At 65.3% G+C, this 55,780-nt stretch carries 58 protein-coding genes (1 of these 58 cut by a window edge); 41 read left to right on the top strand and 17 right to left on the bottom strand.

The genetic code is table 11. The features are described 5' to 3' along the window. Positions 1–546: the 5' portion of a LysR family transcriptional regulator gene (locus RUR49_RS02950; protein ID WP_409144794.1), read on the bottom strand. Its footprint begins 366 nt before the window's first position; only the first 546 of its 912 coding nucleotides appear in the window; the start codon lies at positions 544–546; its stop codon lies beyond the left edge, outside the window. A gap of 102 nt (positions 547–648) precedes the next feature. Between RUR49_RS02950 and RUR49_RS02945 the strand changes: the two genes are divergently transcribed. From RUR49_RS02945 to RUR49_RS02935, 3 genes are read left to right on the top strand one after another with little or no spacing between them, the layout of a single operon-like run. Continuing rightward, the gene (locus RUR49_RS02945; protein ID WP_409144793.1) at positions 649–1,365 is read left to right on the top strand and encodes an SDR family oxidoreductase; all 717 of its coding nucleotides are present in this window, start codon (positions 649–651) and stop codon (positions 1,363–1,365) included. An 11-nt stretch (positions 1,366–1,376) separates the two neighbouring features. Continuing rightward, entirely contained in the window at positions 1,377–1,865 is a 489-nt protein-coding gene (locus tag RUR49_RS02940) for a carboxymuconolactone decarboxylase family protein (protein WP_409144792.1), read from the top strand. Beyond that, positions 1,862–2,239: an Atu4866 domain-containing protein gene (locus RUR49_RS02935; protein WP_409144791.1), complete on the top strand. Its 378-nt coding sequence runs from the start codon at positions 1,862–1,864 to the stop codon at positions 2,237–2,239. The genes RUR49_RS02940 and RUR49_RS02935 overlap by 4 nt, the downstream gene beginning before the upstream one ends. Before the next feature lie 117 nt (positions 2,240–2,356). On the opposite strand, the gene RUR49_RS02930 is transcribed toward RUR49_RS02935, so the two are convergent. Beyond that, on the bottom strand, positions 2,357–3,115 hold the full coding sequence (locus RUR49_RS02930; protein WP_409144790.1) for a DedA family protein: 759 nt from the start codon (positions 3,113–3,115) through the stop codon (positions 2,357–2,359). A 797-nt stretch (positions 3,116–3,912) separates the two neighbouring features. Between RUR49_RS02930 and RUR49_RS02925 the strand changes: the two genes are divergently transcribed. Together RUR49_RS02925 and RUR49_RS02920 are read left to right on the top strand one after the other, a co-directional pair. Then, a complete protein-coding gene (locus RUR49_RS02925) occupies positions 3,913–4,422 on the top strand; it encodes a hypothetical protein (RefSeq protein WP_193364978.1) in 510 nt (169 codons plus the stop codon). Positions 4,423–4,459: 37 nt separating this feature from the next. After that, the gene (locus RUR49_RS02920) at positions 4,460–5,233 is read left to right on the top strand and encodes a hypothetical protein (RefSeq protein ID WP_024924737.1); all 774 of its coding nucleotides are present in this window, start codon (positions 4,460–4,462) and stop codon (positions 5,231–5,233) included. Between the two features lie 16 nt (positions 5,234–5,249). Here RUR49_RS02920 and RUR49_RS02915 read toward each other — a convergent pair whose 3' ends face one another. The 8 genes from RUR49_RS02915 to RUR49_RS02880 all read right to left on the bottom strand — a co-directional run bounded on the left by RUR49_RS02915 (position 5,250) and on the right by RUR49_RS02880 (position 15,275). After that, positions 5,250–5,690: a DUF6527 family protein gene (locus RUR49_RS02915; protein WP_024924736.1), complete on the bottom strand. Its 441-nt coding sequence runs from the start codon at positions 5,688–5,690 to the stop codon at positions 5,250–5,252. Next, the gene (locus tag RUR49_RS02910; RefSeq protein WP_024924735.1) at positions 5,687–6,859 is read right to left on the bottom strand and encodes a ThiF family adenylyltransferase; all 1,173 of its coding nucleotides are present in this window, start codon (positions 6,857–6,859) and stop codon (positions 5,687–5,689) included. Before RUR49_RS02910 ends, RUR49_RS02915 begins: the two co-directional genes overlap by 4 nt. Then, positions 6,834–7,580, bottom strand: a complete 747-nt coding sequence (locus tag RUR49_RS02905; protein WP_024924734.1) for a multiubiquitin domain-containing protein — start codon at positions 7,578–7,580, stop codon at positions 6,834–6,836. The genes RUR49_RS02910 and RUR49_RS02905 overlap by 26 nt, the downstream gene beginning before the upstream one ends. 81 nt (positions 7,581–7,661) lie before the next feature. Then, a complete protein-coding gene (locus RUR49_RS02900; protein ID WP_024924733.1) occupies positions 7,662–11,063 on the bottom strand; it encodes a UvrD-helicase domain-containing protein in 3,402 nt (1,133 codons plus the stop codon). A 1-nt stretch (position 11,064) separates the two neighbouring features. Beyond that, complete coding sequence (locus tag RUR49_RS02895; protein WP_024924732.1) at positions 11,065–11,643, bottom strand: hypothetical protein; 579 nt, start codon at positions 11,641–11,643, stop codon at positions 11,065–11,067. Further along, on the bottom strand, positions 11,640–12,470 hold the full coding sequence (locus RUR49_RS02890) for a response regulator transcription factor (protein ID WP_024924731.1): 831 nt from the start codon (positions 12,468–12,470) through the stop codon (positions 11,640–11,642). Before RUR49_RS02890 ends, RUR49_RS02895 begins: the two co-directional genes overlap by 4 nt. Before the next feature lie 244 nt (positions 12,471–12,714). After that, complete coding sequence (locus RUR49_RS02885) at positions 12,715–13,662, bottom strand: ParB N-terminal domain-containing protein (protein WP_024924730.1); 948 nt, start codon at positions 13,660–13,662, stop codon at positions 12,715–12,717. After that, positions 13,659–15,275, bottom strand: a complete 1,617-nt coding sequence (locus RUR49_RS02880; protein WP_152545617.1) for a DUF2130 domain-containing protein — start codon at positions 15,273–15,275, stop codon at positions 13,659–13,661. Before RUR49_RS02880 ends, RUR49_RS02885 begins: the two co-directional genes overlap by 4 nt. A 294-nt stretch (positions 15,276–15,569) precedes the next feature. Here RUR49_RS02880 and RUR49_RS02875 point away from each other — a divergent pair, with 294 nt between their 5' ends. From RUR49_RS02875 to RUR49_RS02850, 6 genes are all read left to right on the top strand, one after another. After that, positions 15,570–16,124, top strand: coding sequence for a hypothetical protein (locus RUR49_RS02875; RefSeq protein WP_024924728.1), 555 nt, complete (start codon positions 15,570–15,572; stop codon positions 16,122–16,124). Between the two features lie 13 nt (positions 16,125–16,137). Then, positions 16,138–17,064, top strand: coding sequence for a hypothetical protein (locus RUR49_RS02870; RefSeq protein ID WP_024924727.1), 927 nt, complete (start codon positions 16,138–16,140; stop codon positions 17,062–17,064). Positions 17,065–17,133: 69 nt separating this feature from the next. Beyond that, a complete protein-coding gene (locus RUR49_RS02865) occupies positions 17,134–18,534 on the top strand; it encodes a hypothetical protein (RefSeq protein WP_024924726.1) in 1,401 nt (466 codons plus the stop codon). Then, entirely contained in the window at positions 18,531–19,454 is a 924-nt protein-coding gene (locus RUR49_RS02860; RefSeq protein ID WP_024924725.1) for a phage exclusion protein Lit family protein, read from the top strand. The genes RUR49_RS02865 and RUR49_RS02860 overlap by 4 nt, the downstream gene beginning before the upstream one ends. 18 nt (positions 19,455–19,472) lie before the next feature. After that, a complete protein-coding gene (locus tag RUR49_RS02855) occupies positions 19,473–20,018 on the top strand; it encodes a GIY-YIG nuclease family protein (RefSeq protein WP_024924724.1) in 546 nt (181 codons plus the stop codon). Beyond that, positions 20,015–20,620: a hypothetical protein gene (locus tag RUR49_RS02850; RefSeq protein WP_204367414.1), complete on the top strand. Its 606-nt coding sequence runs from the start codon at positions 20,015–20,017 to the stop codon at positions 20,618–20,620. Before RUR49_RS02855 ends, RUR49_RS02850 begins: the two co-directional genes overlap by 4 nt. On the opposite strand, the gene RUR49_RS02845 is transcribed toward RUR49_RS02850, so the two are convergent. The 5 genes from RUR49_RS02845 to RUR49_RS02825 are packed head-to-tail and all read right to left on the bottom strand — an operon-like array spanning position 20,581 to position 27,506. Continuing rightward, a complete protein-coding gene (locus RUR49_RS02845; protein WP_024924722.1) occupies positions 20,581–21,723 on the bottom strand; it encodes a restriction endonuclease subunit S in 1,143 nt (380 codons plus the stop codon). The two genes, RUR49_RS02850 and RUR49_RS02845, sit on opposite strands and share 40 nt — an antisense overlap. A 3-nt stretch (positions 21,724–21,726) precedes the next feature. Continuing rightward, the gene (locus RUR49_RS02840; protein ID WP_024924721.1) at positions 21,727–23,283 is read right to left on the bottom strand and encodes a class I SAM-dependent DNA methyltransferase; all 1,557 of its coding nucleotides are present in this window, start codon (positions 23,281–23,283) and stop codon (positions 21,727–21,729) included. A 13-nt stretch (positions 23,284–23,296) separates the two neighbouring features. Next, complete coding sequence (gene hsdR / locus RUR49_RS02835) at positions 23,297–25,669, bottom strand: EcoAI/FtnUII family type I restriction enzme subunit R (RefSeq protein WP_024924720.1); 2,373 nt, start codon at positions 25,667–25,669, stop codon at positions 23,297–23,299. Further along, entirely contained in the window at positions 25,666–26,694 is a 1,029-nt protein-coding gene (locus RUR49_RS02830; RefSeq protein WP_024924719.1) for a nucleotidyl transferase AbiEii/AbiGii toxin family protein, read from the bottom strand. The genes hsdR and RUR49_RS02830 overlap by 4 nt, the downstream gene beginning before the upstream one ends. After that, positions 26,694–27,506, bottom strand: a complete 813-nt coding sequence (locus RUR49_RS02825) for a type IV toxin-antitoxin system AbiEi family antitoxin (protein ID WP_024924718.1) — start codon at positions 27,504–27,506, stop codon at positions 26,694–26,696. Before RUR49_RS02825 ends, RUR49_RS02830 begins: the two co-directional genes overlap by 1 nt. A 389-nt stretch (positions 27,507–27,895) precedes the next feature. Between RUR49_RS02825 and RUR49_RS02820 the strand changes: the two genes are divergently transcribed. From RUR49_RS02820 to RUR49_RS02795, 6 genes are all read left to right on the top strand, one after another. Further along, a complete protein-coding gene (locus RUR49_RS02820; RefSeq protein WP_024924717.1) occupies positions 27,896–29,107 on the top strand; it encodes a hypothetical protein in 1,212 nt (403 codons plus the stop codon). A 147-nt stretch (positions 29,108–29,254) separates the two neighbouring features. After that, the gene (locus tag RUR49_RS02815; RefSeq protein WP_024924716.1) at positions 29,255–31,384 is read left to right on the top strand and encodes a ParB/RepB/Spo0J family partition protein; all 2,130 of its coding nucleotides are present in this window, start codon (positions 29,255–29,257) and stop codon (positions 31,382–31,384) included. 69 nt (positions 31,385–31,453) lie between these two features. Beyond that, positions 31,454–32,497 carry a toprim domain-containing protein gene (locus RUR49_RS02810; RefSeq protein WP_024924715.1) on the top strand — a complete coding sequence of 348 codons (1,044 nt, stop codon included), beginning with the start codon at positions 31,454–31,456 and terminating at the stop codon, positions 32,495–32,497. Between the two features lie 319 nt (positions 32,498–32,816). Continuing rightward, the gene (locus tag RUR49_RS02805) at positions 32,817–33,743 is read left to right on the top strand and encodes a DUF2493 domain-containing protein (protein ID WP_024924714.1); all 927 of its coding nucleotides are present in this window, start codon (positions 32,817–32,819) and stop codon (positions 33,741–33,743) included. 147 nt (positions 33,744–33,890) lie between these two features. Beyond that, positions 33,891–34,331, top strand: a complete 441-nt coding sequence (locus tag RUR49_RS02800) for a hypothetical protein (RefSeq protein WP_024924713.1) — start codon at positions 33,891–33,893, stop codon at positions 34,329–34,331. A gap of 588 nt (positions 34,332–34,919) precedes the next feature. Further along, positions 34,920–35,246, top strand: coding sequence for a DUF736 domain-containing protein (locus RUR49_RS02795; RefSeq protein ID WP_024924712.1), 327 nt, complete (start codon positions 34,920–34,922; stop codon positions 35,244–35,246). A 172-nt stretch (positions 35,247–35,418) separates the two neighbouring features. Here the strand turns inward: RUR49_RS02795 and RUR49_RS02790 are convergent, their stop codons facing one another. Then, a complete protein-coding gene (locus tag RUR49_RS02790) occupies positions 35,419–35,646 on the bottom strand; it encodes a helix-turn-helix domain-containing protein (RefSeq protein ID WP_024924711.1) in 228 nt (75 codons plus the stop codon). A gap of 174 nt (positions 35,647–35,820) precedes the next feature. Between RUR49_RS02790 and RUR49_RS02785 the strand changes: the two genes are divergently transcribed. The 24 genes from RUR49_RS02785 to RUR49_RS02670 all read left to right on the top strand — a co-directional run bounded on the left by RUR49_RS02785 (position 35,821) and on the right by RUR49_RS02670 (position 54,751). Continuing rightward, positions 35,821–36,096 carry a DNA -binding domain-containing protein gene (locus RUR49_RS02785; protein WP_152545615.1) on the top strand — a complete coding sequence of 92 codons (276 nt, stop codon included), beginning with the start codon at positions 35,821–35,823 and terminating at the stop codon, positions 36,094–36,096. 125 nt (positions 36,097–36,221) lie between these two features. After that, complete coding sequence (locus RUR49_RS02780; protein ID WP_081766901.1) at positions 36,222–36,446, top strand: transcriptional regulator domain-containing protein; 225 nt, start codon at positions 36,222–36,224, stop codon at positions 36,444–36,446. 37 nt (positions 36,447–36,483) lie between these two features. Continuing rightward, positions 36,484–36,996 carry a DUF2285 domain-containing protein gene (locus tag RUR49_RS02775; protein ID WP_024924709.1) on the top strand — a complete coding sequence of 171 codons (513 nt, stop codon included), beginning with the start codon at positions 36,484–36,486 and terminating at the stop codon, positions 36,994–36,996. 130 nt (positions 36,997–37,126) lie between these two features. Next, entirely contained in the window at positions 37,127–37,420 is a 294-nt protein-coding gene (locus RUR49_RS02770; RefSeq protein ID WP_024924708.1) for an AlpA family transcriptional regulator, read from the top strand. Continuing rightward, positions 37,417–38,055 carry a ParA family partition ATPase gene (parA, locus tag RUR49_RS02765; protein WP_024924707.1) on the top strand — a complete coding sequence of 213 codons (639 nt, stop codon included), beginning with the start codon at positions 37,417–37,419 and terminating at the stop codon, positions 38,053–38,055. The genes RUR49_RS02770 and parA overlap by 4 nt, the downstream gene beginning before the upstream one ends. Then, positions 38,052–38,306: a hypothetical protein gene (locus tag RUR49_RS02760; RefSeq protein WP_024924706.1), complete on the top strand. Its 255-nt coding sequence runs from the start codon at positions 38,052–38,054 to the stop codon at positions 38,304–38,306. Before parA ends, RUR49_RS02760 begins: the two co-directional genes overlap by 4 nt. Then, positions 38,303–38,809 (top strand): DUF2840 domain-containing protein, encoded by a 507-nt coding sequence (locus tag RUR49_RS02755; RefSeq protein ID WP_024924705.1) that lies wholly within the window; start codon positions 38,303–38,305, stop codon positions 38,807–38,809. The genes RUR49_RS02760 and RUR49_RS02755 overlap by 4 nt, the downstream gene beginning before the upstream one ends. Further along, complete coding sequence (locus tag RUR49_RS02750; RefSeq protein ID WP_024924704.1) at positions 38,806–39,351, top strand: S26 family signal peptidase; 546 nt, start codon at positions 38,806–38,808, stop codon at positions 39,349–39,351. Before RUR49_RS02755 ends, RUR49_RS02750 begins: the two co-directional genes overlap by 4 nt. Positions 39,352–39,396: 45 nt before the next feature. Then, on the top strand, positions 39,397–39,732 hold the full coding sequence (locus tag RUR49_RS02745; RefSeq protein ID WP_024924703.1) for a DUF736 domain-containing protein: 336 nt from the start codon (positions 39,397–39,399) through the stop codon (positions 39,730–39,732). A gap of 3 nt (positions 39,733–39,735) precedes the next feature. Then, the gene (locus RUR49_RS02740; RefSeq protein WP_024924702.1) at positions 39,736–40,497 is read left to right on the top strand and encodes a lytic transglycosylase domain-containing protein; all 762 of its coding nucleotides are present in this window, start codon (positions 39,736–39,738) and stop codon (positions 40,495–40,497) included. Positions 40,498–40,741: 244 nt separating this feature from the next. Further along, positions 40,742–42,481 (top strand): VirD2 family relaxase/mobilization nuclease, encoded by a 1,740-nt coding sequence (locus RUR49_RS02735; protein ID WP_024924701.1) that lies wholly within the window; start codon positions 40,742–40,744, stop codon positions 42,479–42,481. Between the two features lie 31 nt (positions 42,482–42,512). After that, positions 42,513–44,498, top strand: a complete 1,986-nt coding sequence (locus tag RUR49_RS02730; protein ID WP_024924700.1) for a conjugal transfer protein TraG — start codon at positions 42,513–42,515, stop codon at positions 44,496–44,498. 8 nt (positions 44,499–44,506) lie between these two features. Then, positions 44,507–44,941, top strand: a complete 435-nt coding sequence (locus RUR49_RS02725) for a CopG family ribbon-helix-helix protein (protein WP_024924699.1) — start codon at positions 44,507–44,509, stop codon at positions 44,939–44,941. Between the two features lie 217 nt (positions 44,942–45,158). After that, positions 45,159–46,094: a P-type conjugative transfer ATPase TrbB gene (trbB, locus tag RUR49_RS02720; protein ID WP_024924698.1), complete on the top strand. Its 936-nt coding sequence runs from the start codon at positions 45,159–45,161 to the stop codon at positions 46,092–46,094. Beyond that, entirely contained in the window at positions 46,091–46,423 is a 333-nt protein-coding gene (locus tag RUR49_RS02715; RefSeq protein WP_024924697.1) for a TrbC/VirB2 family protein, read from the top strand. Before trbB ends, RUR49_RS02715 begins: the two co-directional genes overlap by 4 nt. Further along, positions 46,423–46,704, top strand: coding sequence for a VirB3 family type IV secretion system protein (locus RUR49_RS02710; protein ID WP_024924696.1), 282 nt, complete (start codon positions 46,423–46,425; stop codon positions 46,702–46,704). The genes RUR49_RS02715 and RUR49_RS02710 overlap by 1 nt, the downstream gene beginning before the upstream one ends. A gap of 7 nt (positions 46,705–46,711) precedes the next feature. Further along, positions 46,712–49,150 (top strand): conjugal transfer protein TrbE, encoded by a 2,439-nt coding sequence (gene trbE / locus RUR49_RS02705; RefSeq protein ID WP_024924695.1) that lies wholly within the window; start codon positions 46,712–46,714, stop codon positions 49,148–49,150. Further along, positions 49,147–49,908, top strand: a complete 762-nt coding sequence (trbJ, locus tag RUR49_RS02700; protein WP_024924694.1) for a P-type conjugative transfer protein TrbJ — start codon at positions 49,147–49,149, stop codon at positions 49,906–49,908. The genes trbE and trbJ overlap by 4 nt, the downstream gene beginning before the upstream one ends. A 22-nt stretch (positions 49,909–49,930) precedes the next feature. After that, entirely contained in the window at positions 49,931–50,227 is a 297-nt protein-coding gene (gene trbK-alt, locus RUR49_RS02695) for a putative entry exclusion protein TrbK-alt (protein ID WP_024924693.1), read from the top strand. Positions 50,228–50,230: 3 nt separating this feature from the next. Then, positions 50,231–51,583, top strand: a complete 1,353-nt coding sequence (gene trbL / locus RUR49_RS02690) for a P-type conjugative transfer protein TrbL (protein WP_024924692.1) — start codon at positions 50,231–50,233, stop codon at positions 51,581–51,583. Beyond that, positions 51,583–52,266 carry a conjugal transfer protein TrbF gene (gene trbF, locus RUR49_RS02685; RefSeq protein WP_024924691.1) on the top strand — a complete coding sequence of 228 codons (684 nt, stop codon included), beginning with the start codon at positions 51,583–51,585 and terminating at the stop codon, positions 52,264–52,266. The genes trbL and trbF overlap by 1 nt, the downstream gene beginning before the upstream one ends. Further along, positions 52,263–53,285, top strand: a complete 1,023-nt coding sequence (gene trbG, locus RUR49_RS02680; protein ID WP_024924690.1) for a P-type conjugative transfer protein TrbG — start codon at positions 52,263–52,265, stop codon at positions 53,283–53,285. The genes trbF and trbG overlap by 4 nt, the downstream gene beginning before the upstream one ends. After that, the gene (locus RUR49_RS02675) at positions 53,282–54,487 is read left to right on the top strand and encodes a TrbI/VirB10 family protein (RefSeq protein ID WP_024924689.1); all 1,206 of its coding nucleotides are present in this window, start codon (positions 53,282–53,284) and stop codon (positions 54,485–54,487) included. Before trbG ends, RUR49_RS02675 begins: the two co-directional genes overlap by 4 nt. Before the next feature lie 3 nt (positions 54,488–54,490). Next, complete coding sequence (locus RUR49_RS02670) at positions 54,491–54,751, top strand: DUF2274 domain-containing protein (RefSeq protein WP_081766895.1); 261 nt, start codon at positions 54,491–54,493, stop codon at positions 54,749–54,751. Here RUR49_RS02670 and RUR49_RS02665 read toward each other — a convergent pair. Next, positions 54,660–55,673: a LysR family transcriptional regulator gene (locus tag RUR49_RS02665; protein ID WP_024924688.1), complete on the bottom strand. Its 1,014-nt coding sequence runs from the start codon at positions 55,671–55,673 to the stop codon at positions 54,660–54,662. The two genes, RUR49_RS02670 and RUR49_RS02665, sit on opposite strands and share 92 nt — an antisense overlap. Positions 55,674–55,780: the final 107 nt, after the last annotated feature.

Here is a 55,780-nt window from a genome sequence, read left to right as displayed (position 1 = left end):
GTGTGACGGCACCCCGAAGCGGGCCCGGTAGGACGGCGCGCAGACGGCGAGTTGCCGCTCCTCGCCCGCCACCGGCACCGCGATCATGTCCTGCTCGATCACCTCGCCCAGCCGGACACCCGCATCGAACCCCTCGGCGACGATGTCGAATGCCTCGTCCGTGACGGTGATATCGAGCGCCACCTCGGGATGGCTTTCGGCGAAGGCTGCCAGGAAGGGGCCGGAGAGAAACCGCTCGGCGATCGACGAAACCGCCAGCCGCAGCCGGCCGCGCGGGCGACCCTTCAGCCCCTCGAGCCCCTCAAGCGCGGAGCGCATGTCGGCGACCGCCGGCGCGATCTCCGCGAGCAGTCGCTCGCCGGCCTCGGTCAGGCTGACGCTGCGCGTCGTGCGCTGCACGAGCGCGATGCCGAGGCTCTCCTCTAGCCGCCGCATCGTCTGGCTCACCGCCGACCGCGTCACCCCCAGCCGGTCCGCCGCCGCGCGGAAGCTCTTCTCCTCGGCGACAAGGACGAAGACGGCGAGCGCGTTGAGATCCGGCACCATTGGTTAGCTGAACTTCCCTGTCTGAACAGCGCTCGGCGACTATTCTCGACAATCAGGCAGGCCCATCCTCTTGGCAAGCACCAACCGAGGAAGGACCCCCTCATGACCCTCGACAAGACTGTCCTCATCACGGGCGCCTCCAGCGGCATCGGCGCGGCGATCGCCCGCGAGCTCGGCCGCGCCGGCGCCAGACTGGCGCTGGGCGCCCGCCGCACCGATCGCCTCGAGGCGCTGGCGGCCGAGATCGGCGGCGACGTGCTGGTTCGCCGCCTCGACGTTACCGACCGCGCCGACGTCGCCGCCTTCGCGGATGCGGCCCGCGAGCGGTTCGGCGGCATCGACGTGATCGTCAACAATGCCGGCGTCATGCCGCTCTCGCCGATGGCGTCCCTCAAGGTCGAGGAGTGGGAGCGCATGGTCGACGTCAACATCAAGGGGGTGCTCTACGGCGTCGCCGCCGTGCTCGCGGAGATGACGGCGCGAGGCTCCGGCCACATCGTCAACATCGCCTCGATCGGCGCCCTGCGCGTCGTCCCGACGGCCGCCGTCTACTGCGCCACCAAGTACGCGGTCCGCGCCCTGTCGGAGGGGCTGCGGCAGGAGAACGAGCGCATCCGCGTCACCTGCGTTCACCCGGGCGTGGTCGAAAGCGAGCTCGCCGACACGATCACCGACCCGACCGCCGCGGCCGCCATGAAAAGCTACCGCGCCATCGCGCTCCAGCCGGACGCGATTGCCCGCGCCGTCCGCTACGCGATCGAGCAGCCCGACGATGTCGACGTCAGCGAGATCGTCGTCCGCCCCACCGCCAGCACCTGAGGAGCTCAGCCATGACCCTTCCAAGGCAGTCTTCGCTGCGCACGGCCGCAGCCGTCCTGGCCTTCGCCGCCCTGCCCGCGCCCGCCTTCGCCGAGACGACAGATGAACGGCGCCAGCGCGGCGACGCCGTCGTCCGCTCGCTCAACCACGGCCAGTCCCAGCCCGTGCTCGAGGAGATGCGGCGGGAGTTCCCCTTCCTCGCGGACGCCACCGAGGCCTATGCGCTCGGCGACGTCTGGTCCCGCCCGGGCCTCGACGACCGCACGCGCCAGTTGGCGGCGGTTGCCGCGTTCGCGTCCCTCGGCCTGACGCCGTTCGTCAAGGTCCACGCCGGCTACGCCCTCAATGTCGGCGTGAGCGAGGAGGAGCTGAAGGAGGTCGTCTACATGATCACCGTGCCGGCCGGCTTCCCCCGCGCCATCGCCGCCTCGCAGACCCTCTCCGAGCTCTTCGCCGAACGGCGCGCTGCGGCCATGGGAGACGGGAGGGCGACGCCATGACGGCGCTCCGCAGCCTCGCACTCGCGGTCGCGACAGCCACCGCATTCGCGCTCATCCCACAGTCACAGGCCCAGATGACCACCGACCCCGAAGCATCCGCCGCCGAGCGGCAGGACCACCCCAAGTCCCAACTCCAGCCCCACCCCTATGTCGGCATGTGGGTCACGGCCGACGGCCGCATCCGCCACGAGCTCCTGCCGAACGGCCGCTACGACGAGGCGCGCGGCAGCCGGGAGAGCGCCTACCAGGGGCGCTACGAGGTCACCGGCACGGAGATCTTCTACTGGGACGACACCGGCTTCACCGCCGACGGCGTCTTCGTCGACGCGGACACGCTGCACCACGGGGGCATGATCCTCACCCGGCGCCGCTGACGCGCGCACCCGCGGCCGTCGATCGGCGACCGCGGGACTTGCGCGCGCAGAAACTGCCCATCCGGCGGGCTGGAACGACAGCTCCGACGACAACGCATCCAGCTCGACGACAAAGCGTCACGACGACCGAGGGAAGCGAGGTCCTTGCCTCACCGCGCCGTCCGGATGCTTGGTGATGCGGTCACCTCCGGGGTCTACTTGTGCCGGGCCCTGCCTCTCGCGACCAGGCACGGTAAAATTGGCCCCAGGGTCCGGAAGGGCTGCGCTGCGGCGCTGGAGAAACCGACGCCAGACGAACCAAGCCGCCGCTGTCAAAAGGAGCAGCGTTCCGCCCAACAGCAGCGGATTGTCGCTGGCCGCCATCTCCTCCACGCCGCGCGCGGCGGCGTAGCCGGGCAACAGCATCAGCGGTACCCAGACAACGGCGGAGGCGATGTTGGCGGCCTGGAAATGCCGCTCCCGCATGCGCGCGACGCCCGCCATCAGCGGCGCCACCGCCCGCACCGGGCCGAGGAACCGGCCGAAGAACACGGCGGCCCAGCCCCACCGGCGAAACAGCAGCAGTGCGCGGGCATAGGCGCGCCTCTGGCTGCGCGGCAGCCAGCGGCGCACCACGCGCGGTCCCACCGCGCGGGAGACCCAGAATCCGACGGCGTCACCGGCGATCGCACCCGTAATCGCGGCGATCACGATCGGTCCCGGCTCTAGCGTGCCGGTGCCGAGAAGCGCCCCGATGGCGACGAGCAGAGCGGTCGCCGGCACCAGCAGGCTGATGCCGGGCAGCGATTCCAGGAAGGTGATGATGAAGACCGCCGCCGGGGCCCAGCCCGCGCCGGCGCGGACCCAGCCATCCAGGGTGGCGATGAGCGTGTCCATCACGCGCGGTAGCCCTCGCAAACCCGGGACACCGCGCGCCGATGAGACCGGCGGCGCGTTAGGTGGACGCCTGTATCGATCGGATGCCGAGTAATTGCCGTTGGTCCACTTCCGGCTGACTGAGGCGCGTTGGCGCGCTGACTGCAGGGAGCACGAAACTGGTCAGGAGAAGTTACGAAAACGCGCACAACCCGTCACCACTGTGACCTGCGTACGGTCACTCCCACTCGATTCTCTCAAACCATCGTAACGCGCTGATTTATAAGCGCAAAATCTTTCTTCTGACGGTCAAAACCCGACCGTCGAGCCGTCAAAATTCTTCGCTTTTGATTTCAAAGGAAAATTCGCGCGATTTGGATTTAGCGCGGTTTCATCGTCTATCGACAACGATCGGTCAATTTTTTCGCGCCATCAACCATTCAGGGCACTGCGCGCCGATGCGAGAAAAGACCGTCACCGTTCATAGCACAGGACGTTCGTACTCACCATGCACTCAACGTCTCTCCCCCTTCCGGATCTACTCCCCGGGTCGGGTGACTTGATGCAAAGCGAATGAGCGGATAGGCAAACGCCTCTGGCTGCGGCGATGTGGAAGGACACATGGCCAGCAAAGGTCCGAGATGGTGACGAGAAGGCAGCGGCGTAATGGCTCGGTGCGCTAAGCCCATCCACTAGCCGGTTTCGAGTCCGGTCCGCAGCAAATCGTCGGGATCGGCATCGATGCCGCGACGCTCTATGCCTGTTGTATCAAGCCGCCGCTCTCTACACGATCCTGCAATATTGCGATAAGACCAGCCATGACCAAGAGCATGAAATGGCTGCAGGCGAATGCGCCCGGATTCAATCATCTCGCCAAAGACGAGCAGGCCGCGATTACTGACTTCGCGCTACTCTGGAGCCTGTTCGAGTCGCGGGTCCTCAACACCCAGGGCAATGTCAAGGCGATCTGCGACACGGTCGAGGCTTGGCAGAACGCCGGGATGCTCGACGCTGACGCCTTCGACGCCGAACTCGCCTATTTCCGGCAACGCTATTACGCCGATGGCGCCTTCACCTATCACTTCGACCATCTGCATTTCAGGAATTCCGACCGAGAGGCCTTGGTGCGCGCCGTGATCGACGGCGGCGACAACGACCCATGCAGCCGCGTCACGGCCGTCCTCATCATCGTCTTCCGCTACCGCAACAACCTCTTCCACGGGGTAAAGTGGCAGTACAAGCTGCAAGGCCAGCTCAGCAATTTCAGCACCGCGAACGATGTGCTCATGAAGGTGCTGGAACGGCACGGCGCGCTCGCTGACGGATAAGAGCGCCGACGCACGCCCCCGACGGCCGGAGTTGTCCATGCCTGACACCAACGACGACGCCATCCCGCCAAACCTCGCCAGCCTTCATGCTGGCGAAGAATTCCTGCGCGGCAAGGCGATCGGCCTCGTCGCCGGCGACGGGCGCCTGGGGCTGCACCTGGCCATCACCGAAGCGGCCATGGATCTCGCAGATGTCCTGCGCCAATTCGAAACCGCCGACGAGGACCTCAAGGTCATCCAATTGCTCGGGATGCGCACCTTCAATGCCTTCGGCGCGAGCGTGAAGCTTGCTCTATCGGGCTACGGCCAAAACAGCGCGCTCATCCTGCGTGACGTGTTGGAGACGGTCTTTCTGATCGACTATTTCGCCGGCGACCGGACCCTGATCGAGCGCTGGCGCTTCGCCGACAAAAGGGCCCGCCTAAGGGACTTCGGACCGGTGAAGGTTCGCGAGGCCCTCGACGCCCGCGACGGCTTCACCGACAAAAAGCGCTTCGCGATGTACGAAATGTTCTCCGAGCTCGCCGGCCATCCCACCATGAAGTCTGCCTTCATGATGCGACCGCAGCGCGACGGCGACGCGGTCATCGGTCCGTTCATGGAGACGACGACCTTGGAAGCCGTCGTCTCCGAAATGGGCCGCCTCGCGATCCAGGTTGGCGAACAGCTCAACCTCTTCTTTCCGGCCGACTGGCCGCAGGGCCTTCCGAGCCGGCTCGCCTTCGCCAAGCTCAAGCTGCGCTGGATCGCAACCTTCTACCCGAGCCCCAGCCCCGCAGCACCGAAGTCTGACGAGCCAGGCGGCGCGTGACCGCCGGGCTTGTCGTCTACGATCCGCCGGATATCCGGGCCCAGACACGGCGCCAGAAGCCCGGTTCCTCCCTGGGCGTAGCAGGCTGTTCCGAAGGTTCGACCTTCGGCGACTCCCCGTAGAAGCGCGCTTTGGCGGTGCGATCCCGACGGCGCTCGGCTTCGACCTGCTCGTCGCTCCAAGGGCCGGCTTCGACCACCTTGCCGCGGTCGATCACATAATGTGACCGGCACTTCAGCGTCCAATTGCCGATCGACGGGCGCAGCGAGATGGTCTCGCCGTCGAAGGTCATCTTCCAGTCCGTCGGCGTGAAGGGCGCCACGACCTCCTCGCCGCAACCGCAGCAGCAGCTGTGGGCCGATGTCGCATATTCCATTGAGACATAGAGAATGCCTGGCTCAACGCGCTCCGGGATGTGCTCGACGAAACGATGCTCGAGTCGCTTGTGCCGTATCACCCGAGGTCTCCGTTGATCAGCATGTTGCCGTCAGTCGTGTAGGTGCAGTGATGCTCGCCCTCGAGATCACGGTAGAAGCCGCGGATCTTCTTCCACTTGACGACCGCGAGGACCGCATTCAGGGCGTTGAGGTCCGCGACCTGGATGTTGGAGGCGTAGATGTCCTTGGCGCCGCCGCCGACGAAGGAGATGCGCTGGCGAGCATGATCCCGCTTCTCCGGCGTGCTGGCGGTCACCCGCAGGATACCGCCGAGCGACCCCTCGTCGAGCTCGAGGCCCATGCCGACATCGACGAACGCGGCGCCGATCGCCTCAAGCTTCTCGACGATCAACCGCTTCGCTTCGCCGGCGTCGAGCGACAGGAACGCGAAGGTGACGCCGTCGAGAAGGTGCACGTTGTCGGCTCCGAGCTCGACATCGTGCGCCACGATGTTGCGGTGCATCCGGCTGTAGATGCGCTTCAGATAGTCGACCTTCTTCGGCGCCTCGCGCAGTTCCTCCAGGGTCGGCGCGCCCGGCGCCCGAAAAGCGTTGTGGGTTAGGAACTCGTCGCTGTCGAAGAGCCGAATCTCGCGGACCGGCGTCTTGGCGACGAAGTCCAGGATGTAGCCGCCGGTGCCGCCGCCGCCGATGATGGCGACCCGCTCGTTGACGAGCCGCTCGGTCAGGATGCCGATACCGACACGGTCGGAGGCGGTCTCGACATAGTTGAACACGCTGTCCTCCTCCTCTTCCGGCTCGCGGAAGGTGCGGGGGGTCATGCCGGGCTTCAGCACCGCGGCCGGGCCCGCGATGATGTTCGCGTAGCTCGTCATCTTGTGGTGGTAGTCCGTGTAGCCGCCATCCGGCTTGCTCGAGAAGCTGTGCGTGGCTTTCAGACCGTGGCCGAGGTCGAAGGCCCCGGCCTGATGCGAGATCCCCTGGATAGGCGTCCCATCGGCGCGGCACGGAAAGTCGCCGTCCCAATGGACGACATGGGTGTCGGGCCTGCGCGTCGCATCGCCGGCCAGCGTGAGGCTCGAGATGAGGGTGCCGATGCGCACCTCGCGACGCGCATCGACATAGGGCACCTCCCGCATGACGAGATGCCCGCCCTGCCGCAGGACGAAGTAGCCTTCGTCCCGCAGCCGCTTGAGGTCGGGATTACGACTGAACAGTTCGCGTGACATTGAACACCGTGCCTTTCTTCTTGACGTCGACCGAGCCGCCAGCCCCGAGTTCGCCCGCGTGCGGCGTCGACGCCGCGTGCCGGTAGGTCATCGAGAAGACGACGTTCGGCTCGTGCTGGCCCGGGAAAGCGAGCTGGACGATCTGCTCGAACGTGACCGTGCGGGCGCTCACCGTGCGCGGCCGCGAATTGACGATGATCTCGAACGTCAGCCGCGCGGTGATGAACCGCTCGATGCCGGGCTCGGCCAGATCGATCAGCTCGCCACGCTCGATCAGGCGATCTTCGCCGCCGGGGACCTCGAGGAAAACGCCTTCCCCCTCGCCCGGCTTGGCGAGCCCGTAGAGCACCGTGCCGCTGATGACCGGCTTGCCCCAGCGCAACTCGTCGTCGTTCAAGGTGAGCTTGAAGTCGCGATCCGTCAGGAAGGCGACGAACCGCTCGGCGCCGTGCTCGCGCAGGTCGAAGGGCTCGTTCAGCCGCACGTCCTCGAAGTCGCCCGAGGGCAGGATCGCGAACAGGCTGTAGCCGTCCCGCGGGTCCAGGGCGCCGGCCTCGAGCAACTGACGGCCGAGCGGCACGGGGTCGCTCACCTGACGGGACTGGAAGTTGAGGTCGCCCTGCGCGAGGAGGAAGCGATACCCCTGCGCCGGACGCAGCGCCCGGCCTTCGCGCAGGGCGTCGCCGAGGTCGTCGTATTCAAGAAGCTCTTCGGTGTTCATAAGATTGGGTCCTTAGGTTCTGCCGCGGCGATGCAGCGGCTCTAAGGGTCCAATCGGGGCGAGATCCGCCGACCGGTAAGGTCAGGCGAACTTTTTTCGCAGAGGGCCGTCGGGGGTCTGCCCGCAGATGAAGAAGGCCGGGCAATTCGGGCAGGTGCGCGACGACACCTCTGCCGGAAACCGCCCAGCGCGGATGTCGCCGAGAAACTTGGCGAGCTTGTCCTTGCGCCCCTTCAACTCCCGATCCGACAAGGCCAGCGCATGCGTCTCGCCATCGGAAAGATGAACGAGCTCCGCGACGGCGCCGGGAAAGGCCTGCTGGACCGCCAGCATTAGCGCCGCCGCGCCGACATCCTTGCTCTCGGCCGACCGCCTATGGCCCGTGCGGATACGGCGGACGGTCCGGACCCCGTCCGGCCGCACCAGCACCTCGTCCGGCCGAACGATGATCTCTTCGCCGCCGAAATTGAGGCTGAGCGCGACCGGCGCCTCGGCGACCGCGTCGGCGCGATTGGCCAGGAGGAAGCGCAGCATCGCCAGCGCCAGGTCGCGGAATTCTGCGCGATAGCCATGGTCGCCGAGGCCCTGACCGGCAAGCGCCGCGTCGGTGCGATCCTCCAGGTCCCGCTCGGTTATAGGGCTATCCGACGTGATCACCCCCTCGACCACCACGCGCACCGCCTCGTGAAGGTGCATGAAGGCGGTGGCGGTCCGCCGCCCGCCGACCTGCAAGACATGCGTGTAGAAGAAGCGGCGCGGGCAGGACTCATAAAGGGCTATTTGCGCGGCCCCGAACTGCAGCCGTCCATCGACGATCAACTCGATGCCCTGAGCTTCCGCCGCCATGGGAAGCGGCCGCGCCGGCACGACCGAACGGCGCGTCAAGTTGGTCCCGAGACGGTCGAGGAATGGCGATAGCGGTCGATTGTGGCCGTTGCTCTTCTCGGTCGGCGCATAAAGGACCAGGCGGTCGCGGGCGCGCGACTGCGCCACGTAGAATAGGCACTCCTGCTCCTCGGCCTGGTCCGCGCGGAACGCCTCCAGCGCGCTGCCCTGGGCGCCCGCGATCATGCCGTCGGGCGCCGGACAGGGCGGCGCCGGCGGCGTGCGCGGGATGGTGTCGCTGTTGAGCCCCGGAATATGGACGCCGCCGAACTCCAGGCCCTTTGCGCCGTGGATCGTCATCAGCCGCACGGCGTCGAGATGCTGGGCGGCCGCCGGCAACTGGCGCAGGTCGCGATCGTCGCCGAGACGGACAAGCCTGCGCACCCGATCGAGCACGCGCGTGATCCGCAGTCCGCGGCCGGCCGGCTGGACCCGCAGGAAGTTGAGGAACTGCCAAATCGCGATGCCGCGCGTGCGATCGGCTAGGTCCGCCGACCCGCCAAGGCGCGCGGCGATGCGGGTGCGATCGAGCAGCAGCGTCGCGAGCACGGTCCAGGGCGCAGCCGTTTGGTCGAAACCGCTGAGCGCGGCCGCGAGCTTGGCGAGCGCCTCGCGGCCGGCATCGCTGACGCCGGGGATCGCATCCACCTGCTGGAGCCAGCTGCCCGGGGCGTGGTCGGCCGCCCGCAGATGCTCGAAGATCGCCGCCACGTCCGCAAAGGACATGGTGAAGTCGGGCCAGCAGGCGATGCGCACCAGGCCCATGGCGCGCCGATCGACAAGGACGGAGAGCAAGGCCAGGAGATCCTTGACCTCGGCCCGCTCGAACAGGCTGCCCAGAAACAGCACGGGCACACCAAGCCGCTCGAGGTCCTGCCCGATCGTCGACAGCTTCTCATTACCGGTGCAGAGGACCGCCTGGTCACGATAGGCATAGCCCTCGCCGCGAAGCGCCTCGATCGCGTCGGCCAGGGCCACTTGCTGCTGCTCGGCGCGCTGCACGGTGCGCAGTTCGGGCTTCTGACCATTGCCGTCGCGCTCCGCGTCGAGACCGCTGTCGGCGTCGGCCGCGCGCATCGTGATCGCGAAGCCGGAGAAGCTGGCGACGATCTCCGGTACTGAGCGATAGTTGCGCTTCAAGCGGCCGCGCTTGCCGCCGGGAAAGTCCTCCTTCCCAAACCGGGTCATGTTGAAGGACGACGCACCCCGAAACCGATAGATCGACTGCTTGGCGTCGCCGACCATCCAAAGATTGCGACCGTCTGGCCGCAGCGCGCTCAGCAAGCGCACGCTGCTGCGGTTCACGTCCTGATACTCATCGACCAGGACGTGGTCATATTGCGCCTGCAGCGTTGCGCGGATGGCCGCGTCGGTCTCGAGCAGCTTGACCGGCAGGGCGACAAGGTCCCCGAAGTCGACGCAATGCGCGTTGCGCTTGAGCTGTTCATAGGCGGCGTAGACACGGGCCACCTCGCCGGCGCGTTCGGCGGCCTCGCGTCCATCAGGGTCGCGAGCTTTGGCAAGCATGGCGTCGGCGAGCGCGGCATAGGTTTCGGCGTCGACCACCTCGTCCTTTGCCCGCGACACGGCGGCCAGCATGTCGGCGATGATCTGGGTCGGATCGTAGAGATTGCGGTAATGCGCGAGCCTCAGCCGCGGGAACTCCTCCTCGAGGAGCTCGACCGCCTCGGTCCGATCCATCATCCGCGGGTCTTTCGGCAGCCCGAGTTCGGCATGGAAACGACGGATGATGTCCAGACCGAAGGCGTGGAACGTGCCGATCCACATCGCGGCCGCAGCCTCGGGCCGCTTGCGCGCAATGCGCTCCGCCATCTCGCCCGCCGCCTTGTTCGAGAAGGTGAGCAGCAAGATGCGCCGCGGATCGACACCTTCCTCCAGAAGGCCCTCGACACGCGCGATCAGCGTCTGCGTCTTGCCGGTGCCGGGGCCCGCCTCGAGCAGATAGGCTTCGCCGCGATGCGCTGCGGCCTCGGCCTGCAGGGGATTGAGTGGCCGCTCGACATGCATCGCGGCCGCGACAGGCGGCACCGCTGGCAGGAGCAAAGCGTCGAACAGTTGCTGCGCGACGACCTCGAACGGCGCGCCGAGCTTCGCTGCGATCGCCGAGGCGGAGAGCCCTTGGTCGAGATGGAGCGCTCGCGCGATAGTGCGCGGAAACAGCAGCTCGCGCGCAAACAGGTCCATCTGAACCTCGCGGCGCTGCCGGCGTCCATAATCGACAACCCGATCCATGCCGACCGGCGACGGCTCGGCCGCGCGCGCCGGATCGATCGTCGGCGCCGGCTCGCCATCGAGATCGTCGCCGAGCTCGACATGACCGATCTCGTGCGCCACGAGGAAGGCCTGCTCGAACGCAGAGCCCGCGCTCTCGTGAAGGATCAGATCGTCGGCGGCGACGAAGGTCGCGCGGCCGCCGTTGAGGACGGCCGCGCCGACGGCCGTTGATTCGACATCGAGACCCCGCCGCTTGGCCTCGGCGACGGCAAAGTCATAGGGCGACCATGGATCGGCGCCGGAGGCGACGAGGCGAGCATGAAGCTCGGCGGCGACTTGCCTGGCGAGCTCCACGCCGTCCATCTCAGTCGGTCTCCGCCAACAGTTGGGCGCGCTTCTCGGCCGGGACGCCAGCGTCGATCAGCACTTGCTCGAAGCTGACCTGCTCGCCGGCCGTCGGCTTACTGTCGGCCTTGTAGCTGCGCGCCTCAGCCAGCTGACCCGGCCCCCAAAACGCTTCCAACTGCGCCACGGAGCTTCTCGCCGCCTCGGCGAATCGCTGGAGAAACCGCCGCGGGATGCTCACGAGGGATACCCGCCGTTCGCGTAATGCGGTCACGACCTGTCGAGGCACATCCAGACCTCGGGCCACCGCGCGCCAGTCATCGACCGTCAGCGCCGCAAAAGGGTCGGCGGCCGCCGCCGGAGAAGCCGCGGCGTGTTGCGACCATGCCGTGTCGATCAAGGCCTGGTCGGCACCGGGAAGTGGTGCGGCATCGTCACAGGCTTCGCGACTGAGTTCGCGCGAGAGGTCGATCAGCTCCCCGGCATATTCCGGGTAGAGCCGGAGATAGCGCTCCAAGGTCGACCGACCAGGCTCGCTCTCGACCGCAAACGCGTCGAGCACAGATTCGCGGGAGGGACGTGCGCCAGCGGGACTCACCGCTCATCTCCGTCGGCCATGGCCGTCCGTAGCGCGGCGAAGGCCTTGTCGCGATAGGTTCGAACAGTCTTTTCGGAGCGGCCCAGGGCTTTTGCGATGGTCATGACGTCCGGCTCCTTGGAGTCGATGGGAAAGCCTTGCCTCAGCATGTGAATGATCCTGCTTTGTTCTGTCGGTAGAGCCTCAATCGCCGCATCCAGGCGCAACCGGTAAGCCGGATCGTCGAAATCCGACGCGGCGAACGGGTCGTAGACCCCCGCGGCCACCTCGACCTCCGGCGACAGCTCGCCGCTCTCCTCGTCAAATTCGAGGGGCTGGGAACGGTTCTCGTCGCGCCAGGCCTGCTCCTGCGCGTCGCGACGCAGGCTCGCCAGCGCGCCGTCGAACCGCACCTCGAAATAGTCGACCTTGTCGACATAGGCGGCGCGATCCGCCGAAAGCAGCTCAACGAACCGGCCGAACACCTTGTCGCGTATGATCCCGCGCGTCAGCGACTCCGTCTCGCCGTCGAAGCTTTCCGCCCTGGGCAGACTGCGCAGCACCCGTTTGGTCAGTATCCGATAGACGCGCTCGAACCCCGCCTCACTATTGTCATGGCGGCTCGCGCGGAGGAAATAGACGAGACATTCGCTGGGGATATAGCCTGGGTCGGCGCGCTTCGTGATCGCGGCCCTGGCGATCAACGCGTCACGCGGCAGGACCACCAGTTCGGCGATGAGCGCTTCTATCTTCGGGTCGCGCGCATAGAGCTCTCCGGTGAGACGCCGTTTTCGCAGCGGCGTCACCACCGCCTCGTCCGCACGGTGCGCATCAGCCTCCAGCTTCATGCCAGCACCCTCCCCAGCCTCGCCCGATCGTTCCCATAAGAAGATCGACCTTCGTTTCGTTGTCGGTCAGCATCACCTTCAGTTCCCCCCAGCCGACGCTCTCGCAATCTCGCGACGACCAATATTTCTTCACAACCGACGCTGCCGTAACGCAGGACTTTCCGATAGGTATGTGCTCGCAATGCTACCTGTTCTGAAAACTTCCGCGGCCCAGCTTCTTGAGGTCGCGCCGACAATCTCCAAACTACGAAAGCGCGCCGCGGAGCGATTGCAACAACGCCTCCGCTTCGTCGATCTTCTTCAAGATATCCGCATCCCCTTTGAGTTCCTGCAGGGTCGAGAAAGGGACCTTTTTCATCGCGTCTACCGCAGCTTCGAGATCGCCGGATAGGCCGCCCTTGACTGGCTTCGGCGCGGGCCCAAGGCGCAGCATTGCCGACTCCAAATCTCCCGCATCGCTCAGAAATTGCGAACGCGCGACTGGATCGGGCAAGATTGTGCGGAGCTTCCGAAGGTCTTTCGAATTGGTAATGCGCTTCTGGTTGACCTTCTTGACCACCGCCTCGATAACAGTCGGCGTCAGTAGTTTCTTGCTCACCCCCATCAACTCACGTGACCAGGTGATTGCGGCACTGGGATCACGAAGACTGGTGAATTTTTCTGAGAGCTCGAACACATCGACCAGCTTGTCGAGCTCACGCACTGTGATGCCGAGGATGTTGGCAGCGCTCGACCGGCCCATCATGTCGACCAGGCGATAGGCCACCATTTCCTTTTCCTTGGCGTCCCATTCCTTCCGCTGGCGATGGATATAAATCCAGACCCGAAGCCGGTCCTCCTCGCTCAAGGTTCGGTCGGTAACCTCGATTGGAATCTGCCGATAATCTTCCTTCCCCTGTTCCACCAGAACCTGCGAATTGGTCCACCGGCGGTCGCCGTCGATGATCCGAAACTTTCCCGGTAAGTCAGGGTGGGGCTCGACAAGTAGGGGTTCGAAGAGGCCGCCATTCGCTTCGATCTGCCGTTGCAGCTCTTCATCGATCTTCGGACCCATGCGGGGCTGCTTTTCGTTCGGCACGATGTCGTCGATATCGGCCCTGGTCCGGTATGTGCGCAGGACGGTACGATCGAGCCGACGCTCCTGAAGATTGATGACATTGTTGCGGTCAGGAATGACCTTCGGGTTCGTCATTGAGGGCTCTCCGGCGCGGACGCCGTACCGATGATGGAGTCGATCTGATTGCGCAGTTCAGCCTGCACTTTCATGGCCGCGCGGATGGCAAGGCCCTGCTGCTTCCAGACGTTTTCGTGGGCTTTAACCTCCTTCGTCTGAATATCCAGCAGCGACTCCGCCAGTTCGTCCAACCGCGCGAATGAGTCGGCGCACTGCTGGGAAGTGATAAAGCTGTACAGGGCCGCGGTTTTCTGAGTCCGTTCGGCGTTGCTCATGCGCAGGGTGTGAGATTGAACGAGATGGGCGCGAACGAGCTGGATGAGGGCGACAACCCGCGCCGGGCACGCGATCACGACGCCGTCCTGGATATGCAGCTGCCGGGCGCCGGCCGGGAACTTGCTGGACGACAAGACCGCATGGTCGGCCTGCGCACTTAACTGGTCCGACCGCAGTTTGGTCACGAAATCATTCCGCCACGCGTTGTGGTTCTTCGAATCGTAGATGATCGTGCCGCACTCCTGTCCGTTGTGAATAACGGTGTGCAGGATGTCTGCGCCTTGCTGGCCCTTGGTTACGCGCACGATGCGATCACCATCGAACTCAGCCTTCAGCGCTTCAAACAGATTGATTTCGGCGCCTTCGCCGAGCTCTTCGGCGGTTTTCTTCTCAAGGGCGCGCTGCAGTTCTTCCACCTTGTTGGCCAACTTCTGGCGGTCTTCAAACGTGGCGGACTTCTCGGCGTTGACGGCCGCTACCTTGTCGGCCTCGAGGGCCTCACGCTGTTCTTGCAGCCGCTCATTGAGTTGGGCTTCATGGGATTCTTGGAGGCTTTTCGCCGTCGTCTCCGCAGCGGCCGCCCTGGCTTCGGCGTCAGCTTTGGCCTGTTCGGCGGCGCCAATCTGCAGCTGGGCCGCGGCCTCAGCGGCCGCACTGACTTCAGCACGGACTTCCACTTCGCGTGCGGCCGCTTTTGCCTGGGCGTCCGCCAGGGCTTGTTCGCTGGTCAGTCTGGCCTGCGCCAGTTCGGCCTTCAGTGTCTCGCCGGCATTTTCGGCGATCACTTTCTGAGCCTCCACTTCCGCCAGCCGACTCGCAGCCGCTTCCGTGGCGACGCGCGCCGCCTCTGAGCGGATCGCGTCTTCCTGCGCCGCCGCGTCCGCCTTCACCTTCTCGATCGCGGCGGCGGATTCACGCTGGACCTGTTCGAGTTGGCCCTGAAGCGCGACCTTCGCCGCGTCAGCGTCGGCCTTCTCGGTCGCGGCCTCGACGGTCTTGGCCTGAAGCGCGTCCTGGGCTGCGACACGCGCCGCTTCCGCCGCGTCCACCAGCGCCTTCGACTGGAGCTCAGCAGCCAGGCGGGCCTGTTCTCTGGCCTCGGTGATCTTTTGGTCAGCTTCTAACCGTGCACGCTCGAGCGCCTCGGTCTTCTCGGTGTCGAACTTCTCCTGCAGCCGCGCGGTGATAGTGGCGGACTGCGCCTGCTCACGCGCCTGCAGCCGCTCAGCGACCTCGTCGGCGCGATCGTGTGGGATGGCCTGCTCGCAAACCGGACAGACGTCGTCGACGGGATGAAGGTGGTGAACGGGACTGGAACGCACGGTCGACGCTACTGAGGTCTGCGGATTCGCCATCATGGCCTCCAAATATTTCTAGGACCTATTTTCTCCTAATTGATCCGAGAGTCAACCCTCCACACTCGTCGAGCGGGTCCACAAGCCGGACCAGCAGCCCTATCCTTGGGCGGTTTTCGGCGCAGCATGGGCGCGTCCATGCCGAGCGAGCATGGCTAGCAATCCGCTCGCAGTGACGAGATCTTCGAAGTCCAAATCCCCCCTCCCCGATTCCAGCGTCGGAGCGCGCATTCGCCAGCAGCATTGACAGGCAGTTATAACCGGGCATATTTGCCCGGTAAAGGAGGCCCACTCATGCTGACCTACAGCCCCGAAAAATTCGCATCGCTCTATGCGTCCGATCTCGGTCAGCGCATCTGGGCCTTTCTCACCCGGCCCGAAAGCGTCGCCCGCCTGGAGACCGCCTCGGAGCTGGGCAAGCCCGCGGTCGAGGGCATCGAGGAGCAGCTCCTGGCGGAATTCCGTGAGGACGTGCTGGCCGACCGCGTCAAGCAGATGGTCGGCCACATGGTGCGCCAGATCCTGGAGCAGCGGGACTGGGTACTGGACCAGAGCGACGTGAAGGTGCAGTCGGTGCCCTTCAGCAAGGCCACGCGCTATCGGCGGCCGGACTGGATCACGTTCCACGCCTTCCGCAACAGCAGCGATCCGCGCGATGTCGCGATAACCGACCGCCGGCAGAACGCGCCGTTGCCCGCTGACGTGCGCTGGACCTATTACGCGACCTTCGCCAGCCCGCTGAAGGCGGCCGTGGCCTTCGGCGTCCGCGACATCCGGCAACTCCGGCAGCAGGTGCATGCACACGGCTATCACCGCGTCCGGATCGAACGGATGCTGCGCACCGCCTGAAAGGAGCCGGACGATGGCCCGCCTTTTCGACGTCGATGGCAACAATCTCGATCGCGGGTTCGAGAACCTGAAGGCTGCGGAATCGCCCTTCGAGCGGCAGCTTCACGATCGGATCGAAGCGATGTGGTCAATCTATGAGCCCTATGCCGACCCTGATTTTCCGCAGGGCTTCGCCCGCGACGTCGATGGCCGTTTCTGGGAGATGTATCTCGGCTGCACCTTGCTCGAGGCGGGTCGCACGCTGTTGCCGGTCGTCGATCGCCAGCGCCAGGGCGGCCAGCCTGACCTTTGCGTCCTCGAAGATGACCGGCGCATCTGGATCGAAGCCATCACACCCGACGAAGGCGCGCCGGGTCCCGACCAGATCGTGCGGCCCGTGCCCCTCAACGAGGGTGGCGGTCTCGTCGCCGCGCCCATCCGCCAGGCCCAGTTGCGGACGTCGAGCGCTTTCTGGACCAAGGCGCAAAAGATCGCCCGCTATATCCAGCTGGGCGTGATCGCGCCCGAAGACACGCGGATCATCGCCATCAGCGCAAGCCGGTTCGGGGTCTATGTCGCCGAGCGGCCCCTGCCACTGATCATGACCACCCTCTTCCCGATCGGCGATGCCTATATCACCATCGACCGCGCGACCGGGGACGTCGTCGAGGAAGGATTCCACCCGGCTCCCCTGATCGAGCGCGCACGCAATCCCATCCCGCGCACGGCGTTTCTCGACGAGCGCTTCGCCGACATCTCAGGGGTGATCTGGTCGCGCGTCGGGCTCGGCAACCTGTCACGCCAAGTCCGGCCGATCACCTATGTCCATAACCCGCTCGCGCAGGTTTCCCTGCCGACGAATTGGGGCATTTGGGATCGCGAGTTCGTCACCACCGCGCACGGCGATGCATGGGAGAGCAACGACATCCTCGCGCCCGCGACCGTATCAGAGGCGCAATGACGGCGCTGCTGCGTGTACAGCACGGGTCAGACCCGCCGATCATGCGCCCTCCACGCCGCGAGGGTGACGATGGCCGCCGATGACCCACACCTGATTGCGCCGATCAGCGAACGGCAGTTCGAGCTCTACGCGCTGTCGCTCGAGCGCGGGCCGAACTTCGACCAGTCGCACATCTTCAGCGCCTACCGGGTCGGCCGCGGCAGCGCCTGCGGCTGCATCCTCCTCGATCCCGAGCGCGGAGCGTTCACCACCTTGGCCATGCGCCGGCGAGTCGATCATCTCTGGGTGCGCGTCGACGAAGGCGGCCCGTTCTCTACCCCTGAAACAGCGCTCGACCATCTCAGCATCAGCATGCGCGGCGGTGATCCGCCCGAACCGCTTTCGCCTGGCACGCGGCGCCGTCCACCCCTGATGCAGCCAGGCGAGCGCGGCATCTCGCCCGAGTTCGAGCTTCTTGCCAGCACCGTGAGCCATCTGCCCGCACTCATGGCGGTCGGCGAATGCTATCTCGCGCTTCCCAATCCGGACGCCAATTTCGTCAGCGACCTGCAGACCAACAACTTCGCCTCGCGGCTTTTCGAGCTCTATCTGCTCGCTTGCTTCCGCGAGCAGGGCCTGATCGTCCGGCAGGACCATGTCTCGCCCGACTTCCGGATCGAGAAGGGCGGCGCCGACTGCTGGATCGAGGCCGTCACCGCCAATTCCGAAACCCCGCGGGCGGGCGGGATCGGCGACTGGGTGCACGCGCCGCAGGATCGAAACGAGCGGCTGACCGGCGCGCCTGCCGAGCGCTTCGCTAAGACGTTGCGCGGCAAGCTCCAGCGTAACTATCACGCGATGGACCACGTCAGGGGCCGATCCTTCGCCATCGCCATCGCGGACTTCCACGCGTCCGGCTCGATGGTGTGGAGCCGTGAGGCACTCCCCTCTTATCTGTATGGCCTGCGCGCCGATGTCGAAGGCGAAGGCGCGCATCGCCGCGCGATCGGCACGTCGATTGCCAACCTCACCGGCAAACATGGCATTCCGGCGGGCCTGTTCCGCGACCCGGACTTCGCGCACCTGTCCGCAGTCATCTTCAGCAATGCCGGCACATTGGCCAAGTTCAACCGCATGGGCTTCCTCGCCGGCTGGCGGCCGCCCGGTCTCGAGATGATCCGGCGCGGCATCCTGTTTGACCGAACACCGGGCGCGCTCGAACCAATCGACTTCGAGCTGGCGGTCGGTAGCGAAGAATACCAATCCCTCTGGCCGTGGGGTGAAGCCTGGTGCCAGGAGCTGGAGGTCTTCCATAATCCGCAGGCCGCCCACCCCATTCCCTTCGATCTCATCCCGGGCGCTACCCATTGGTTCGAGCGCGAGGGCGATATCGAGTGCAGCACCATCTGGGCGAACTCGGTTCTGGCCTCGATCACCCATCTGCACCTGTCCGGCGAGCCCGAGAACCCGCAGGAGACCGAACACGTATGACGACCGACCCAGCCGACCGCACGATCGTCCTTCACCTCCTGCGCGGCGCTGTCCCCGAACGCGCCGACGAGATCAGCGGTCTCTGGAGCCGATACGGCCACGCCGTCGAAGTCGCCCCCAGCACCAAGGGCGTCACAATGAATGCGGATGCCAGCCGCATCAGGTTCGACACCAAGACGATCGACGTCTTCTGGCTGCTCGGCTTCAGCGCCTGGCGCGCGATCGAGGTCTATTCGCCCGCCCTGGTGCTCGCGACGGTGACCGGGATCCCGCTCGACCAAGCGCTGAGCGTAGACGCCGAACGGGGGCAATACGAATTCGACTACAAGCAGCGCGTCGCCAGCGCCCAATCGCTCATTGCCGCCGAGCAGACGGCGGACATTTCCTGGCCGGCGGACGATCCCGAGCCGACCGCCGACCGCGACGGCCTGAGAGACGATCAGCACAAGGCCGTCTTCGATCTCGTCGCACTCGCCCTTGCCTTCGCCCTTCTGCACGAATTCCGGCACGTCATGTTCTACGCCGACAACAGCGCGCCTTCGACATTGCCCGAAGAGGAAATCGCCTGCGACACCTGGGCCCGCGAGTTCATGACGACTGGCCTCGCCGCCTACGCGACGGCGCACGGACATAGCTACGCGCAGGTCCAGCAAAAGCGTGCGATGGGAATAGCGCTCGCCGCCGTGATTATACATGCGATGACGCCGACCCACGCGCATTGGGGCAGTCGGCAATATCCGCCGATCGTCGAACGGCTGACGGCGATGATCAGCGGCTACAGCCTGCCGGCCGGCTCGTCCTTTTGGCCGTTCACGGCCTGCCTGTTGATCGCGCTCATGCGGCAGGAGAACCGGCCGCTCGACATCGTCGCGAACTCAAATCAGGAGATGGTCGAGATCCTGCTCGACCGGCTCCGGTAACCCCGCAGGGAGCGCGCCGTGCCGGTCTATTTCCTTGGCGAAGACGAAAATGGATGTACCCCGGTCAAGATCGGGGTTGCGAAGAATATCGAAGCGCGCAAGCGCGACCTCCAGACCGACAACCCTCTCGAACTGCGGCTGCTCGGGTGGATCGAGACGGCCCACGCCTTCCAGCTTGAGCGACACCTGCACCAGCATTTTGGCGCGACTCATGTCCGCGGAGAGTGGTTCGCCATCGAGCCGGCGGACGTCCTGCCCATTCTCATGCGCGCCGGCCGCGATGGATTTGTAGCCAAGAACGCCAACGCCTTTCAGATCACCGGCTATGATCGCGATGCTGTTCCAGAATATCTCGGCGTGTGGGAATGGGCCGATCTTGAGATTGACGAATGCTGCCCCTTTTGTGGATGCCTCTGCGGCATGCATTTCCAGGACACATCGCAAATGTACTACTGCATCCGCTGCGACACGCTGACCGGCTTCTCGGAGCTCGATCCCCGCCGCGAAGAACCGGACTATTGCGCCATGGCGGTCTGGACGATGAGACAGCGGAGCGCGGCGTGAGCGAGCAGTGGCTCGAGGGGCGCGCGCCTGGCCTCAGGGATCTTCCCGATGCGGACCGCCGCGCCATCTTCGACTTCGCCTTCCTGTGGAGCCTCTTTGAAGCCCAAGTCATGGGCAATTTCGCCCGCGCCGATCGTATCCGCCAAAAGGTGGACGCTTGGTCGCAGGCGGGAATGCTCGAGGCTGAACTCTACGACGCCGAACTCGGCTATTTCCGGAACCGCTATTTCGCCGATAGCGCGCTGACCCACCATTTTCCGTTTCTTGCGCTTCGGCCATCGGATCACCCCGACCTCGTCCAGGCCGTGATCGAGGGCGCCAACGACGATCCTCGCGACCGAATGCTCGCGCTGCTGATGATCGTCTGGCGCTTGCGCAACAACCTCTTCCACGGCGCCAAATGTGCTTACGGGCTTCACGACCAGCGCGAGAATTTCACCCACGCGAACAGCGTCCTGATGCGGCTGCTCGAACGGCACGCCGATCCCGGTTCTCGCAAAAGCGGCTCTACTATTTTGGGGACAGTCTTTCCCCGGCTTCACGAACGCGAGCGTCGGCGCGCTCAACGGAATGCCTGCTGCATCAGCGCTGGAATCAAATGATCAAGTTCAGCCGCAACCTCAACCTGACCGGACTGAACAGCGCCGGCCTTTTGTTGAAGCCCGTCGAACCAGAGCTGCGCGTCCAATGATGGCAATGGGACTCGGATAGCCGCCAGCTTCTTCTGATTGAGTGTCCTGTTTCGATCTGCACTGCCCGGCGACGCGGCTTGAACTTGGGCGAGTCCTTGCTCGCTCTGGAGGAAGTACCACAGGTAGTTTGGGGTCGCCCTTTTAGTATCAACCACGCAAGTGAGGTAACGGTGAGAACCAACCTTGCCGTGGTGCTCCGGTTTCGCAACGGCGAAAGCCCCCTCCCACGCCTTGATATTGCTGAAGACAATATCTCCGCAGTGAATTCGGAAGAGTTTTTGCCATGTTAATTCGCCGCCGATTAGGTCCGGCTTTTTGAACAGTCCTTTGCCGAAGGATCGAACGCCAAGTTCTGCGTAAACACCATTCGATTCAAGCTCGACAGGTCGACGGAGTATGGGCGCGACGTCCCCGATCGCGATGCGGGGAACGCCAGCGATCACCCTCCGAAAAGCTGCCTCCATGGCTGCATTGAGCTCCGCGCGCGCGGCGTCGGCGGCCCGCCGCATCGTCTTCAGTTGCAACGCCGCGCCGTCGAGCTTCGCAATGATCCGACGTTGCTGCTCGATCGGAGGAAGGGGGATTGCATGATCGAGAAGACGCCTGGGATGCAGCCTCTCTCGGCGGGCGCCGATTCCCTTCCCGTCTGAGGCCAGCTGGCGCCAGACGCGATCCTGCTTGAAGTACCAGCCAAGGAACCCGGGCTCGAGTTGTTCACAATGCAGATCGAACGTCGGGAATTCGTTCGAAACGAAATACCCGTCAACCTCTGGCGAAACGATCGCATAGGCGCCTTCAAAAGATTTCAGGCGGCTATATACGAACTGGCCAGCCCGGATTCGAAACAACTGCGTGGCGGCAATCTCCCGTCCAGCGACCGCCGCACGCTGAATCATCCCGCGACCGAATCCATAGATGCCGGCGATTGGATATTCGCCGTCGGGCTCCACCCCGTGAGGGTCCGGTGCGTAGGTAAGGAGTTCACCCAATGGGATAAGCGGAAAGCTCGGCATGAACTACGCGCGCTCCGCCACAAGCGCCTTGATCTCGTCCAAGACGGTCAGCACCTGCTGCTCTTTGGCAATGGCGCTATCGACAATTTCCGCCGGCAAGCGGTGATCAATCGCAGCCTTCGCGTGGGGATTTCTCAGATCGAGATCGACCGTGACGACGCGCCCCTGTTCATCGCGCTTGATCAAATCGGGGCCAAATACCTTCCATGCCTGCGATCCTTCCTTGCGGTCAGACCACCAAGCTCGGCAATCGGCGAACTCCTCATACTGCAGCGGCTGCGTCTTGGAGTATTTCCGTCGGCCTTCCGGTAGCGGTTGCTCCCAGTACCAGATGTCGCTCGTCGGACCGGACGTGTCGAAAAAGATGATATTGGTCGGAATGTCTGTGTATGGCGCAAAGGTGCCCTCGGGCAGCCGGACGACGGTGTGAACATTGAACTGTTCGAGAAGGTCGGCTTTGATCCGCGCAGCAATGCCGTCGCCGAAAAGGATTCCATTCGGCACGACGACGCCGGCACGTCCGAGTCCACCGCGTTTGAGCCGCCGCATGATGAGCTGCAGAAATAGCAGCGCAGTTTCGGCGGTCCGGCGATCATCCGGAAAATTCGCGAGGATGCCGGCTTCTTCCTCACCGCCGAACGGCGGATTGGTCAGGATGACTTCGACCCGGTCCCGCTCGCCAATCTCCGTCAGTTTGAATCGCAGTGCGTTGCCGAATTCGATGTCGGGCGCCTCGATCCCGTGCAGCAGCAGGTTCATCTGCGCAAGCAGGAACGGAAGTGAGGAATCTTCGCCGCCACGCAAAGTCTTGCGCTGAAGGATTTCGCGTCTCTCGACCGTGCTGGCTTGCGGCTTCATATGGTCGAAGGCAGCAGCCAGAAACCCGCCAGTGCCGCAAGAGGGGTCGAGCACGACTTCGCCAAGTTTGGGATCCATCACCTCGACCATGAGACGCACGACGGGACGCGGCGTATAGAACTCTCCGTTCTGACCAGCGGCGTCGCGCATCTCGCGTAACAACGTCTCGTACATCCGGCCGAGGGTCTGAATGTCCTCGGTGCTGTCGAAGTGGATGCCGTTGATCAGGTTGATGACGTCCCGCAGCACATAGCCGCTGGTCGCGTAATTCCGGAGGTCACGAAACACCGCGGAGACCACGTCGCGCCGCTGGCGGCCAGCGCCATTGCCGCGCAGACCTCGTAGAAAAGCGAACAGGCCCGGACCCTGGGTGCCGTCCGCACGAACGGACTGCTCGCCGTTGATGAACGAAAGCAGGTCCGGCCCGGTGATGCCCGCCGGATCGGCCGCCCAGTCTCGCCAGCGATAAGGCGCATCGATCAGATGCTGGTACGGTTCGTCAGCGAGCACCGCCTCATCCTCGTGGACGCGTTCCATGTCGTCGACGAATTTCAGGAACATCAGCCAGGTAAGGGTGGGCAGCCGTGTGAGGTCCGTCTTCAGCTCGCGGTCCTTGCGCATCTTATTGCGCGCGGACTTGATGAGGCTGTCGAGCCGCTGCGCCGTTGTTTTCGGCGTATTGATCTTCTTCTCACGGGACATTCGTGGGTCTTCCTTAAGCGGCGTACAACAGGCCGGACATTTCGTTGACGGCGTCGCGAAGCTTATCCGGACCACCGAAGCGGCGGGCGATTTCGCTCGGATTGCCGAACCCGGCCAGCGGCGGCACCTTCAAAATGCCCGGCAGGACGAACTGCGCGGCGCCGTGCTCGGCGTACTTCTCGAGCAGCGCCTCCAATACGATCCGCGCATCGGCGCCATACCGTTCGAAAAAATCGGTGCGATCTTGCTTGAGACGTTCCGCACGCTCACGTCGCGTACGGAGCGGCGCATTCCATGCGAGGTAGCAAAGCAGATCGAACGGATCGTCCCCGGGGCGGCCGGATTCTTCAGCTAAGGTCTCCAGATCGATACCCCGTTCAGCGAGCGCCTCGACGATCGCGTGGCGTTTGTCGGCGAGCATCCAGTCGGCGCGGAAACTTGCGGCAGTCGGATAGAGCGTTCGGACCTTCTCGCCGGTCCAGTCCGTCAGTTTCTTGCAGGTCAGCCGTTTGCCGTCCGTATCGAGTTCGTAGACCAGATGCGCAACCACTTCGACCGTGCCGCCATCGACGTACAGTTTGCGCGGTTCCCCGGACACCTCGTCGGCGGGAAGAGCGCCTTCGAGTTCCGCCCCGACGTCGTCCGGGGCCTCGGGCACAGGATTTTCTTCTTCCAGGGCGGTGATGATCTCACCGTCGGCATCGATCTCTGTGATCGTCTCCGTTGTCGGCTCGCCGTCGAAGTCCGGATCGGCGAATTTTTCGGTCGCGGTGCCGGTGTAGTCGAGGATGTTGAAGAACAATTTGCCGTAGTCTTCGCGCAGCCGGGTCCCGCGGCCGATGATCTGCTTGAACTCCGTCATCGATCCGACCACGCGCGCCAGCACGACGTTCTTGCAGGTCGGCGCGTCGACACCTGTGGTGAGAAGCTGAGACGTCGTCAGAATCACCGGGACCTTCGTCTCGACGTCCTGGAAACGGCTGAGTTTGCCCTTTCCGATGTCGCCCTCGTCGGCCGTCACGCGGCAGGCATAGTCCGGGTCGCCGGCGACGAGATCGGCGTTGAGATTGGCGAGCGCCCGACGCATCTCGCTCGCATGTTCCTGGTCCACGCAGAAGACGATTGTCTTCGCGAAGCGATCGGTCTGCGCAAGGAAATGCGTGAGGTGGCGCGCGATCGCCTCGGTGCGAGCTCGCAGGGCCACGACCCGTTCGAAATCCTTGGTGTGATATTCATCGTCGGGGATCTCGCGCCCGAAGCGATCGAGTTCGCCCTTGGTCGGTCGCCACCCCGCCGCGTCATAGTCCGTGACGATGCGGTGCACGCGATAGGGCGCCAGGAATCCGTCCGCGATACCTTGCGCTAGAGAGTAGGTGTAGAGCGGCGCGCCGAAATAGTTGTAGGTGTCCCGGTTGTCTTCCCTCAGTGGCGTCGCCGTCATGCCGAGCTGATAGGCCGGCTCGAAATAGTTCAGAATGTCTCGCCAGTTACTGTCGTCGCGCGCGCTGCCGCGGTGGCACTCATCGATTATGATCAGGTCGAAAAAGTCTGGCGCATATTCCCGATACAAACCCGGCCGTCGTTCGTCGCTGGCGATAGCCTGGTAGATCGCGAAATAGATGTCGCGGCCGTGGCTGATTTCGCCATTCTCAATCTTGAACCGCGCGTCACCGAATGGCGCAAAGGTCTTGGCCATCGGGTCGTCGACGAGAATGTTACGATCGGCGAGGAATAGGATTTTGGGTTTGCGGAAGTCGCCGCGCTTGTTCCATCCGGCGGTCCACAGCCGCCAGGCGATCTGGAATGCCACCGCAGTCTTGCCGGCGCCCGTGCAGAGGGTGAGGAGCGCCCGCCGCTGGCCCGTCAGAACCACCTGAAGCGCCCGGTTGACGGCGATCTCCTGATAGTAGCGCAGCGGCTTGGCGGGATCGGGGAACCCCGGCGCGAGCAGGCGCTCGGCGGCTGCGTCATCGGTCAGACCGAGACCGGCCCGTTGCCGACCCCACAGCTCGGCAGGCGTGGGAAAATCGTGTCGTAGGGTTTCCAGGCCGGTGAGAAAGTCGAATTCGAGAATCTCCGCGCCATTGGTGGCGTACGCGAATTTCAGGCCAAGAATTTCGGCGTAATCCTTGGCCTGCTGCAAGCCATCGGCGGCGGATTTGTACGCGGCCTTTGCTTCGACGACAGCGATCGGGTAGTCGGCGCGGTAGCGCAGGATGTAGTCGGCACGCTTTTGCCGGCCGCGCTTCGCCTTACCACCAATGAAGATCACTCGACCATCGGTGAAGGTCCGTTGCTCGTTGATGGCGTGGGGCGCGCCTTCCCAACCTGCCGTCTGCAGGCGGGGAACAACGAACTTTCGACAGGTATCCGCTTCAGTATTCACCTGGTTTCCCCACGTGACCGCTTCGCTCGTCTCGTACGTGGCGCCAGCGACTTGTCGCCCGATTTCCAAGCTTTGACGTTCTGTGCTTTCCACCGCAGGGCCGGACTTGCTTCTATCGAGGCGCGCACGTTCTCCGGCGCCTCCAGAGAAGACGCATCGATCTCACCCCGATCGAGCACGCCGTCCAGAAATGCCCTCTCCCCCGCCGTAAACTGAAACAGCGGCGCGAGCTTGTCCCGGCATTCTGCCGTGACGTTCTCGATCCAGGTCGCCGGACCGCCAAAGACATCGAAATATCGATCGTGCAGGCACATGGTCAGCTTGCCGGTAATGTCGCCGACCTCGCATCCGATCGCTTCGGGCGAGGCTGTGCGCCAGTCGAAGCTCTTGGCGCTCGCACCGATCATCAAGGTGGCCGCCTTGATCTTCGCCCAGTCGAGAGACGGCATGGCGATGATCCGATGCGCGTCGAACAAGTCGCGTGCGGTGCGCCGCGTGATCAGCGCGACCATCTTGCCAGCGATGATCTCGTGGATATCGAGAACCGGCACATTCGTGGCCTGGTATGATCCGACTGCCACCGAGGACATGCGATCCACGCCGAAAAGGGGGCCGCGATAGAGATAGTTGATATCGATCTCAATGGTCCCCGCGCCGCCCAGCGCGGAGGCGTAGCGATAAATCCATTTGCCGCCGGCGTGCTCGGACGGCTCACGCCGCGCGGCATAACCCTTCGATTCCATCAGCCGCTCGATCTGGTCCTCCAGTCCCGGCCGGTCGGCGTCCATCTTCTCCTTCGCGACCGCGCCAACATAGTTGACGTCGATATCGACCGAGAGGCGGTCCAGATCGGAATGAAAGACGTTGAGCGCCGTGCCGCCCTTCAAGGCGACGCGCGGCCCGATCAGTTTGTCGGCACCGAAGGCATCGAGAATGTCGATCAGCCGGATCACACGCTCCAGCGTCGCGGGCTGGAGCTGCCGCTCGGCCGCTATGTCCTGAAGTGTTTCTCGCGACGCTACCATCAGACGCCCTCAAAAGCGGGATCGATAGCCTGCCTCGGGAGAAGCACGCGCCACGACTCGACGAACACGGCATGACCAGGTTCAGCGCCCAGCGCATAGTGTTTCGATCTTGGAAGCCGTGCCCGCAGGCGCGCCAGGACGTCGTCGGTGACGCCGAGCGCGGCGCGCCGCTTCTCGAGCCACCAGCCGGAAACGGAGGCGAGCGACCGATTGTCCAACAGCTCGACATAGTCGGCGACCTTCGCTGGATCGAGATAGCGCACCAGGTCCAGCGACTTCAGGACTTCCTCGGCGCCGCCGGCGAGTTCCGGCCGGTGCAAGATGTCGACGACCGTGCGTTCGACCGCGGTGACACGGACCGCCACCCCTTGCCGGTCCATGGTCACGGTCAGGTAGTCGGCTTGGCCAGCCGCCGCCAATGCCTTCGGCGGCGTGACGAAGCGGCAGGCGCCAAATGGCAGGTCCACGCGTTCGGTCCGTCCGGCGCTGATGAGCTGAACCTCGTTGAACTCGGAGTAGGCTATGCCATGCAGCTCAAGCGCGGAATGAAACCCCAGGACGCCATCGGAGCGCAGCTTGCTCGCCGCGGCGAAGCGGTCGATCACCATCCGCTCGGCCGCCAGGTGGGCCGGCACCGCGGCAAACACCTCGCGACTGACGCGCTTGATGTTGCCGGCCCGCAGATGATGCCGGAGCAGGCTCGTAACATTGGCCCCGCCCGCCGGGTGGCCGAAGGCCGCCGCGAACTCAGCCCGGGTGAACACCGGATGAGCCGACAGGAAACTGGCCGTTTTGTGCTGGCGAGGCTGCATAGTGGGTCTGTGATTCTGCGTCAAAGTGGGTAGTAAATAGCCATTATGACGCATATTTGTCAACAGAGTCTTCTTGGGAACAAAAGCCGGAACCGTCCTTTTGGTCGCTAAAAACGCGCCGCACGGGGTATCAAATGCCCCCTCCAACGCATTTTCCGGAACGGAGCGGCCCTAAGTGGCTCGAACGCCATGGGCTCCACATAGGTGGCCCCGAGAAACGGAAGTCTGAGGGGAAGGCCTTCCCCTGCGGCCGAGCCTACGGTCTCGGCCTACCCCTTCTGCGGAAACACCCCGCAACGCCCCGAGAGTGAGAGGGCTGCGGCTGTCGCCGTGACGGGTTTGAGGGTCGAGAGAGAGGCTCCCGGCCGGCCCGTCATGGAGAATCCGCCATGACCCAGACAAGCACCATCGCCGAGCGAGACGGCTTCGGTCCACCGCCGGTTTCAGCCGGCTATAAAGTCGACATCTCGCGCGGCGAACGGATCGGACGCGTGTCGTCCGAATGGTTCTCCCGGCCGGACGACGAGCGCTATCTGTCGCTCAGCGCCCTCTACGCCGCCGTTCGAACACGCGCCGACCGCGCCACCGCACGCACTGTCGAGACCCGGACCCTTCGTATCGAGGCCAGTCGCGACAACGCCGAACGCCTGGCGCTCATCGTGCCCGGACGCGCGGAGCCCATCACTCCGACGCACTGGTCATTCGGCCAGATGTGCAGCCTGGTCGGTGCGCCCGCCGGCTATATGCGGCAACTCCCCGCGCCGCTTGCCGGAATCAACATGCAGCACGGACTGCTCTCGCACCGGGCCGAACTGGTGAAGACGCTCGAGGCCGACGACGGGCGGATGGAACTCCGCGCCGTCACCGGCCCCGACTATGGCCGCATCTGGGACCATGAGCTGGTCGCTGCGGTCATGAAGATCGCCGGCGAGGGCACGGGCGATACACGCTGGAAGGTGCCGGGCCTGCTCGACTGGTCGACCATGACGCACAACCCGTTCGTCGAAGTGACCAAGGACACCACCACGCTCTATGCGTCCGATCGCGATGTCTTCCTCTTCCTGGTCGACGATGCCCATCCGATCGAGGCCGGCCACCTCCCCAATGGCGATCCTGACCTCTACTTCCGCGGCTTCTATTGTTGGAACAGCGAGGTGGGCTCCAAGACGCTAGGCATGGCGTCCTTCTACCTCCGCGCCGTTTGCATGAATCGCAACATCTGGGGCACCGAGGGCTTCGAGGAGATCTCGATCCGCCACAGCAAGTTCGCCAGCCACCGGTTCGCACATCAGGCGGCGCCGGCGCTGGAACGCTTCGCCACGTCGTCGCCCGCGCCGTTTCTAGCGGGGATCAGGGCCGCCCGCGAGCAGATCGTTGCCCGTAAGGGCGAGGATCGCGAGACCTTCCTGCGCAGGCGCGGTTTCTCGCGTCCCGAGACCGAGAAGATCATCGCCACCGTGCTGGAGGAAGAAGGGCGGCCGCCGGAGTCGATCTTCGATTTCGTCCAGGGGATCACGGCGCTCGCCCGCGCCAAGCCGCATCAAGATGCGCGGCTGGAGCTGGAGGGCAAAGCCGCGAAACTCCTTTCCAGCGTCCGGTAATACTGCGAGGCGTGGAGCCGGGTCCCCGGCTCCACGCCTTTACGATTCCGCGCAGCCCCAGCCTCCTAGAGGAAGAGGGCTGCGCTCGCTTCGTGACGGGCTGAGGTCGAGAGAGAGTCTCACGGCCGCCCGTCATGGAGAATGACCATGACCCGAGTTCAGAAGATCGTCCTGTCCTCATCGCGGGACGTCCCGTTCAACAAGCTGGTGCTGAGCCAGTCCAATGTCCGCCGGATCAAGGCCGGCGTCTCGATCGACGAGCTGGCCGAGGACATCGCCCGGCGCACGCTCCTGCAGAGCATCACCGTGCGGCCGGTTCGCGATGCCGAAGGCGTCGAGACCGGCATGTTCGAGGTTCCGGCCGGCGGTCGCCGCTTCCGCGCGCTCGAACTTCTGGTCAAGCAGAAGCGCTTGGCCAAGACCGCGCCCGTGCCCTGCGTCGTGCGCGAGGACGGCATTCCCGAGGAAGACAGTCTCGCCGAGAACGTCCAGCGTGCGCCGCTGCATCCGCTCGATCAGTTCCGGGCCTTTCTGGCGCTGCGTGAGAAGGGTCAGTCGGAGGAGGACATCGCCGCGGCCTTCTTCGTCGCCGTGTCGGTCGTCAAGCAGCGTCTGCGCCTCGCGTCCGTCTCGCCCAAGCTGCTCGACGTCTATGCCGACGACGGCATGACGCTGGACCAGCTCATGGCGTTCACCGTCAACGGCGATCATGAGCGCCAGGAGCAGGTGTTCCAGCGCCTGAGTCAGTCCTACTCCAAGGAGCCGCATGTCATCCGCCGGATGCTCACCGAGGGCGCCGTGCGGGCGTCTGACAAGCGCGCGCAATTTATAGGCCTCGACGCCTACACCGAGGCGGGCGGTGTGATTCTGCGCGATCTGTTCCAGGGCGACGATGGTGGCTGGCTGCAGGATGTCGGTCTCCTCGACATGCTGGTGGCCGAGAAGCTGCGGGAGCAGTCCGAGGCGATCCGCGCCGAAGGCTGGAAGTGGATCGATGTCGCGCCCGACTTTGCCTACGGCCACACTTATGGCCTGCGGCAATTGCGCGGCGAGCAGATTCCGCTCGCCGCCGATGAGCAGGCGACGCGCGGTGCACTGCAAGCCGAGATGGACGGTCTGGAGGAGACCTACGCCGAAGCCGGGGAACTGCCCGACGAGGTCGATCAGCGGCTCGGCGAGATCGAGACGGCGCTTGCCGCCTTCGATGATCGCCCCCAGGCCTTCGATCCCGAGGAGGTCTCGCGCGCTGGCGCCTTCGTCAGCATCGACGGTTCGGGCGCCCTGCGTGTCGAGCGCGGCTATGTCCGCCCCGAGGACGAACTTCCGATCGCCGCGGAGAACGGCGCCGAAACCGATCCGGCCGACGAGCCGGCGATCGCGGCGCGAACCGAGCATGACGGTACGAGCGTGGCCGCAGGCACCGAGCCTCCTGCGGATGAGCCTGAGGAAGACGATGGTATCAAGCCGATCCCCGACCGGCTGATGACCGAGCTCACGTCCCATCGAACCCTCGCGCTTCGCCACGCGCTGGGCGAGAATCCTGACATCGCCTTCGTCGCCGCGCTTCACGCCCTGTGCCTCAAGGTGTTCTACCGCTATGCGCAAGACACCTGTCTTGAGCTCGACTTGAAGAGCGCCGGTTTCAGCGCTCAGGCGCCGGGCCTCGCGGACAGCACGCTCGCTGTCGCTTTCGACGCCCGGCATCAGGCTTGGCTCGCTGCTCTGCCCAAGGAGCCGGCCGATCTTTGGGACGGGCTCATGACATTCGACGGCGACAGCCGTCAGGCGCTGTTCGCTCATTGCGTCTCGCTGTCGGTCAACGCGATCTATGAGGCGTACAATCGCAAGCCTCGCGCGCTGGCCCACGCCGACCGGATCGCCCAGGCCGTCGATCTCGACATGGTCGCAGCCGGTTGGACGCCGACGATCGACACCTATTTCGGTCGGGTGACCAAGGCCCGCATCCTCGCAGCCGTGCGGGAGGTGAAAGGTGCGCGGGCGGGTGACCGCATCGAGCACCTCAAGAAGGCCGAGATGGCGGAGCAGGCCGAAACGCTGTTGGCGGAGTCCGGATGGCTTCCGGAGCCGCTGCGCACGCCCGGCCGCGATGTGCCGAACTCCGTTGAGACCGACGCCATCGACGCCGCGGAAGCAGACGCCGATGCAGCGAGCGTAGAAACGACGGCGGACGGCGGCGAAACGGCCGTGGTGGAAGATGAGGAAGTGGCCGAGGATGACTCGGTCGCGCTCGAAGTTCACGCGACCGCGGCCGAATAACGAATGAGCCAACCGCACTGCCAGGGGCCCGCCAGCGATGGCGGGCCCTTTTTCGTCTCGGAGGACACGATGCCGGACACTGCATCCGATCTGGCGCGCCGAATGGCCATACAGGCTGAGGCGGTCTGCCGTCATTATCTTTCCAACGGCCGCCGTGAAGGACGCTACTGGCTGGTCGGCGATGCCCGCAACAGCCCGGGGCGGTCCATGTTCGTCCGCCTGAAGGGCGCCGAATCCGGCAAGGGTGCCGCGGGCAAATGGACCGACGCCGCCACGGGCGAGCATGGCGATTTGCTCGACATCATCCGCGAGGCACGCGGCCTGATGGATTTCAAGGACGTCGCCGAAGAGGCGCGAACCTTCCTCAGCCTTCCGCATCCCGAGCCTGAGCGGCAATCAAGTCCGCGGCAGGCGCCAGCTCCGACCGGATCGCCGAAGGCGGCACGCCGGCTCTTCGCCATGTCGCAACCGATACCGGGCACGGTCGTGGAAACGTACTTGCGCCAACGCGGCATCACGGCTTTGCACGGGACCGGATCGCTGCGCTTCCATCCCCGATGCTATTACAGGCCGGACGAGCACAGTCCGACCGAGAACTGGCCGGCGATGATCGCATCCGTCACCGATCTTGGCGGCCGGATCACCGGCGCGCATCGTACCTGGCTTGCACCCGACGGCAGCGGCAAGGCGCCGATCGACACGCCGCGGCGGGCGATGGGCGACCTCCTCGGCCACGCAGTCCGGTTCGGCGTGGCGCATGACGTAATGGCGGCCGGCGAAGGCATCGAAACCATTCTGTCGCTGCGGATGGCGTCGCCCCGCATGCCGATGGTCGCCGCTCTATCGGCCGCGCATCTCGCAGCCATCCTGTTCCCGCCGACGCTCCGCCGACTCTACATTGTGCGTGACGACGATCCGGCCGGCGATGGCGCGCGCGATAGCTTGGTCGCACGTGCAAACGCTGTCGGGATCGAGGCGATTGTCCTGTCGCCGACGCTCGGAGACTTCAACGAGGATCTCAGGCTGATCGGCATTGGCGCGCTCTGGGCCAACGTCCGCGTCCAGCTCGCCCCGGAAGATGTCGCACGCTTCATCGCGACAGAGGCGGTGTAGTTTCGGAGGGATGCGACAAGAGCGGCGGCGCTGTCAGCGCGATCACCCTGGCTGCTTCCCATCTCGTCGGAGAGACCGCGACCCGGCCTTCAAGAGGGCGATCGGCCGTCAAACGGTCCGGCCCAGCAATGGCTGCGCCCCGGTTCTTTTCCGCCGGCCCTTCGGGCCTTTGCATCGCGAAGCAAAACAACCGGGCTTCGCCATCCTCCGCTGACGCTTCGGCCCTACGCTTCGCTCCGGGTGCAGGTCCGGCTCGCCCGACGGCATTCGTCGCCAGAAGGCCGCGAGGGTCGCGGTCAGACCGACGAAGGAGCATCCCATGACGAGCGATCGCGACGACTTCGAGCCGCATCACGCTTCATCTCCTACCGACCACCTTCTCACCGAGCTTCAGCTTTACGGCTTCCGCCCCTTCCAGGACGAACTCGACCCGAGGCCGCTACCCGAGGGGAACGCCGTCGCGGGCGCCATCGCCGACATCTTCGATGCGCTGATTGTCGCCTTGCAGGACACCCGCCTCGAGCCCGACCTCGACGATCTACTCTGGTCCACCGTCAATCTCTTCCACCGAGCTACCGACCGGATCGAACGCGAACTCGACGACAACGAACAGGCTCAGCGGCGGTGCCAGCGGGAACAGGACGGCTCCGAGGTGAAATCCGTCGAGCTGGAGCGGCTTACCGCTGAGGGCCAGACGCTGATCGAACGCCGTGACGCTTTCGAATTGATGCGCGATCAGGCCGCCGAGCACTTCGAGCGCCATGCCGGTTCATCCTGGCGACCGCGCAGCGGGTCGATGGTCAACCACCGCACCATGACCTCGGCCATGATCGACAGCCGCGATTTTCTCGCCGCCAAGCGTCGAGCAGAAACCGAAGTGATGCTACCGGCAGGTCCGAAGATCGCCCTCACTGGCGGTCTCGACTTCAACGATCACCGGCTCATCTGGGCCAAGCTCGATCAGGCCCACGCCAAGCATCCCGACATGGTGCTACTGCATGGCGGGTCGCCGAAGGGCGCCGAGCGCATTGCTGCCCGCTGGGCCGACCATCGAAAAGTGCCACAGGTCGCTTTTAAGCCCGATTGGACGAAACACGCCAAGGCCGCACCGTTCAAGCGCAATGATCAGATGCTCGAAGTCCTGCCCATCGGCGCCATGGTATTTCCGGGAACCGGCATCCAGGGCAATCTTGCGGACAAGGCTCGCAAGCTCGGAATCCCGGTTTGGAAGTTCGGCGGCTCGTGAGCGCCTCCCAACTCAATCTGCTCGCGGGAGCGGAAGTCCAGCGGATTTCCGGCTCCCGTTTTCGCTGAGTTTCAGGTATGCTCAGACCGCGCCGTGGTGGTGGTGGAAGGCGCGACCGTCAGACCTTTTCTCACGGAGACCGCCACCATGATCTTTATCGGCATTCTCGCTAGCATCGCAGCCATCGGCGTCCTCTGCTGGCTGCTGTTCACGCTCGCCGTATTCGCGCTGCCCGTCTTCGCCGGCGCCGCCGCTGGCACTTGGGCTTATCAGACCGGTGCGGGCTGGACCGGCGGGATCATCGTCGGCCTTATCGCCGCCGCGCTGACGCTCGGCATCAGCCAGCTCATGCTCGCCTTCGCGCGGCCGCTCTGGCTGCGCCTTGCGATCGCGATGGTCTTTGTCGCGCCCGCCGCTCTCGCCGGCTATCACGCCACCCATGGCATCGTGAAGCACACGATGCCATCCGACACGTGGCAGATCATCTTTTCCGTCATCGGCGCAATTGCGGTCGGCGTCACCGCGTTCGTCCGGGTGACGGCCGTGGCAGCGCCCCGACCGTCGGGGCGGGGCTTGGCGCGCGCCTAACGCTAACAGCAGCAGAGGCGGGACCATCGGCCGATCTTCACCGCGCCGTCCTCGTCATCGAAACCCCGAGATGGCGGTCGGCGCTCAGACCTTAGCTTCGGCCAACCCGTGTCCCGTCATCGCAGTCTTACGCTGGAGCAGCGAGACGCCGTTCAGTCACGCGATCAAAACATCGGTGCGCTGGCTTTCTTGCCAGAGCGGTGTCGGCATCGAGATGCGGTCAAGCCTGGACTGGCTCTGTGGAATCGCTGACTCCGTTGTTGCCGGGATCGTGACGGCAGCGCCGCACTCGCCACGTTCTCCTTGATCAAAATCTCTGTCTAACCGACCGCTCCAAAACGGCCTCTTCAATGGGCTGATCTGGCCGAAGGCCGGCTACGCCTCGATCGCCTATGCGGCAATGGCGCCGATCGACTTTCTTCCCCTGCCGGCTGCGCCGTCATTCCTCGCGAAACAACAAAGTCGCCTGGCAGCCATCCTCCGCTGCGCTGCGGTCGCAAGCGATGCCGCGTCGATCGCCTTCGGCCTGCCGATCGCCATCGAGGCCGCAATGGTGCGGGCTCGGAACAGAGTTCAAGGAGAACTATCATGGCGACCATCGGCACCTTCAAGAAGACCGGCACCAACGAATATGTCGGCGAAATCGTCACCCTCTCGGTCCAGGCCAGGAACGTCCGCATCGTCCCGGAGACCAGCCGCTCTGCCGAGAACGCTCCCAGCCACCGCGTCTTCGTCGGCCGCGCCGAGATCGGCGCCGCCTGGTCCAAGCGCTCGAACGAAGGCCGCGACTATCTGGGCCTCAAGCTCGACGATCCGAGCTTTACCGCCCCGATCTTCGCCAACCTCTTCGACGACGAGGGCGGCGACGGCTACAGCCTCATCTGGTCCCGCCCCAGCCGCCGCAACGCGGATTGACCGGCTCAGGACGCCCCGCCCGATTCTCGGGCGGGGCAAGCCTTTCAATACTCGGCGATCCGGCTTTGTGGATTGTCGGCTTTGCGTCGGCGGTTTGACGGCTTTGCACGTACCGCCGATCCGGTTCGCGGGCGGCGTGCGCTAGCGGGTCGCAGACCCGACTCGCCAAGACTCACGTCTCAGCGTCCTCCACCGCCTCATCGAGAAGGTCGGCAGGTCTTACGCCCAACGCTTCCGACAAATGCCACATCGTCAACAGCGTGACATTCTGCTGGCCCCGCTCCATGCCGCTCACATAGGCGCGGTCCACACCCATTTTCACTGCGACCGCCTCCTGGCTCAGACCGGCCGCGACGCGATACCTCCTGACGTTGGCTCCAAAAATTCTGCGAATGTCCATCCGCAGGATAGGAGGCAATCGTGCATTATAGCGCTACGTGTTATAATACACGGCCGTGAGGCCAGCGTGCGATGCCGCCAGTGGGACCGCGCGATGCTTGAGAAGCATCAGGAAATTTCAGCTCTCGGTCTGGTTTGCATTGGCGATGCGGATACGATCAATTAACCAAAGAAGATGGGCGCGCCAATGACCGTCATTGCTTTCCAGGATCGTCCGCCTGATGGGGATCGCCTGACCGGCTACGACGAAGACCATCTTGCTCTCTATATTCGCCTCCTGGACGCCGCCGCCGAGGGCGCCGACTGGCGTGAGGCGGTGCAGATTCTTTTCGGGCTCGATCCCGATCGTGATCCCGGCCGCGCCCGAATGGTTCATGATAGCCATCTCGCCCGCGCCCGCTGGATGACCACCACGGGTTATCGCGAGCTCCTCCGCCCTCGCGTGTCATAAAGCAGGACACTCCCCCCGGTTGTGCGGGCATCGCGCCGCGCAGTTTTGGGGACTTCCGCCGCGCCTTGTCGGCGGCGACGCTTGGCGTGCAGGGGGCCACTCAGAGCGCGAACGAGGAGACGCGTATGGCCGAGCCGCCGGACTGGCGATTGCAGACAACCGAACGCGCGTTGAACCGGCTGGAGCGTCAAGGGTTCGCGTGGGAGTTTCTACGGCGGAATCCCGACTATCGCAGCGAGTACGATCGCTTGCGGAGCGCGCCGACGAGTCGGCTAGACGCTTCGCAAAGGAGCGCTCCCCCGCAATGGGGGTTACGCTTTCCTGCTCAACCCCGACCTCTCCGCTCATGAGACCGCGATTTATTGGCGGCCCGAACTAATCCCCAGCGTGCTGTTGCTTGAAGCTGCGCCGGCAGTGTTTCGAACGGCGCGACGGCTCGAACAACTCGACCTGACCCACGCCATGCTGCACACGCAGCCAGGCAGTGGACCTGCGATCCTACTAACCGATCCCGACGGTGATCATCATCTGGTCGCCTGCGCCATCGACCCCGCTCAGCCGCTCGCCGTGTTGCTGCCGCTCGACGACAACTTCCACATCCGCGCCGAAGCGGCGCTGCGATTCCAGCGCCGTCTATTCGGACGCGCCGCCGGCCCGCTGCCGCGCGCGCTCGCGCTCACGCCGCGTCACCGTCAACGGCTGGTGCGCATGGTGCGCGCGCTGGACGGCCGATCCTCAGGCGCCACGTACCGCGAAATCGCCGGCGTTCTGTTCGAGTCGCACCAGCAGTCCGCCACCGAATGGAAAACGTCGTCCATCCGCGCCCAGACGATCCGCTTGGTCAAGGATGGGCAGACGATGATGCACGGCGGCTATCTCCGCCTGCTTGCAGGCCGCTGACCCGCATTCCCTGGGGTACGCGCACGGAGGGGTCTCACTCCGTCATCCACCCGGACGCCGGTGGTTCGCCATCGTGATCGCTGCTTCGCCACCGCACGCCGACGGCGCGGTCGCAGCTCCGGAGGAGACCATGTCAGCAGCGCGACTCGACCCACCGCCACGCTATCTGCGCACGCCCGAGGCAGCGCGGTTCCTCGGCCTGTCGGGTCGCACGCTCGAGAAACATCGCACCTATGGCACCGGACCGGTCTATCGCAAGCTCGGCGGCCGCATCGTCTACGCCCTCGACGACCTCCAGGCCTGGGCGGATCGTGGCACGCGGCTGTCCACATCCGATCCAGGCCATGACGTTGTCCATCCCGCCAAGCCGCACGCCAGGCTCTCCCAAGGACCCGCCGCGCGACGCGGCGGCGGCGCGTCGTGATCGTCGCGCTGCTCAACCAGAAGGGTGGCGTCGGCAAGACGACGCTCGCGCTTCATCTCGCCGGCGAATGGGCTCGGCGAGGAAAGCGCGTCGTACTCATCGACGCCGATCCCCAAAGCTCGGCGCTCGACTGGTCGCAGCAGCGAGCGCGCGAAGGCCGCGAACGCCTGTCTGGTGTCGTCGGTTTGGCGCGCGATACGCTTCATAGCGAAGCGCCGGAACTGGCGCGAAGCGCCGACCATGTGGTGATCGACGGGCCGCCGCGTGTCGCCAGCTTGATGCGGTCCGCGCTGCTTGCCGCCGACCTGGTGCTGATCCCCGTACAGCCATCGCCTTTCGATGGCTGGGCGTCCGCGGAGATGCTCTCGCTGCTCGGCGAGGCGCGGATCTACCGCCCTCAGCTCGCCGCCCGCTTCGTGCTGAATCGCTGCGGAGCGCTAACCGTCATCGCGCGCGAGACGGCCGAGACGCTCGCCGATCACGATCCGCCGGTACTCACCAGCACCATCGGCCAGCGCGTCACCTTCGCCGACGCGGCACGTTCCGGCCGCCTCGTCTCCGAGATCACCGGGCACGGCCCGGCAGCGCGCGAAATCACCGCGCTGTGCGCCGAGCTCGGGAGGATCGCGCCATGACAGAGCGATCCCACAAACATGCCTTCACTGCACGTTCCGCCAATTCCGAGAGCTGGATCAAAGCCTCAGATCCGCGCCCCGTGCGGAGTGGCGGCGGCGCTGCGTTCACGGCGCGCCTCACCATCGACGTCACGCCCGACATGCGCGGCCAGATCAAGATCGCCGCGTTTCAGCGCGGCGTCACCGTCGCCGACATGCTGCGCGAACTCCTCACCCGCGAATTTCCTCCAGCCGAAGGAGGTACGCTATGAACGGCGCCCCTGACCTGCGTCGCGCGGCGACACCGACTGTGGTTGGTCTGACCCACGTCGAGCTGACCTGGCTTGAGAAGAAGGTCGAATACTGGATCAGGTTCGGCCAGGACGTCCACGAACAGATTCTCGACCGCCGTCGGCGCGTCGTCAGCTTCCCACCGCATAGCGTTTTCGCCTTCGTCCGTTGGGCGGCCAACGACTTCGGGACGATCATCTCACGCATCGACATCGTGCGCGCGATCTCGCCGGGCGAACCCTATCAGACGCTCCCCTTCGTGCGCCCCGGCGGCGACATTCTGCTGAAGGTGGAGAGCTGGCCAAAGGTCGACCGGGTCCTTCAAATCATCGACGCCATCGAGGCGATCGGCATCAATCCCGCCGAGGTCACGCCGCATCATTGGCGGCACGTTCACAATCGTCTTGCTGCCGGCCAAGAGCCGCGCAGGTACACGATCGAGCAGCACCGGGCCATCCTTCTGCGCCGGAAGGTCGCGCCATGACCCGCTTCGGCTACGTCATGACGACGTACTTCACCGTGATGCTGATCGGCGGCCTGTCGTTCATCCACATCACGCCTCGGCTGATCTGGAACGCGTCCGCCAGCACGCCTATCGGACTCTATTCGCTCGAGCGGTCGCCACGCCTTGAAGTGACGGACCTCGTCGCCGTCGAAGCCCCGGAGCCGCTCGCATCGTTACTCGCTGAGCGTGGCTACGCACCGCGCGGCGTCCCGCTCATGAAACGCGTCGCCGCCCTTCCCGGGCAGCAGGTCTGTCGCACCGGCGCACTCGTCACCGTCGACGGCATCGCCATAGGCGCAGCGCTGACGCGCGACCGTCTCGGCCGCGATCTGCCCGTCTGGCAGGGCTGCCGGCGCATCGCCGACGGCGAGATATTCCTCATGAACTGGTCCGTCGAGGACAGCCTCGACGGTCGCTACTTCGGTCCGATTTCCACCCGCTCGATCATCGGCCGCGCAACACCCGTGTGGACCGATGAAGACGGTAGCGGCCGCTTCGAATGGCGCGCCGCGACGCGGTGAACGACGCGCTTACCCGACCTCACCGCATAGCAAAGGAGTCTTCTCATGCCGCAGATCGGCGAATTCAAGCGCACAAAGAATGGCTACGCCGGACACATCCGCACGCTCTCGCTGGCCGCTGAAATCGTGCTCATCCCCGCTGAGCACACCGATGCCGAGAATGCGCCAGACTATCGTGTTCACCACGGCAACGACGATGGACCCGAGATCGGCGCCGGATGGAAGCGGACCGGTGAAAAGGCAGGCGATTATGTCTCCGTGCAGATCGATGATCCCACGTTGGCCCAGCCGATCCGCGCGAACCTGTTCCAATCGACCGAGGACAAATCCGCCTGGAACCTGCACTGGAATCGTCCGCCCAAGCGCGGCGAGCGGGACTGAACGATGTCTGGCCCGCGCCACCAAACTGTCGTCGGGCGGCCAAACGCCGTCCGACTGACAGCCTTCCTTCTCCTTTCCGGCCTGCTCCTCGCCGTGCCGCTCAGCGCCACAGCGAACGCGCAGAATGTACCGGCCACGCGCACGGTGCCGGCCCATCCGTTCGCGGCCTACATTGAGGAGGCCGCACAGCGTTTCGGCATCCCGGCTGCGTGGATTCGCGCCGTCATGCACGCGGAAAGCGCTGGCGATGTGCGTGCGATCTCCTCTGCCGGCGCGATGGGCCTGATGCAGATCATGCCGGATACCTGGGCGGAGCTGCGCGTCCGCCATAGGCTTGGGCGTGATCCGTACGATCCGCGCGACAACGTCCTGGCCGGCGCCGCGTACTTGCGCGAGATGTATGATCGCTACGGCTCGCCGGGTTTTCTTGCGGCCTACAATGCGGGACCAGGGCGCTACGAAGAGCATCTCGCGGGCCGCCCGTTGCCGGCCGAGACCCGCGCCTATGTGGCTGCGTTGCTCCCTTCCTTCGGCGGCGGTGACCTCCCCGGTGCAATCACCGTCGCCGCAGCCGATCCGCGCTCCTGGACTCGCGCGCCGTTGTTCATCACGCCTGCTGGCGGCATGACCGCTGTCGATCCAGCGCAGACGGAAAGCCCTCCGGACGACGCCTCGGCAGCAACTCCGGCGCGCGAGACTCCCGCAGTCGCGCCGCAATCCTCGGGCCTGTTCGTCGCGCGCTCGGATCGCGGAGGCGCGCGATGACGGCGCTTCACCCGGATCGTGGTCTGGCGGGTTCCAGCGCATCATGGAGTGCGTGGAGGGGGAAGCAGGGCAACACAACCGCACGATGGCAGGATAAAGGGGCGCGATGTGCGCCTTGGTTCGGGTGTGCTTTTTCAAGGACTTACGCAGCGATTTCGCGAGGTGCGCTTGCTCGGCGCAGCCTGCGGCTTCGGCGATTTCATAAGCAAATCAGCGCCATCGCGCGATGTGCGGGCGCGCGACCATGACCGACGAGAACGATTTCCGCATCCGGCCAGGGCGCATCCGCTCTACCGGCGCGCAGCGAGCCCGCCCGTTCATCGCGCAGGCGCTCGCCGCCGCCCAACGCGCGGGCGGATCGGTCTCCCGGAAAGGGGCGATCGGACCCGGCCACCGCTCCCGGTTCGGCCGGGGTCAGCGCGCGTCAGTGCAGGCCAACCGGCTCATCACCTCCCGTTCCCGCGGCGCCGTCGTCAAGGCGCGTGTGGTCCGCTACGGCGGACGCAACGCGCCGCTCGCAACCCACCTGAACTATCTGCGCCGCGAGGGCGTCACCCGAGACGGAGAGAAGGCCCTTTTGTTCGGCCCCGGCGCCGATGACGCTGACCCGAGGGCCTTCGCGGAGCGGTGCGAGAATGACCGGCATCATTTCCGGTTCATCGTATCGCCTGACGACGCCGTCGAAATGGCGGACCTCAAGACCTTCGCGCGCGATCTCATCGGGCAGATGGAGAAAGACCTCGGCACCAAGCTCGATTGGGTCGCCGTCGACCATTGGAACACCGAGCATCCCCACGTCCACCTGATCGTCCGCGGCGTGCGCGAGGATGGCGAGAACCTCGTCGTCTCCCGCGACTACATCAAGGAGGGGATGCGGGATCGGGCGCGGGATCTGATCACCCAAGAACTCGGACCGCGCACCGATCATGAAATCCGCCGCACGCTCGAGCGCCAAATCGACACGGAGCGCTGGACCAATCTTGATCGGCAGCTCGCCCGCGACAGCTACCGCACCGGCGTCGTCGACCTCGCGCCGCGGCCCGACCGCCAGCCCGACGAATTTCATGCGCTCAAAGTTGGACGCCTGCGAAAGCTTGAGTCCCTCGGCCTTGCCGATCAGATCGGTCCCGGCCAGTGGGCGATTTCGGAGAACGCCGAGACGACGCTGCGCCAGCTCGGTGAACGCGGCGACATCATTAAGCGCATCCATCGCGGCCTGACCGAACACGGCATCGAGCGCGGTGCGTCCAACTATGTGCTCGCCGGGGAAAGCCTGGACGATCCCGTCGTCGGCCGGCTGGTCGCCCGCGGTCTCGACGATGAGCTGAAAGGTACGGCCTATGCCGTGGTCGACGGCACGGACGGCCGCACCCATCACATTAAGCTGCCCGACCTCGACGCCGCCGGCGACAGCGCGCCCGGCTCCATCGTCGAACTGCGTAGGTTCGACGACGCGAAGGGGCAGCGTCGGGTCGCGATGGCAGTCCGGTCAGACCTCGCCATCGAGCAGCAGATCACGGCGAAAGGTGCGACTTGGCTTGATCGACAGGCGATCGCCCGCGAGCCGGTTGCGCTCGGCGGCGGGGGCTTCGGCGCGGAAGTGCGCGAAGCCCTGGACCGGCGCGCCGAACACCTGATCGGGCAAGGTCTGGCTGAACGTCAGAACCGCGGCGTCAGCTTCAGCCGCAACCTGATCGAGACGCTGCGCCGGCGCGAGCTGGACGCCGTGGGCGCCAAGCTCGCTGTAGAGAGCGGCCGCCCGTTCAATAAGGCCGCGGCGGGGGAATACGTCGCTGGCGCCTACCAGCGGCGCATCGCGCTCGCCTCCGGCCGCTTCGCGATGATCGATGACGGCCTTGGCTTCCAGCTCGTGCCCTGGTCGCCCTCACTCGAAAAGCAGCTCGGCCGTCATGTCTCCGGCCTCGCCCGAAACGACGGCGGCATCGATTGGAGCTTCGGCCGCAAACGGGGGCTGGGCCTGTGAACAGCGCGCCTCATCAAGAAAGGACTCCGCTATGTCGGCCACCAAAATCCTCTGGGGCCAAATCCTTGTCGTCTCCCTGATTGTGCTCGCCACCACCTGGGCCGCGACGCAGTGGACGGCATGGCAGCTCGGCTTCCAGCCGCAGCTCGGCCGGCCATGGTTCGAAGTGTTCGGCTTCCCAATCTACTATCCGCCGGCCTTCTTCTGGTGGTGGTACTTCTACGATGCCTATGCACCGCACGTTTTTGTCGAGGGCGCCTATATCGCGGCATCGGGTGGCTTCATCGCCGTCGCGGTCGCCATCGGCATGTCGGTCTGGCGTGCGCGCGAAGCCAAGAATGTCGAGACCTATGGCTCGGCGCGCTGGGCACGCGCCGATGAAGTCCGGGCGGGCGGCCTGCTTGGACCCGATGGTGTGGTGCTCGGCAAGTTCGACGGCGCCTATCTTCGTCATGACGGGCCTGAGCATGTGCTTTGCTTCGCCCCGACCCGCTCTGGCAAGGGTGTCGGCCTGGTGGTGCCGTCGCTGCTGACCTGGCCCGGCTCCGCGATCGTCCACGACATCAAAGGCGAGAACTGGCAACTCACCGCCGGGTTTCGCGCCCGGCATGGCCGTGTGCTGCTGTTCGACCCGACCAACGCGAAGTCCGCCGCCTACAATCCGCTTCTGGAAGTCCGTCGCGGCGAATGGGAAGTCCGCGACGTCCAGAACATCGCCGACATCCTGGTCGACCCGGAAGGCAGCCTGGAAAAACGCAATCATTGGGAAAAGACCAGCCACGCGCTGCTGGTCGGCGCGATCCTCCACGTCCTCTATGCCGAGGCGGACAAGACGCTGGCGGGCGTCGCCGCTTTCTTGTCCGATCCCAAACGGCCGATCGAGTCGACGCTCGCGGCCATGATGAAGACCGCGCATCTCGGCGATGCCGGACCCCATCCGGTGATCGCCAGCGCTGCGCGTGAGTTGCTCAACAAATCCGACAACGAGCGCTCGGGCGTCCTTTCGACCGCCATGTCATTCCTCGGCCTCTATCGCGATCCAGTGGTGGCCGAGGTGACGCGCCGCTGCGATTGGCGCATCACCGACATCGTCGGCGGAGCGCGGCCGTCGACGCTCTATCTCGTAGTGCCGCCATCCGACATAGCGCGCACCAAGCCGCTGATCCGCCTGATCCTCAATCAGGTCGGACGCCGATTGACAGAAGATCTCAACGCCAAAGGGCGGCGGCATCGGCTGCTGCTCATGCTCGACGAGTTTCCCGCGCTGGGGCGGCTCGACTTCTTCGAGTCCGCGCTCGCCTTCATGGCGGGCTACGGACTGAAGAGCTTCCTCATCGCACAGTCGCTCAATCAGATCGAAAAGGCTTATGGCCCCAACAACTCCATTCTCGATAACTGCCATGTGAGGATCAGCTTCGCTACCAACGACGAGCGCACCGCCAAACGGGTTTCCGACGCGCTCGGGACGGCGACCGAGATGCGCGCGATGCGCAACTACGCCGGACACCGGCTCAGCCCGTGGCTCGGCCATTTGATGGTGTCGCGCTCGGAGACCGCGCGCCCGCTGCTGACGCCGGGCGAGGTGATGCAGCTCCCGCCCGCCGACGAGATCGTCATGGTCGCCGGCACGCCGCCGATCCGTGCGAAGAAGGCGCGCTACTTCGAGGACCGCCGCTTTCAGGAACGCGTCCTGCCGCCGCCGGCGCTTGCGAAGCCAGCCGCGGGAAAGCCGGACGATTGGAGCGCCATGCCGTTGCCGTCGGGGCCGTTGCTCGATCCAGCCGCCGCGCAGGACGGCACGGGTGACGACGACTCGACCGGCTCGGAGCGTCGTCAGCAACCCGAGCTGACGACGGCGAGGACAGTCGAGAAGAAGGCGCCGATCGGCAACGAGTTCGATGTCGATGGCGCCGATGATGCCGATGACGACGCCGCCCGCGCGGGCCGGCTGAACGAGGTCATGCAGGGCGTCGCGCGGCAAGTCTCGCTCGATCCCAACGACGGGATGGACCTCTGAGCGTGGCGATCATGAAGATTCCGAAGAAGCAGCGCCTCTCGGTCTATCTCGATCCAGACATCATGAAGGCGCTGGCTGCTTATGCCGCGCGCCGCGACCAATCGCGATCTCTGATCGCTGAAGCAGCCATTGCATCCTTCCTCTCGCCGGACGCGGCCGAGCGTCAGGAAGCGGCGACCACCAAGCGGCTGGATCAGCTCGATCGGCGCATGACGCGCATGGAACGCGACCTCGGCATTTCCGTCGAAATGCTCGCGGTGTTCGTCCGCCACTGGCTTACCACCAATCCGCCATTGCCGGAGCCTGCCCAGGCGGCCGCACGCGCACAGGCGGGCGAGCGGTACGACGCCTTCGTCGCCGCGCTCGGTCGGCGACTCGCCAAGGGGCCGAAGGTGCGCGAGGAGATTTCCGAAGACGTGTCGGGCATCCCGGGCGCGGAATAATCATCGCGCGCGGCGTCGCAAGAGTCCGGCATTTCCGCCGCGTCCCTGTCTTTCTACGCCAGAGCACTACGACCCCATTCTGCTTGTTGTCATGCCCTGATTTCTGCCTCTTCTACTGATCCCCGATCCAGGGCCGCGTGTTTGCGGTCCCGCGCAGAACGGGGACGACACTGTGGTTTCTCACCAGCAATCAGAGGCGATCCTGCGAGGCGCGCGCATGTTGCGCACCGCCCTCGGCCCCGCCATCGCCGGATTTCTGGAAGACCCGTCGATCGTCGAGGTGATGCTCAATCCCGATGGGCGGCTCTGGATCGACCGGTTGTCCGAGGGGCTCTCCGACACTGGAGAGCGGCTGTCGCCCGCCGATGGCGAGCGCATCGTCCGCCTCGTCGCGCATCATGTCGGCGCCGAGGTTCATTCCGGTTCACCGCGGGTTTCGGCCGAGCTTCCCGAGACGGGGGAGCGGTTCGAAGGCCTGCTGCCTCCTGTCGTCGCGGCCCCGGCGTTCGCGATCCGCAAACCTGCCGTCGCCGTCTTCACGCTCGCTGACTACGTCGCCGCCGAGATCATGTCCGCTGAACAAGCGGAACTGCTCCGTCGCGCCGTCGCGGACCGCCGCAACATCCTCGTCGCCGGTGGCACCTCGACCGGCAAGACGACGCTCACCAACGCGCTGCTCGCCGAGGTGTCCAAGACCTCCGACCGCGTCGTGCTGATCGAGGACACCCGCGAACTGCAATGCGCCGCGCCCAACCTCGTGGCCATGCGCACCAAGGACGGCGTCGCATCGCTGTCCGATCTCGTCCGCTCCTCGCTTCGCCTGCGCCCCGATCGCATTCCAATCGGCGAAGTCCGCGGCGCCGAGGCGCTGGATCTACTGAAGGCATGGGGCACGGGTCATCCGGGCGGCATCGGCACCATCCACGCCGGCACTGCGATCGGCGCGCTGCGCCGGCTCGAACAGCTCATTCAGGAAGCCGTCATCACGGTCCCGCGCGCGCTGATCGCCGAGACCATCGATCTCGTCGCGGTGCTCAGCGGCCGCGGCTCGACCCGTCGCCTCGCCGAACTCGCCCGCGTCGAAGGCCTTCAGCCGGACGGCGACTACCGCGTCATCCCCGCAACCCAGCCCGTCTCAGGAGACCCCGCATGATCCGCCATGCCCCGCGCATTCGTCGTCATATCGCGACGGCCGTGTCCGTCACCGTCGTCAGCATGATGCTGGCGCCCGCCGCATATGCTTCCGGCTCGTCCATGCCTTGGGAAGCGCCGCTGCAGTCGATCCTCGAATCCATCGAGGGACCTGTGGCCAAGATCATCGCCGTGATGATCATCATCATTACAGGGCTAACGCTCGCCTTCGGCGATACGTCAGGGGGCGCGCGGAAGCTGATCCAGATCGTCTTCGGCCTGTCGATCGCCTTCGCCGCGTCGAGCTTCTTCCTGTCCTTCTTCTCCTTCGGCGGCGGAGCGCTCGTTTGATGACGAGCCTGATCGACAGCGCCGGCGACGTGCCGGGCTACGCCGTCCCGGTCCATCGCGCGCTCACCGAGCACATCCTGCTCGGCGGCGCGCCGCGTTCGATTGCCATCCTCAACGGGACGCTGGCGGCGGCGCTAGGCCTCGGCCTGCGTCTCTGGCTGGTCGGTCTCGCGCTCTGGGCGATCGGGCATTTCGCGGCCGTATGGGCGGCGAAGCGCGATCCGCAATTCGTCGACGTGGTGCGCCGTCACCTGCGCATCCCCGGCCATCTGAGCGCGTGAGGCCCCGATGATGAACCTCGCCGAATATCGCCGGACCTCGACCCGCCTCGCGGATTTCCTGCCCTGGGCCGCGCTCGCGGGCGAGGGCATCGTCCTCAACAAGGACGGCAGCTTCCAACGCACCGCTCGCTTTCGCGGTCCCGACCTCGACTCTGCGGTGCCGGCCGAACTCGTCGCCGTCGCCGGCCGGCTCAACAACGCCTTCCGCCGGCTCGGCTCGGGATGGGCGATTTTCGTCGAAGCGCAGCGCCATGGCGCCGGCGCCTATCCGGCGAGCCGCTTTCCCGAGGCCGCGTCCGCCCTGGTCGACGCCGAACGCAAAGCCGATTTCGAGGAAGACGCCTCGCACTTCGAGTCCAGCTACTTCCTGACCTTCGTCTACCTGCCGCCGGCCGAGGACGCCGCCCGCGCCGAAAGCTGGCTCTATGAAGGCAAGGCCGACAACGGTCTTGACCCACATGAGGCGTTACGCGGCTTCGCTGATCGCACCGATCGCGTGCTCCAGCTCGTCGAGAACTTCATGCCGGAATGTGCATGGCTCGATGACGGCGAGACGCTGACTTATCTTCATTCGACCGTCTCGACCAAACGCCATCGTGTGCGCGTGCCCGAGACGCCCATGTATCTCGATGCGCTGCTGGCCGATCAGCCGCTCACCGGCGGATTGGAGCCGCGCCTCGGCGACAAGCATCTCCGCATCCTGACCATCGTCGGCTTTCCGACCGCGACCACGCCCGGGCTGCTCGATGACCTCAACCGGCTCGCCTTCCCGTATCGCTGGTCGACGCGCGCCGTCCTTCTCGACAAGACCGACGCCACCAAGCTGCTCACCAAGATCCGCCGGCAATGGTTCGCCAAGCGCAAGAGCATCATGGCGATCCTGAAGGAGGTGATGACCAACGAGGCGTCGGTCCTCGTCGACACCGATGCGGCGAACAAGGCGGCCGATGCCGATCTCGCGCTTCAGGAACTCGGCGCCGACTATGCCGGTCAGGCCTATGTCACCGCGACGGTCGCCGTCTGGGACGCCGATCCACGCATCGCCGCCGAGAAGCTGCGCCTGGTGGAGAAGATCGTTCAGGGCCGCGACTTCACCGCGATGGCTGAGACGATCAACGCCGTCGACGCCTGGCTTGGCTCGCTGCCCGGCCATGTCTACGCCAACGTCCGGCAACCGCCGATCTCGACGCTCAATCTCGCCCACATGATTCCGCTGTCGGCGGTGTGGGCGGGGCCGGAGCGGGACGAGCATTTCGGGCAACCCCCCTTGCTTTATGGCAGGACCGAAGGCTCGACCCCGTTCCGGTTTTCCCTTCATGTCGGCGATGTCGGTCACACGCTCGTCGTCGGACCGACGGGCGCCGGCAAATCCGTGCTCCTGGCGCTGATGGCGCTCCAGTTCCGGCGCTATCCCAACTCACAGGTTTTCGCCTTCGACTTCGGGGGAAGCATCCGAGCCGCGGCGCTCGCGATGGGCGGTGACTGGCACGATCTCGGCGGCGGTTTGACCGAGGGCGTGGCCGACAGCGTGTCGCTGCAACCGCTCTCCGGCATCCACCACGTGCCGGAACGCGCGTGGGCGGCGGATTGGATCGTCGCCATCCTGCAGCGCGAGGGCGTGACGATCGAGCCGGAGGTGAAGGAATACATCTGGACTGCGCTGACCTCGCTGGCGAGCGCGCCCGTCGGCGAACGCACGCTCACCGGACTGGCCGTCCTCCTTCAATCGAACGATCTCAAACAGGCGCTCCGGCCCTATTGCGTCGGCGGCGCCTGTGGCCGGCTGCTCGACGCCGAGAACGAGCATCTTGGCGAAGCCTCTGTGCAGGCGTTCGAGACCGAGGGCCTGATTGGCACCGGCGCCGCACCGGCCGTGCTCGCCTATCTCTTCCACCGCATCGAGGACCGCCTTGACGGCAGCCCCACGCTGCTCATCGTCGATGAAGGCTGGCTGGCGCTCGACGACGAGGATTTCGCTGGTCAGCTCCGCGAGTGGCTGAAGACACTGCGCAAGAAGAACGCCTCCGTCGTCTTCGCCACCCAATCGCTTTCCGACATCGACAGCTCGGCGATCGCGCCCGCCATTGTCGAAAGCTGCCAGACCCGGCTGCTGCTGCCGAACGAGCGCGCGATCGAGCCGCAGATCACCGCGATCTACCGTCGCTTCGGACTCAACGACCGCCAGATCGAGATCCTCGCCCGCGCGATGCCGAAGCGCGACTACTACTGCCAATCCCGGCGGGGCAACCGGCTCTTCGAGCTCGGTCTGTCCGAGGTGGCGCTGGCGCTGTGCGCCGCTTCCTCGAAGACCGATCAAGCCGCCATCGAACGCGTCATCGCCGAACATGGACGCGAGGGCTTTCTGCCGGCCTGGCTGCGGCTGCGTGGCGTCGCCTGGGCCGCCGACCTCATCCCCAACCTTAACAACCTGGAGACACAGCCATGATCTTCCGTCGCTCACGCGCGGCGCTTCTTGCCGCGTCGATCCTTTCCATTCCCGTGGCGATGTCGCCCGTGATGGTCCAGCCGGCGTCCGCGCAATGGATCGTCTACGATCCAACGAACTACGTGCAGAATGTGCTCTCAGCGGCTCGCGCGCTGGAGCAGATCAACAACCAGATCAGCTCGCTTCAGAACGAAGCGACGATGCTGATCAACCAGGCGCGCAACCTCGCAAGCCTGCCTTACTCCTCGCTTCAACGCCTGCAGCAGTCCGTGCAGCGGACGCAACAGCTCCTCGGCCAGACGCAGCGCATCGCCTACGACGTCCAGCAAATCGACCAGGCGTTCACATCGACTTACGGCAATGCGTCGATGTCGGCGTCCGACCAGCAGCTCGTCGCGCAAGCGCGCGAGCGCTGGCAGAACACCGTCGGCGGCTTGCAGGACGCCATGCGGGTGCAGGCCGGCGTCGTCGGCAACATCGATACCAACCGCGCCGAGATGTCGGCGCTCATCGGCCAAAGCCAGGGCGCGACCGGCGCCTTGCAGGCGGCGCAGGCCGGCAATCAGCTCCTCGCGCTCCAGGCCCAGCAGCTCGCCGATCTCACGGCCGTCGTCGCTGCGAACGGACGGGCCCAGGCGCTGACCGAAGCCGAGCGCGCGGCGGCTGCCGAGCAGGGTCGCGAGCAGCGCCGCCGCTTCCTGACCCCCGGCAGCGGCTATCAGCCCGGCAACGCCCGCATGTTCCCGAATGGCAACTAAGGCCCCTCGCGAGGATCAGGTCATGGACGGCAAGCTCCTGGCGCGCCTCGGCGCCGTCGTCTTCGTCGCCGTCGCCATCACCGCGACGGCGATCGAGATGACCCGGAACGAGGAACAACCGCACGGCCAAGCGTCACGGCCAAGCGAAGACGCGCCGACGGATCCTCTGCGCGAGGCGCAGCGGCGGTGCCAACTGCTTGGCGAGGCCGCCGCGCGCGATGCCGAATGCCTGCGCACCTGGGCCGAAACCCGCGACCGATTCCTCGGCATTACGCCCGCACCAGCGCGGACATCGCCGCAGCATGACGACGGGCGGTGATCCATGGGCGGCACCGGCGTCATCGACCAATTCCTGGAGGTCTTCACCCGCTATATCGATAGCGGCTTTGGCCTGCTCGGCGGCGAGGTGGCGTTCATCGCCACGACGCTGATCGTCATCGACGTGACCTTGGCCGCACTGTTTTGGAGTTGGGGCGCCGACGACGACATCATGGCGCGCCTGGTCAAGAAGACGCTGTTCGTCGGCGTCTTCGCCTACATCATCGGCAACTGGAATAGCCTCGCGCGCATCGTGTTCGAGAGCTTCGCGGGGCTGGGCCTGAAAGCGTCAGGCACCGGATTCACCGTCGAAGATCTCATGCGCCCCGGCCGCGTTGCGCAGACTGGCCTCGATGCCGGCCGACCGCTGCTCGATTCGATCTCCAACCTGATGGGCTGGATCGCCTTCTTCGAGAACTTCATCCAGATCGCCTGCCTGCTGTTCGCCTGGGCCCTGGTGCTGCTTGCCTTCTTCATTCTCGCCATCCAGCTCTTCGTCACTCTGATCGAGTTCAAACTGACGACGCTTGCCGGCTTCGTGCTGATCCCCTTCGGCCTGTTCGGCAAATCCGCGTTCATGGCCGAACGCGTCCTCGGCAACGTCATCTCGAGCGGCATCAAGGTGCTGGTCCTCGCCGTCATCATCGGCATCGGCTCAACCTTGTTCTCCCAGTTCACCGCCGGTTTCGCTGGCCAGACGCCGACGATCGACCAGGCCATGGCGATCGTGCTCGCCGCGCTGTCACTGCTCGGACTCGGCATCTTCGGTCCTGGCATCGCCAACGGCCTCGTCTCCGGCGGTCCGCAGCTGGGCGCGGGCGCCGCGGTCGGAACCGGACTCGCGGCGGGCGGGGCTCTGGTCGCGGCCGGCGCGGCGGGCGGAATGGCCCTGCGCGGCGGCGGCGCCGCTCTTTCCGGAACCGCTGCGGCCGCGCGCGGTGGCGCGGCGATGGCAGGTGGCGCTTCGACGGCCTACAGCCTCGGCGCCGCTGGCCAGTCGGGCGCGTCTGCCGTCGGGTCTGGACTCAGTGGCGTTGCTCGCGCCGCTGGCGCGGCCGCCACGTCACCCCTGCGTCGCGCGGCCTCCCAGGCAGCAGACAGCATGAAGTCGAGCTTCTCCGAGGGCGCCAAATCCGCGTTCGCGGCCACCGGCGGCACGTCGACCATGGGCACGATCGGTGGAAGCGCGGCCGAGGCTGCGTCACCCGTTGCGGCTGACGGACCGCCGGCCTGGGCCCAGCGCATGAAGCGCTCACAAGCCCTGAGCCACGGTGTGACGGCCGCCGCCCACGCCGTTCGCAGCGGCGACAGCCATGGCGGCGGCTCCTCCATCAACCTCTCCCAAGGCGATCGCTGATGTTCAAAAGACCTTCTACTCACTACGGCAAAGCACCAGAACCCGAGACGCCATATCAGCGCGCCGCTCAGGTCTGGGACGAGCGTATCGGCGCCGCGCGCGTCCAGGCGAAGAATTGGCGGCTCATGGCCTTCGGTTCTTTGGTCCTGTCCGCCAGCTTTGCGGCGGCGCTGGTCTGGCAATCGGCCCGCGGCACGATCGTGCCATGGGTTGTGCAGGTCGACCGGCTCGGCCAGGCGCAGGCGGTGGCGCCAGCGGTCGCCGACTATCGTCCGACCGATCCCCAGATCGCCTTTCATCTCGCACGCTTCATCGAGCAGGTGCGCTCGATTCCGTCCGACGCCATCATCGTTCGGCAGAACTGGCTGCGCGCCTACGATTTCACGACGGATCGCGGCGCCATGGCGCTCAACGACTACGCGCGATCGAACGACCCCTTCACCAAGGTCGGCCGGCAGCAGGTCGCCGTCGACGTCTCCAGCGTCATCCGGGCTTCGCCCAACAGCTTCCGCGTCGCATGGGCCGAACGCCGGTACGAGAATGGCCAGCTCGCCGAGACGACCCGCTGGACCGCCATCCTCACCATCGTCGTGCAGGTGCCCCGCAACGCCGACCGGCTGCGCGCCAACCCGCTCGGAATCTACGTCAACGCCATCAACTGGTCACGGGAGCTTGGGCAATGAAACCGTCTTTCCGTAAAGCCGGCGACCCGGCTTTCCGCACTTCCACACTTGCGATTTTGCTCTGCACGTCGGCGCTCGCCGGCTGCGCCACGGCGAACAGGCCGCCGGAGATCTCCTACGACAACGCCGTCCCTGCGGCGCTAAGCGCTGATCCTCCGGCGCCCGTGCGCGTGGTCGAAATCCCGAGGCCGCTCCCACTGCCCGGGCAACTGCAGCCCGTTGAATCGACGCGCCGACCGCCGGAGCCGGCCGAGCCCACAGCGCGCGTCAACCAGGCCAATGCCGCCGCGCGCGTTCAGCCCGTCCGCGACGGCTTCATCAACGCCATGCAGGTTTATCCCTATACGGGCGGCGCGCTCTATCAGGTTTACACCGCCGTCGGCCAGATCACCGACATCGCCCTCCAGCCGGGCGAACAATTGGTCGGCTCCGGCCCGGTCGCCGCTGGCGACACCGTGCGGTGGATCATCGGCGACACGGTGAGCGGTTCGGGCGCCACCCAACAAGTCCACATCCTGGTCAAGCCGACCCGCGCCGACTTGATGACGAATCTCATCATCAACACCAATCTGCGCACCTATCACATGGAGCTGCGCTCGACCGAACGCACCTATATGGCTTCGGTGTCCTGGCAGTATCCGCAGGATCAGCTCATCGCGCTGCGCCGCCAGAACGCGCAGGCCGAGGCCAGCAGTCCCGTCGCCACCGGCGTCGACCTCGCCAACATCAATTTCCGCTATGCCATCGAAGGCGATCGTGCGCCGTGGCGGCCACTGCGCGCCTACGATGATGGACGCCAGGTCTTCATCGAGTTTCCGCGTGGCATCGGTCAGGGCGAGATGCCGCCGCTGTTTGTGGTCGGTCCGGAGGGCAACACCTCCGAGCTCGTGAATTACCGCGTCCGCGCCAACTACATGATCGTCGACCGCCTGTTCGCGGCCGCCGAGCTACGCTTCGGCGCCGGCGACCGCCAGAAGCGCGTTCGCATCGTCCGCACTGACGGGAGGCCGACGTCGTGAGCGATCCTGCAACCCGGAAAGAGGAAGACGATGCGCCGCTGACCGGGTCGGCCAGCGACGCGGCCGACCCGATGCGGCTCCGTGGTGAGGCGCCGCGTGTCACGCGGCTCTCGCGCAAGGTGCTTGCCGGCATCGGTCTTGTCGCGAGCGTGGGCATTGGCGGCGCGCTCATCTATGCGCTCCAAACACGCGACAGCGGCAAGTCCGCCGAGGAACTCTATTCGACCGACAATCGCTCGACCGCTGACGGCCTTGCCGGATTGCCACGAGACTACAGCAGCGTCCCGCAGCTTGGTCCGCCGCTCCCGGGGGATCTAGGGCGACCCATCCTGGGCGCGCAGAATCGTGGCCAGCCGTTGCCGAGCCAGCCCAATCCTGGCCTTAGCGCTGAGGAGCAGCGCCGTCTGCAGGAGATCGAGACCGCCCGCGTCAGCAGGCTTTTCACCGGGACAGAGAACCGGCCCATGGCGTCGACGGGCTCCGGCGGCGCGACGATCGCGCCACCGCCGGCGCCTGATTTGGCCGGTCTCGGGCTAGCGCCACAGCCTGCCACGCCGTCGGCCGAGGATCGGCAGCTCGCATTCCTCAATGCGGCGGCCGATCGGCGCACCGTCGCACCGGATCGCGTCGCCGCGCCAGCGTCGCCGAACATCCTGCAGGCGGGCGCGGTCATCTCCGCTGCGCTCATCACAGGCATACGCTCTGACCTTCCCGGCCAAATCACCGCACAGGTGACGGAGAACATCTACGACAGCCCGACAGGCCGCATCCTCCTGGTGCCGCAAGGCACGCGGATCATCGGTCAGTACGACAACAACGTTCAGTTCGGCCAACGCCGTGTGCTGCTGGTCTGGAATCGGCTGATCTTCCCGAACGGCCGCTCGATCGTCCTCGAGCGTCAGCCCGGCGCCGACGCTGAAGGCTATGCGGGCCTTCAGGATGGCGTCGATTATCATTGGTGGGACCTGGCCAAGGCGGCGGGGCTGTCCACGCTGCTGAGCATCGGCGCCGAGCTTGCCACTAATGACGACGACCGCCTGATCCAGGCGATCCGTAACGGTGGGCAGGACACCATCAACGATGCCGGCCAGCAGATCGTGCGCCGCCAGCTCAACGTCGCGCCGACACTCACGATCCGGCCGGGCTTTCCGGTTCGCGTCATCGTCACGCGAGACTTGGTGCTCGAACCCTATGGAGGTTAAGCGATGGCCAAACTCAAGCTAGGGGCGCTCGAAGACGACAAGCCGGTGAAACTCTCGGTGGAATTGTCCGCTGCTCTTCACCGCGATCTCATCGCATACGCGGAGATCCTTGGCCGCGAAAGCGGCAAAGTCGTCGAGCCCGCCAAGCTCGTCGCACCGATGCTCGCGCGCTTCATGTCAACTGATCGGGGGTTCGCGAAACTCCGCCACGCGGCCCGTTCCCGCTCGCAACCGGCGGGCAGCGCTCCTCCAAAAGCCGGATGAAATGCTCCACTGCAGGGTTGTCGTCGTGGCCCTTCCAATAGGCGCGATAGACGATATGAGTCGAGCCATTGCCGTCGCGCGCTTCACGATGGACCACGCCCGCATAGTTGGCGCCCATGCAGGCTTCGCACATCACGCTGACGCCGCAGCCAGCGCCGACCAGGCTCTTGATATTCTCCAGACTAACATCGTGCCGAACGACCTTAGGCAGATCGCCGGGAGAAGCCAGCTTCGCAACAAGGATATCATAGATCTCCGGGCCGGGATCGCGCTCGCACAAGAGGAACCGCTCGCGCTTCAAGTCAGTCCAGTAGACAATCTCGTTGGCGGCGAGAGGATGGTCCTGAGGCAGGGCAACGATAATGCGCTCGCTCCACAGCATCATCGAGCGGTTGCCGTCCAGTGCGGGCTCGCCGGTAACGATGGCGATGTCGATTTTGCCGTTCTCGATTCCCTCGGACAGTCGTGCCCGCGAGCCTTCGACCGTGCTGATGTGCACCTGCGGAAAGCGCCGAGAATACTCGACAAGCGTGGCGCGGAGATTGCCCGCCGACAACGACGTATAGAATCCGATTGTGATGTGTCCGGCTTCGCCCCGCCCCACCGCCTTGACGCCATCGATCACAACCTCCAGCTCGTGGAGGACGCGCCGCGCTCCGTGAACGAAGTCGCGCCCAGCCGAGGTCGGTCGCACGCCGCCATTGGTTCGCTCGAAAAGCTTAACGCCGAGTTGATCCTCTAGATGCCTGATCCGGCGGCTCAGATTGGATTGCTTGAGTGCGAGCGAGTCCGCCGCCTTGCGGAAGCTGCCATGGTGTGCCGCCGCCTCGGCATAGCGCAGGTGCTTTAGGTCAATCGGCACGAAAGCAGTCGTTTCGCTGCGCGGAAACAGCGCTGTCGAAGAACGCACCGCGTTCCGCATACATCGGAAACGCTCGGTCGACGTCGTCTACGCATTTCATCATCTCTGTGACGCTCCTCAGGCAGTTCGATTTTCGCCCCCCCGATGGCTACCGGACTTGGAGACTA

It is taken from the genome of Pseudoxanthobacter sp. M-2, from assembly GCF_046156265.1.
GTDB lineage: Bacteria > Pseudomonadota > Alphaproteobacteria > Rhizobiales > Segnochrobactraceae > CAMDHY01.
Note: the sequence above shows the minus strand (reverse complement) of the source record. Positions and strands in the feature narration are given on the sequence as shown.

Bases quoted from the DNA above. Each gene is read 5' to 3' on its own strand.
- RUR49_RS02945 (WP_409144793.1), top strand. From the start codon at position 649: ATGACCCTCGACAAGACTGTCCTCATCACGGGCGCCTCCAGCGGCATC.
- RUR49_RS02940 (WP_409144792.1), top strand. From the start codon at position 1,377: ATGACCCTTCCAAGGCAGTCTTCGCTGCGCACGGCCGCAGCCGTCCTG.
- RUR49_RS02935 (WP_409144791.1), top strand. From the start codon at position 1,862: ATGACGGCGCTCCGCAGCCTCGCACTCGCGGTCGCGACAGCCACCGCA.
- RUR49_RS02930 (WP_409144790.1), bottom strand. From the start codon at position 3,115: ATGGACACGCTCATCGCCACCCTGGATGGCTGGGTCCGCGCCGGCGCG.
- RUR49_RS02925 (WP_193364978.1), top strand. From the start codon at position 3,913: ATGACCAAGAGCATGAAATGGCTGCAGGCGAATGCGCCCGGATTCAAT.
- RUR49_RS02920 (WP_024924737.1), top strand. From the start codon at position 4,460: ATGCCTGACACCAACGACGACGCCATCCCGCCAAACCTCGCCAGCCTT.
- RUR49_RS02910 (WP_024924735.1), bottom strand. From the start codon at position 6,859: ATGTCACGCGAACTGTTCAGTCGTAATCCCGACCTCAAGCGGCTGCGG.
- RUR49_RS02905 (WP_024924734.1), bottom strand. From the start codon at position 7,580: ATGAACACCGAAGAGCTTCTTGAATACGACGACCTCGGCGACGCCCTG.
- RUR49_RS02900 (WP_024924733.1), bottom strand. From the start codon at position 11,063: ATGGACGGCGTGGAGCTCGCCAGGCAAGTCGCCGCCGAGCTTCATGCT.
- RUR49_RS02890 (WP_024924731.1), bottom strand. From the start codon at position 12,470: ATGAAGCTGGAGGCTGATGCGCACCGTGCGGACGAGGCGGTGGTGACG.
- RUR49_RS02885 (WP_024924730.1), bottom strand. From the start codon at position 13,662: ATGACGAACCCGAAGGTCATTCCTGACCGCAACAATGTCATCAATCTT.
- RUR49_RS02880 (WP_152545617.1), bottom strand. From the start codon at position 15,275: ATGGCGAATCCGCAGACCTCAGTAGCGTCGACCGTGCGTTCCAGTCCC.
- RUR49_RS02875 (WP_024924728.1), top strand. From the start codon at position 15,570: ATGCTGACCTACAGCCCCGAAAAATTCGCATCGCTCTATGCGTCCGAT.
- RUR49_RS02870 (WP_024924727.1), top strand. From the start codon at position 16,138: ATGGCCCGCCTTTTCGACGTCGATGGCAACAATCTCGATCGCGGGTTC.
- RUR49_RS02865 (WP_024924726.1), top strand. From the start codon at position 17,134: ATGGCCGCCGATGACCCACACCTGATTGCGCCGATCAGCGAACGGCAG.
- RUR49_RS02860 (WP_024924725.1), top strand. From the start codon at position 18,531: ATGACGACCGACCCAGCCGACCGCACGATCGTCCTTCACCTCCTGCGC.
- RUR49_RS02845 (WP_024924722.1), bottom strand. From the start codon at position 21,723: ATGCCGAGCTTTCCGCTTATCCCATTGGGTGAACTCCTTACCTACGCA.
- RUR49_RS02840 (WP_024924721.1), bottom strand. From the start codon at position 23,283: ATGTCCCGTGAGAAGAAGATCAATACGCCGAAAACAACGGCGCAGCGG.
- RUR49_RS02830 (WP_024924719.1), bottom strand. From the start codon at position 26,694: ATGGTAGCGTCGCGAGAAACACTTCAGGACATAGCGGCCGAGCGGCAG.
- RUR49_RS02825 (WP_024924718.1), bottom strand. From the start codon at position 27,506: ATGCAGCCTCGCCAGCACAAAACGGCCAGTTTCCTGTCGGCTCATCCG.
- RUR49_RS02820 (WP_024924717.1), top strand. From the start codon at position 27,896: ATGACCCAGACAAGCACCATCGCCGAGCGAGACGGCTTCGGTCCACCG.
- RUR49_RS02815 (WP_024924716.1), top strand. From the start codon at position 29,255: ATGACCCGAGTTCAGAAGATCGTCCTGTCCTCATCGCGGGACGTCCCG.
- RUR49_RS02810 (WP_024924715.1), top strand. From the start codon at position 31,454: ATGCCGGACACTGCATCCGATCTGGCGCGCCGAATGGCCATACAGGCT.
- RUR49_RS02805 (WP_024924714.1), top strand. From the start codon at position 32,817: ATGACGAGCGATCGCGACGACTTCGAGCCGCATCACGCTTCATCTCCT.
- RUR49_RS02800 (WP_024924713.1), top strand. From the start codon at position 33,891: ATGATCTTTATCGGCATTCTCGCTAGCATCGCAGCCATCGGCGTCCTC.
- RUR49_RS02795 (WP_024924712.1), top strand. From the start codon at position 34,920: ATGGCGACCATCGGCACCTTCAAGAAGACCGGCACCAACGAATATGTC.
- RUR49_RS02790 (WP_024924711.1), bottom strand. From the start codon at position 35,646: ATGGACATTCGCAGAATTTTTGGAGCCAACGTCAGGAGGTATCGCGTC.
- RUR49_RS02785 (WP_152545615.1), top strand. From the start codon at position 35,821: ATGGGCGCGCCAATGACCGTCATTGCTTTCCAGGATCGTCCGCCTGAT.
- RUR49_RS02780 (WP_081766901.1), top strand. From the start codon at position 36,222: ATGGCCGAGCCGCCGGACTGGCGATTGCAGACAACCGAACGCGCGTTG.
- RUR49_RS02770 (WP_024924708.1), top strand. From the start codon at position 37,127: ATGTCAGCAGCGCGACTCGACCCACCGCCACGCTATCTGCGCACGCCC.
- RUR49_RS02760 (WP_024924706.1), top strand. From the start codon at position 38,052: ATGACAGAGCGATCCCACAAACATGCCTTCACTGCACGTTCCGCCAAT.
- RUR49_RS02755 (WP_024924705.1), top strand. From the start codon at position 38,303: ATGAACGGCGCCCCTGACCTGCGTCGCGCGGCGACACCGACTGTGGTT.
- RUR49_RS02750 (WP_024924704.1), top strand. From the start codon at position 38,806: ATGACCCGCTTCGGCTACGTCATGACGACGTACTTCACCGTGATGCTG.
- RUR49_RS02745 (WP_024924703.1), top strand. From the start codon at position 39,397: ATGCCGCAGATCGGCGAATTCAAGCGCACAAAGAATGGCTACGCCGGA.
- RUR49_RS02740 (WP_024924702.1), top strand. From the start codon at position 39,736: ATGTCTGGCCCGCGCCACCAAACTGTCGTCGGGCGGCCAAACGCCGTC.
- RUR49_RS02735 (WP_024924701.1), top strand. From the start codon at position 40,742: ATGACCGACGAGAACGATTTCCGCATCCGGCCAGGGCGCATCCGCTCT.
- RUR49_RS02730 (WP_024924700.1), top strand. From the start codon at position 42,513: ATGTCGGCCACCAAAATCCTCTGGGGCCAAATCCTTGTCGTCTCCCTG.
- trbB (WP_024924698.1), top strand. From the start codon at position 45,159: ATGTTGCGCACCGCCCTCGGCCCCGCCATCGCCGGATTTCTGGAAGAC.
- RUR49_RS02715 (WP_024924697.1), top strand. From the start codon at position 46,091: ATGATCCGCCATGCCCCGCGCATTCGTCGTCATATCGCGACGGCCGTG.
- RUR49_RS02710 (WP_024924696.1), top strand. From the start codon at position 46,423: ATGACGAGCCTGATCGACAGCGCCGGCGACGTGCCGGGCTACGCCGTC.
- trbE (WP_024924695.1), top strand. From the start codon at position 46,712: ATGATGAACCTCGCCGAATATCGCCGGACCTCGACCCGCCTCGCGGAT.
- trbJ (WP_024924694.1), top strand. From the start codon at position 49,147: ATGATCTTCCGTCGCTCACGCGCGGCGCTTCTTGCCGCGTCGATCCTT.
- trbK-alt (WP_024924693.1), top strand. From the start codon at position 49,931: ATGGACGGCAAGCTCCTGGCGCGCCTCGGCGCCGTCGTCTTCGTCGCC.
- trbL (WP_024924692.1), top strand. From the start codon at position 50,231: ATGGGCGGCACCGGCGTCATCGACCAATTCCTGGAGGTCTTCACCCGC.
- trbF (WP_024924691.1), top strand. From the start codon at position 51,583: ATGTTCAAAAGACCTTCTACTCACTACGGCAAAGCACCAGAACCCGAG.
- trbG (WP_024924690.1), top strand. From the start codon at position 52,263: ATGAAACCGTCTTTCCGTAAAGCCGGCGACCCGGCTTTCCGCACTTCC.
- RUR49_RS02670 (WP_081766895.1), top strand. From the start codon at position 54,491: ATGGCCAAACTCAAGCTAGGGGCGCTCGAAGACGACAAGCCGGTGAAA.
- RUR49_RS02665 (WP_024924688.1), bottom strand. From the start codon at position 55,673: ATGCGGAACGCGGTGCGTTCTTCGACAGCGCTGTTTCCGCGCAGCGAA.